Origin of the sequence: Mesorhizobium sp. Cs1321R2N1 (assembly GCF_037179725.1) — a bacterium.
Classification (GTDB): domain Bacteria; phylum Pseudomonadota; class Alphaproteobacteria; order Rhizobiales; family Rhizobiaceae; genus Mesorhizobium; species Mesorhizobium salmacidum.
Genome location: NZ_JAPYKP010000022.1, coordinates 1 through 56501, shown reverse-complemented (window position 1 = coordinate 56501; position 56501 = coordinate 1). Strand labels below are relative to the sequence as shown.

Annotated in this window: 56 protein-coding genes and 3 pseudogenes (1 of these 59 running past the window's edge); 24 read left to right on the top strand and 35 right to left on the bottom strand. The window is 62.1% G+C overall.

Translation table 11 applies throughout. The annotated features are described in order from the left end of the window. The 7 genes from O7A61_RS08935 to O7A61_RS08905 form a co-directional block, all read right to left on the bottom strand. A protein-coding gene (locus O7A61_RS08935) for a c-type cytochrome (RefSeq protein WP_337129410.1) crosses the window boundary here: on the bottom strand, positions 1-662 show its beginning. 778 nt of this gene lie to the left of the window's left edge; only the first 662 of its 1440 coding nucleotides appear in the window; its start codon is at positions 660-662; its stop codon lies beyond the left edge, outside the window. A 26-nt stretch (positions 663-688) separates the two neighbouring features. Further along, positions 689-1030 carry a hypothetical protein gene (locus tag O7A61_RS08930; protein WP_027144317.1) on the bottom strand — a complete coding sequence of 114 codons (342 nt, stop codon included), beginning with the start codon at positions 1028-1030 and terminating at the stop codon, positions 689-691. Between the two features lies 1 nt (position 1031). Next, positions 1032-1634 carry a cytochrome c oxidase subunit 3 gene (locus tag O7A61_RS08925; protein WP_337129404.1) on the bottom strand — a complete coding sequence of 201 codons (603 nt, stop codon included), beginning with the start codon at positions 1632-1634 and terminating at the stop codon, positions 1032-1034. Further along, positions 1631-3571, bottom strand: coding sequence for a cytochrome c oxidase subunit I (gene ctaD, locus O7A61_RS08920; RefSeq protein WP_337129403.1), 1941 nt, complete (start codon positions 3569-3571; stop codon positions 1631-1633). The genes O7A61_RS08925 and ctaD overlap by 4 nt, the downstream gene beginning before the upstream one ends. Then, positions 3568-4548 carry a cytochrome c oxidase subunit II gene (coxB, locus tag O7A61_RS08915; protein ID WP_337129409.1) on the bottom strand — a complete coding sequence of 327 codons (981 nt, stop codon included), beginning with the start codon at positions 4546-4548 and terminating at the stop codon, positions 3568-3570. The genes ctaD and coxB overlap by 4 nt, the downstream gene beginning before the upstream one ends. Before the next feature lie 258 nt (positions 4549-4806). Then, on the bottom strand, positions 4807-5682 hold the full coding sequence (locus O7A61_RS08910; protein WP_337129402.1) for a cytochrome c oxidase assembly protein: 876 nt from the start codon (positions 5680-5682) through the stop codon (positions 4807-4809). Positions 5683-5826: 144 nt separating this feature from the next. Continuing rightward, the gene (locus tag O7A61_RS08905) at positions 5827-7581 is read right to left on the bottom strand and encodes a thiamine pyrophosphate-dependent enzyme (RefSeq protein ID WP_337129401.1); all 1755 of its coding nucleotides are present in this window, start codon (positions 7579-7581) and stop codon (positions 5827-5829) included. Between the two features lie 73 nt (positions 7582-7654). Here O7A61_RS08905 and O7A61_RS08900 point away from each other — a divergent pair, with 73 nt between their 5' ends. Together O7A61_RS08900 and O7A61_RS08895 are read left to right on the top strand one after the other, a co-directional pair. Then, complete coding sequence (locus O7A61_RS08900) at positions 7655-9124, top strand: Nramp family divalent metal transporter (protein ID WP_337129400.1); 1470 nt, start codon at positions 7655-7657, stop codon at positions 9122-9124. An 86-nt stretch (positions 9125-9210) separates the two neighbouring features. Next, positions 9211-9708 carry a hypothetical protein gene (locus tag O7A61_RS08895; RefSeq protein ID WP_337129399.1) on the top strand — a complete coding sequence of 166 codons (498 nt, stop codon included), beginning with the start codon at positions 9211-9213 and terminating at the stop codon, positions 9706-9708. Between the two features lie 56 nt (positions 9709-9764). Here the strand turns inward: O7A61_RS08895 and O7A61_RS08890 are convergent, their stop codons facing one another. Beyond that, a complete protein-coding gene (locus O7A61_RS08890; protein WP_337129398.1) occupies positions 9765-11876 on the bottom strand; it encodes a catalase in 2112 nt (703 codons plus the stop codon). Between the two features lie 234 nt (positions 11877-12110). On the opposite strand from O7A61_RS08890, the gene O7A61_RS08885 reads away from it, so the two are divergent. Beyond that, entirely contained in the window at positions 12111-12695 is a 585-nt protein-coding gene (locus O7A61_RS08885; RefSeq protein WP_181165831.1) for a sigma-70 family RNA polymerase sigma factor, read from the top strand. On the opposite strand, the gene O7A61_RS08880 is transcribed toward O7A61_RS08885, so the two are convergent. The 11 genes and pseudogenes from O7A61_RS08880 to O7A61_RS08830 form a co-directional block, all read right to left on the bottom strand. Further along, positions 12696-12848 carry a hypothetical protein gene (locus O7A61_RS08880; RefSeq protein ID WP_337129397.1) on the bottom strand — a complete coding sequence of 51 codons (153 nt, stop codon included), beginning with the start codon at positions 12846-12848 and terminating at the stop codon, positions 12696-12698. 186 nt (positions 12849-13034) lie between these two features. Then, positions 13035-13252: pseudogene (locus O7A61_RS08875) on the bottom strand (hypothetical protein). A 222-nt stretch (positions 13253-13474) separates the two neighbouring features. Next, positions 13475-14122 (bottom strand): annotated as a pseudogene (locus tag O7A61_RS08870) (class I SAM-dependent methyltransferase); the annotation flags it as partial. Positions 14123-14249: 127 nt separating this feature from the next. Continuing rightward, positions 14250-15242 carry a GNAT family N-acetyltransferase gene (locus O7A61_RS08865; protein WP_337129396.1) on the bottom strand — a complete coding sequence of 331 codons (993 nt, stop codon included), beginning with the start codon at positions 15240-15242 and terminating at the stop codon, positions 14250-14252. Further along, complete coding sequence (locus O7A61_RS08860) at positions 15239-16303, bottom strand: glycosyltransferase family 4 protein (protein WP_337129395.1); 1065 nt, start codon at positions 16301-16303, stop codon at positions 15239-15241. Before O7A61_RS08860 ends, O7A61_RS08865 begins: the two co-directional genes overlap by 4 nt. Before the next feature lie 102 nt (positions 16304-16405). Next, positions 16406-17338 carry a beta-xylosidase gene (locus O7A61_RS08855; RefSeq protein ID WP_337105946.1) on the bottom strand — a complete coding sequence of 311 codons (933 nt, stop codon included), beginning with the start codon at positions 17336-17338 and terminating at the stop codon, positions 16406-16408. Next, complete coding sequence (locus tag O7A61_RS08850; protein ID WP_337129394.1) at positions 17331-18092, bottom strand: TIGR04290 family methyltransferase; 762 nt, start codon at positions 18090-18092, stop codon at positions 17331-17333. Before O7A61_RS08850 ends, O7A61_RS08855 begins: the two co-directional genes overlap by 8 nt. A 2-nt stretch (positions 18093-18094) precedes the next feature. Then, positions 18095-18898 carry a sugar phosphate nucleotidyltransferase gene (locus O7A61_RS08845; protein ID WP_337129393.1) on the bottom strand — a complete coding sequence of 268 codons (804 nt, stop codon included), beginning with the start codon at positions 18896-18898 and terminating at the stop codon, positions 18095-18097. Then, entirely contained in the window at positions 18898-19998 is a 1101-nt protein-coding gene (locus O7A61_RS08840; protein WP_337129392.1) for a CgeB family protein, read from the bottom strand. Before O7A61_RS08840 ends, O7A61_RS08845 begins: the two co-directional genes overlap by 1 nt. A gap of 14 nt (positions 19999-20012) precedes the next feature. Beyond that, positions 20013-20609, bottom strand: a complete 597-nt coding sequence (locus O7A61_RS08835) for a histidine phosphatase family protein (protein ID WP_337105943.1) — start codon at positions 20607-20609, stop codon at positions 20013-20015. Beyond that, complete coding sequence (locus tag O7A61_RS08830; protein ID WP_337105942.1) at positions 20606-21709, bottom strand: inositol-3-phosphate synthase; 1104 nt, start codon at positions 21707-21709, stop codon at positions 20606-20608. Before O7A61_RS08830 ends, O7A61_RS08835 begins: the two co-directional genes overlap by 4 nt. A 156-nt stretch (positions 21710-21865) precedes the next feature. Between O7A61_RS08830 and O7A61_RS08825 the strand changes: the two genes are divergently transcribed. Then, positions 21866-23608, top strand: a complete 1743-nt coding sequence (locus O7A61_RS08825) for a hypothetical protein (protein ID WP_337129391.1) — start codon at positions 21866-21868, stop codon at positions 23606-23608. A gap of 9 nt (positions 23609-23617) precedes the next feature. Here the strand turns inward: O7A61_RS08825 and O7A61_RS08820 are convergent, their stop codons facing one another. The 9 genes from O7A61_RS08820 to O7A61_RS08780 all read right to left on the bottom strand — a co-directional run bounded on the left by O7A61_RS08820 (position 23618) and on the right by O7A61_RS08780 (position 32849). Beyond that, entirely contained in the window at positions 23618-23803 is a 186-nt protein-coding gene (locus O7A61_RS08820; RefSeq protein ID WP_084636728.1) for a hypothetical protein, read from the bottom strand. 95 nt (positions 23804-23898) lie between these two features. Then, a complete protein-coding gene (locus O7A61_RS08815; protein WP_337129390.1) occupies positions 23899-24945 on the bottom strand; it encodes a UDP-glucuronic acid decarboxylase family protein in 1047 nt (348 codons plus the stop codon). A 23-nt stretch (positions 24946-24968) separates the two neighbouring features. Then, positions 24969-26072, bottom strand: a complete 1104-nt coding sequence (locus O7A61_RS08810; protein ID WP_337129389.1) for a CgeB family protein — start codon at positions 26070-26072, stop codon at positions 24969-24971. Further along, positions 26069-27163: a CgeB family protein gene (locus O7A61_RS08805; RefSeq protein WP_337129388.1), complete on the bottom strand. Its 1095-nt coding sequence runs from the start codon at positions 27161-27163 to the stop codon at positions 26069-26071. Before O7A61_RS08805 ends, O7A61_RS08810 begins: the two co-directional genes overlap by 4 nt. Beyond that, positions 27160-28290: a CgeB family protein gene (locus O7A61_RS08800; RefSeq protein WP_337129387.1), complete on the bottom strand. Its 1131-nt coding sequence runs from the start codon at positions 28288-28290 to the stop codon at positions 27160-27162. The genes O7A61_RS08805 and O7A61_RS08800 overlap by 4 nt, the downstream gene beginning before the upstream one ends. 2 nt (positions 28291-28292) lie before the next feature. Then, a complete protein-coding gene (locus tag O7A61_RS08795) occupies positions 28293-29393 on the bottom strand; it encodes a glycosyltransferase family 4 protein (RefSeq protein WP_337129386.1) in 1101 nt (366 codons plus the stop codon). Then, positions 29378-30670, bottom strand: coding sequence for a TIGR04295 family B12-binding domain-containing radical SAM protein (locus tag O7A61_RS08790; RefSeq protein ID WP_337129385.1), 1293 nt, complete (start codon positions 30668-30670; stop codon positions 29378-29380). The genes O7A61_RS08795 and O7A61_RS08790 overlap by 16 nt, the downstream gene beginning before the upstream one ends. Further along, a complete protein-coding gene (locus tag O7A61_RS08785; protein ID WP_337129384.1) occupies positions 30667-31746 on the bottom strand; it encodes a GDP-mannose 4,6-dehydratase in 1080 nt (359 codons plus the stop codon). Before O7A61_RS08785 ends, O7A61_RS08790 begins: the two co-directional genes overlap by 4 nt. Continuing rightward, positions 31743-32849, bottom strand: coding sequence for an NAD-dependent epimerase/dehydratase family protein (locus tag O7A61_RS08780; RefSeq protein WP_337129383.1), 1107 nt, complete (start codon positions 32847-32849; stop codon positions 31743-31745). The genes O7A61_RS08785 and O7A61_RS08780 overlap by 4 nt, the downstream gene beginning before the upstream one ends. 213 nt (positions 32850-33062) lie before the next feature. On the opposite strand from O7A61_RS08780, the gene O7A61_RS08775 reads away from it, so the two are divergent. Continuing rightward, positions 33063-33335, top strand: coding sequence for a hypothetical protein (locus O7A61_RS08775; protein WP_337129382.1), 273 nt, complete (start codon positions 33063-33065; stop codon positions 33333-33335). A 196-nt stretch (positions 33336-33531) separates the two neighbouring features. Here the strand turns inward: O7A61_RS08775 and O7A61_RS08770 are convergent, their stop codons facing one another. Further along, complete coding sequence (locus O7A61_RS08770) at positions 33532-34128, bottom strand: response regulator (RefSeq protein ID WP_337129381.1); 597 nt, start codon at positions 34126-34128, stop codon at positions 33532-33534. Between the two features lie 4 nt (positions 34129-34132). Next, complete coding sequence (locus tag O7A61_RS08765) at positions 34133-34378, bottom strand: hypothetical protein (RefSeq protein WP_337129380.1); 246 nt, start codon at positions 34376-34378, stop codon at positions 34133-34135. A gap of 82 nt (positions 34379-34460) precedes the next feature. Between O7A61_RS08765 and O7A61_RS08760 the strand changes: the two genes are divergently transcribed. Next, on the top strand, positions 34461-37571 hold the full coding sequence (locus tag O7A61_RS08760; RefSeq protein ID WP_337129379.1) for a CheR family methyltransferase: 3111 nt from the start codon (positions 34461-34463) through the stop codon (positions 37569-37571). Beyond that, the gene (locus O7A61_RS08755) at positions 37568-37945 is read left to right on the top strand and encodes a response regulator (protein WP_337129378.1); all 378 of its coding nucleotides are present in this window, start codon (positions 37568-37570) and stop codon (positions 37943-37945) included. The genes O7A61_RS08760 and O7A61_RS08755 overlap by 4 nt, the downstream gene beginning before the upstream one ends. A 21-nt stretch (positions 37946-37966) precedes the next feature. On the opposite strand, the gene O7A61_RS08750 is transcribed toward O7A61_RS08755, so the two are convergent. Then, on the bottom strand, positions 37967-38452 hold the full coding sequence (locus O7A61_RS08750; protein ID WP_337129377.1) for a hypothetical protein: 486 nt from the start codon (positions 38450-38452) through the stop codon (positions 37967-37969). A 254-nt stretch (positions 38453-38706) separates the two neighbouring features. Here O7A61_RS08750 and O7A61_RS08745 point away from each other — a divergent pair, with 254 nt between their 5' ends. Then, positions 38707-38973, top strand: a complete 267-nt coding sequence (locus O7A61_RS08745) for a hypothetical protein (RefSeq protein WP_337129376.1) — start codon at positions 38707-38709, stop codon at positions 38971-38973. A 302-nt stretch (positions 38974-39275) separates the two neighbouring features. Here the strand turns inward: O7A61_RS08745 and O7A61_RS08740 are convergent, their stop codons facing one another. After that, on the bottom strand, positions 39276-41576 hold the full coding sequence (locus tag O7A61_RS08740; RefSeq protein ID WP_337129375.1) for an FdhF/YdeP family oxidoreductase: 2301 nt from the start codon (positions 41574-41576) through the stop codon (positions 39276-39278). Between the two features lie 201 nt (positions 41577-41777). On the opposite strand from O7A61_RS08740, the gene O7A61_RS08735 reads away from it, so the two are divergent. The 7 genes from O7A61_RS08735 (at position 41778) to O7A61_RS08705 (ending at position 45773) form a co-directional block, all read left to right on the top strand. Beyond that, positions 41778-41996, top strand: coding sequence for a hypothetical protein (locus O7A61_RS08735; RefSeq protein WP_027144351.1), 219 nt, complete (start codon positions 41778-41780; stop codon positions 41994-41996). Positions 41997-42072: 76 nt separating this feature from the next. Next, on the top strand, positions 42073-42675 hold the full coding sequence (locus O7A61_RS08730; protein WP_140503992.1) for a diguanylate cyclase: 603 nt from the start codon (positions 42073-42075) through the stop codon (positions 42673-42675). Positions 42676-42783: 108 nt separating this feature from the next. Next, on the top strand, positions 42784-43011 hold the full coding sequence (locus O7A61_RS08725; protein WP_337129374.1) for a hypothetical protein: 228 nt from the start codon (positions 42784-42786) through the stop codon (positions 43009-43011). Positions 43012-43559: 548 nt separating this feature from the next. Then, positions 43560-43862 carry a hypothetical protein gene (locus O7A61_RS08720; protein ID WP_337129373.1) on the top strand — a complete coding sequence of 101 codons (303 nt, stop codon included), beginning with the start codon at positions 43560-43562 and terminating at the stop codon, positions 43860-43862. Beyond that, positions 43859-45079: an NRAMP family divalent metal transporter gene (locus tag O7A61_RS08715; RefSeq protein WP_140712588.1), complete on the top strand. Its 1221-nt coding sequence runs from the start codon at positions 43859-43861 to the stop codon at positions 45077-45079. Before O7A61_RS08720 ends, O7A61_RS08715 begins: the two co-directional genes overlap by 4 nt. Then, on the top strand, positions 45079-45438 hold the full coding sequence (locus O7A61_RS08710; protein WP_337129372.1) for a hypothetical protein: 360 nt from the start codon (positions 45079-45081) through the stop codon (positions 45436-45438). The genes O7A61_RS08715 and O7A61_RS08710 overlap by 1 nt, the downstream gene beginning before the upstream one ends. Positions 45439-45440: 2 nt before the next feature. Further along, positions 45441-45773, top strand: a complete 333-nt coding sequence (locus O7A61_RS08705) for a hypothetical protein (RefSeq protein WP_027144357.1) — start codon at positions 45441-45443, stop codon at positions 45771-45773. A gap of 29 nt (positions 45774-45802) precedes the next feature. Here the strand turns inward: O7A61_RS08705 and O7A61_RS08700 are convergent, their stop codons facing one another. Together O7A61_RS08700 and O7A61_RS08695 are read right to left on the bottom strand one after the other, a co-directional pair. After that, a complete protein-coding gene (locus tag O7A61_RS08700) occupies positions 45803-46120 on the bottom strand; it encodes a hypothetical protein (RefSeq protein WP_415926810.1) in 318 nt (105 codons plus the stop codon). 65 nt (positions 46121-46185) lie between these two features. Then, positions 46186-46437, bottom strand: coding sequence for a DUF982 domain-containing protein (locus O7A61_RS08695; RefSeq protein ID WP_027144359.1), 252 nt, complete (start codon positions 46435-46437; stop codon positions 46186-46188). 290 nt (positions 46438-46727) lie between these two features. Between O7A61_RS08695 and O7A61_RS08690 the strand changes: the two genes are divergently transcribed. Next, the gene (locus O7A61_RS08690; RefSeq protein ID WP_337129371.1) at positions 46728-47471 is read left to right on the top strand and encodes a DUF4142 domain-containing protein; all 744 of its coding nucleotides are present in this window, start codon (positions 46728-46730) and stop codon (positions 47469-47471) included. Between the two features lie 21 nt (positions 47472-47492). After that, positions 47493-48095: a general stress protein gene (locus O7A61_RS08685; protein ID WP_337105918.1), complete on the top strand. Its 603-nt coding sequence runs from the start codon at positions 47493-47495 to the stop codon at positions 48093-48095. Positions 48096-48174: 79 nt separating this feature from the next. Here the strand turns inward: O7A61_RS08685 and O7A61_RS08680 are convergent, their stop codons facing one another. Continuing rightward, the gene (locus O7A61_RS08680; protein WP_337129370.1) at positions 48175-48849 is read right to left on the bottom strand and encodes a GntR family transcriptional regulator; all 675 of its coding nucleotides are present in this window, start codon (positions 48847-48849) and stop codon (positions 48175-48177) included. A 310-nt stretch (positions 48850-49159) separates the two neighbouring features. Here O7A61_RS08680 and O7A61_RS08675 point away from each other — a divergent pair, with 310 nt between their 5' ends. From O7A61_RS08675 to atzF, 7 genes and pseudogenes are all read left to right on the top strand, one after another. Next, entirely contained in the window at positions 49160-50995 is a 1836-nt protein-coding gene (locus O7A61_RS08675; RefSeq protein ID WP_337129369.1) for a BMP family ABC transporter substrate-binding protein, read from the top strand. Next, positions 50995-51921, top strand: coding sequence for an ABC transporter permease (locus O7A61_RS08670; RefSeq protein WP_337129368.1), 927 nt, complete (start codon positions 50995-50997; stop codon positions 51919-51921). The genes O7A61_RS08675 and O7A61_RS08670 overlap by 1 nt, the downstream gene beginning before the upstream one ends. A gap of 14 nt (positions 51922-51935) precedes the next feature. Next, positions 51936-52637 (top strand): biuret amidohydrolase, encoded by a 702-nt coding sequence (gene biuH, locus O7A61_RS08665; protein WP_337129367.1) that lies wholly within the window; start codon positions 51936-51938, stop codon positions 52635-52637. A gap of 10 nt (positions 52638-52647) precedes the next feature. Further along, a complete protein-coding gene (locus O7A61_RS08660) occupies positions 52648-54177 on the top strand; it encodes an ABC transporter ATP-binding protein (protein ID WP_337129366.1) in 1530 nt (509 codons plus the stop codon). Further along, positions 54177-54844, top strand: a pseudogene (locus O7A61_RS08655) (cysteine hydrolase family protein). Before O7A61_RS08660 ends, O7A61_RS08655 begins: the two are co-directional and overlap by 1 nt. Continuing rightward, entirely contained in the window at positions 54837-55187 is a 351-nt protein-coding gene (locus O7A61_RS08650; RefSeq protein WP_337129365.1) for a cupin domain-containing protein, read from the top strand. Before O7A61_RS08655 ends, O7A61_RS08650 begins: the two are co-directional and overlap by 8 nt. Then, a partial coding sequence (gene atzF, locus O7A61_RS08645) for an allophanate hydrolase (protein ID WP_337129364.1) occupies positions 55184-56501 on the top strand: 1318 nt, incomplete at its 3' end. The genes O7A61_RS08650 and atzF, both read left to right, overlap by 4 nt.

The following is a 56501-nucleotide window of genomic DNA, read 5'->3' as shown; positions in this document are numbered from 1 at the left end:
CTGCCGCCGGCAAGCTTGCGATTGTCATCTATGCCGAATGTCGTATTTCGCGGCGTGTGACAGGCACCGCAGTGACCGAGCACTTCGACAAGATAGGCCCCTCTGTTCCATGCGGCGGTTCGGCTCCGATCCGGCATGAAACCGCCGCTGTGCAAGTTCGCGAGCTTCCACAGCGCCAGAGTCCATCGCTGGTTGAACGGAAAAGGCAGGATGTTTGCTGGGCGCGGCTGGGAGATCGGCGGCTGCGCCAGCAGATACGACCGGATCGCGAGCACGTCCTCGCGGCTCATCGCTGCGAAGCTGTCATAGGGCATGGCGGGATAAAGGTCGGTGCCGTCACGCCTGACGCCTTGCTGGACGGCTCGTATGAACTCGTCCGCGGAATAGCGCCCGATGCCCGTATCGAGGTCCGGTGTGATGTTGGTGGAAAAGACGTCGCCAAACGGCGTTGGCACGCGATAGCCTCCGGCGAATGGGCGGCTGGGATTGGACGTGTGGCAGCCGATGCAGTCGGCCGCCCGGGTAAGATATTCACCCTTCTGGATTTCGCTCGCCTGCAGGTGCGTGCAAAACGCCAACGATGCCAAAACGGACGCGATCGCATAAGAGATGGCGGCCGGGACTGGAGCGCTCACCGCATGCCGAAGCGCACGGCGGCGCACGGCCAATAGCCCGCTTCGTGGCGCCATCACAGTTCGCACCCGCTGAAGGTCAGCCCTGCCAACATTTGTGTCAGCATCACGAGCGTGAACAGCGCTCCAATGCCGACCGAAGTCCTGGCCAGAAACATGCGAGTGCGCGCTTTAAGGGGCGGGCTCGTGCCATGGCCTCGGTCATGAATCGCGCGCCACGACAGCAGCGCGCCTGCCGTGGCGGCGGCGGCACCTATCAACGAGAACAAGGCAGTGGGCCAAAAGCTGGCGTGGCATTGCCAGAACGCGGTTGAATAATCGAGCTGCAGCGTTATGGCCCATGCGGCTGGTCCACTGACCAGGCCTGCCCAGGAAACGCCGGTGCGGATCGCCTGCATCTCACATCCTCGGGACCCAGTAGATGACAAGATAGAGCACGACCCATGAGACGACCACGAAGTCCCAATAGAAGGCGTTGTCCGAGACGTCGCTGAAGCGTCGGCCGGCCTTGCCTTTTGGCGTGAACATGAGAGCCGCAAGGACGATCGTGTCCCCGACATCGGTAAGGAGATGCGTTGTGTGCAGCCCGAGCAGGAACCAGATGATCGAGCCGTAGGCGTTCTGATCCCAGGAAATCCGCAGCGCCGGAAATTCCCAAACACGAACGATCAGCGGAAGAATTCCGGCGATCGACATGATGATCATGCCAAGGCGAACTTTCGCGAGGTCCTGACGGCGCGCCCAAAGTTCGAGCAGATGGTTGGGCACGATGCTCGCCAGCAGAATAACCAATACTGTCGTGCCTGGCAGCAGATCTGGTGCTGGCGCCCCGATCGGCCAATGCGGGGCCAGCACAGCCAGATAGAAATAGGTGCCGATCGCCAAGGCGAAACCCGTCGCCTCAAGGGCGATGAAGGCAAGGGTTCCCCACCACATCGGGCTCGCCGCCCCGAAATCATATGTGGGCAGGTGGCTGACGTCGGCGACAGGGCGCTGCCTCATTCCTCGTCCTCCGGTTCGCCTTTCGGCCAGAACCAACAGATGAAGCCAATCGAGACCGGTATAGCGCCCCAGACCACCGCCCATGGCGTGAATATCGAGCCGAGAAATGCGCCGCCAACCGCGATGGCCGAGAGCAGCGGCCAAATCGAATTGTCGGCCGATGGCACCCTCAGTTGCGGCACCGCGTCGGCGACCGTGCCGGCGAGCACCTCACGGGCATCGACGCGCAGGCCTTCGACGACGAGGAGCATGTCGGGCTCGGCCCAGAGCGGTTCGCGGTGGTTTACCATCGGCAGCCGCGAAAAATCGTAGGAGGGCGGCGGCGAAGCCGTCGCCCATTCGAGCGTGCTCGCCTGCCAGGGATTGTCTCCGGCAATGCGGCCGTTGCGAAGGCTGAGCAGGATGTTCAGGAAGAAAAGCGCAAAACCGGCGAACACCACCAGCGACGAGAGGCTGATGAAGAGGTTCATCTCGCCCCAGCCGCTCGCCGGCGGATAGGTGTAGACACGACGCGGCATGCCTTGCAGACCCAGAATGTGCATGGGGAAGAAGGTGAGATTGAAGCCGAGAAAGACCAGCCAGAAGTTCCAGCGGCCAAGCCTCTCAGACAGCATACGGCCGGTGATCTTGGGAAACCAGTAATAGACGGCGCCGAGCAGGGGAAAGACGGCGCCGCCGACCAGCACGTAATGGAAATGGGCAACCACGAAATAGGTGTCGTGCACCTGCAGGTCGAGCGGTACCGAGGCGACCATGACCCCGGTCAGTCCGCCGATCACGAAGGTGAAGATGAAGCCGAGCACGAAAAGCATGGGCGTGGCGAAGCTCGGCCGGCCGCCCCAGATCGTCGCGATCCAGCAGAAGATCTGAATGCCGCTCGGAATGGCGATCATCATCGAGGAAGCGGTGAAGAAGCTCTCGCCGAGCTGGGGCAGACCGGTGGCGAACATGTGGTGCACCCACAGGCCAAAGGAGAGGAAGCCGATCGCGACCAGCGACAGCACGATCCCGAGATAGCCGAAGACCGGGCGCCGGGCGAAGGTCGGCAGGATTGCGGAGACAAAGCCGGTCGCCGGAATGAAGATAATGTAGACCTCGGGATGACCGAAGAACCAGAACAGATGCTGCCACAGCAGTGCATCTCCCCCCGCGGCAGGATCGAAAAATTTCGTGCCGACCAACCGGTCGAGGATCAGCATCGTGCTCGATACCATCACCGCGGGCATGGCGAACAGTATGACGAAAGCGGTGACGAGGACCGACCAGACATAGAGCGGGATGCGGTCGAGCGACATGCCCGGCGCGCGTTGTTTGAACACTGTCGCAATGATCTCGACAGCGACCGCGAGTGCGGACACTTCCGTATAAGTCACCATCTGCGCCCAGAAATCGGGGCGCTTACCGATGCCGTATTCAGGTCCGGCGAGCGGAACATAGGAGAACCAGCCGGCGTCGGCGCCAGTTTCGAAGGCAAAGGCTATCCAGATCATCAGCCCGCCAAAAAGATAGACCCAGTAGCTGAAGGCATTGAGGCGCGGGAAGGCGACATTGCGGGTCCCGATCATCAGCGGCACCAGGTAGATGGCGAACGCCTCCATCACCGGTACGGCGAACAGAAACATCATCGTCGTGCCATGCATGGTGAACAGCTGGTTGTAGAGATCGGGACCGATGTAGCCGGCTTCGGGCTGGGCAAGCTGGAACCGCATCGCCAGCGCGGACAGACCTGCAAGGATGAGGAACAGGAAAGCCGTCACGATATAGCGCCGGCCGATCAGCTTGTGATCAACAGTGACCAGCCAGCCGTAGAGGCCTTTCGGCGTTCGCCAGGCATGCGCCAGAAAGGCGCGCAGCCTCGCCTCATCGAGGCCGGTGTCCCGCACGCCTTTCAGCACCTCCTGTTCATGCTCGGCTGACGTTCCCGCAACGCCGCTCATTCGAGGCTTCCAACATAGGTGACGACGGCGTTGAGATCGTCGGCGCTGAGGGCAATGCGCGGCATCTTGGCGCCGGGCTTCATGGACTGCGGATCGGCTATCCAGGCAGCAAGCGCCCCTGGGGTCATGGCCAGTGTATCCGCAGCCAGTGCGCGGCGGCTTGCGAGATGGGTAAGATCAGGTCCAAGCGTTCCGCCGGCCGGTGTGCCTCTTATCGTGTGGCAGAGTGCGCAGCCGGTGGAAAGAAAAGCCCGCTGACCGCGGCGTTCTTCGTCGCCGGCCGGTGCGGGTGCTGCGGCCTCTTGCCTGGATCGCCACGCATCGAAAGCTTCGCGGCTTTCCGCAACGACGGTGATGGCCATATGGGCGTGCTGATAGCCGCAGAACTCGGCGCATTGGCCGCGATAGGTTCCGGGTTTGTCCGCAATAAGCGTGAGCTCGCTTGGCCGGCCCGGGATGAGATCCCTTTTGCCGGCGAGGCTTGGCACCCAGAAGCTATGAATGACATCGAGCGAATCGAGCTCGACCTTGACCGGGTCGCCAACGGGAATATGGATCTCGTTTGCCGTGACGATCGCTTGCGACGGTTCATTCCCGAAGTAACGGACCTCCCACCACCATTGATGCCCGATGACCCGGACGGTGAGCGTTTCCGTTCCGCTCAGCGAAGCAATGGATTTGCCCGCGAAAAAGCTCATCGTCGTCAGTATGACGAGCACGAGAACGGTCAAAGCGATGGCGCTTGCGACAAGGCGCGTAAACCGACGTTCCTGCCGGACATCAATCTCAAGTGGCAAATGCGTTGTCTCGGTCAGACGGGGACGCAGAAGCGCTGCCGCCAAGACCAGCATGACAAGCAGCCATGTGCCCGTCGCAACCGCGCTGAAGGACCAGATCAGGTCAAGGATCCTTCGGGCATTCGCACCGTGTGGATGAAGCGCGGACTGCCAGTCGCTGCATCCAGCCAGGACCAGCATTGGCGCTGTGCTGGCCCACTGTTTTGGCCATGTGCAGGTGAGCGGCATCAGCGGTCGTTTCCGCGTACGAGGGCGGGCCACCGGACTCACGCACCTTGCCATGAAGGATCCACCATCGTTGCCAAGGCCATAACGCGGTTGGTTGCAAAAGGATGCTTGGCAACGCTACCGTCCCTGGCAAGAGCGCGAACTCAGGGAATACTTTGTCGAACCAAGGCGAGGGGCGGCCGTTCTTCAGCATACGGCGGAAGCGCGGCTCTAGATGATGGGCAGGTGGGAAGCGTGCCGCCGCCCGCTTGCTCCAATCCAGAAAGCGGCCAGGAGCAGTGCGGCTCCGCCATAGATCAGGCCGGCCGGAATCCACATCAACAGGCCCGCCAATTGCTGATCCTCGAGTGGGCTGAGGCCCCACAATTTTGAGCCGATGGCATTTTCCGGGTACCACAGCCTGCGCGAAACGACAAACAATGCCCCGAGCAAGCCGGTGTGCAGCGAAGTGAAGAAAAGATGCATGACCGCACCGCCACAGTCTTGTTCGCGGCCAGGGCGGGGCAGCAGCACCCACCAGAACAGGAGCCCGGTGCCGAGAAAACTCGCATGCTGGGCATAGTGCAGAAAGCCCTGCTGGAGGGCAGCCTCAAACAGCGCTGGAACATGCCATGTCCATATCGCGATTCCGTGCAGGAAAGTCGCGACCACAGGGCGGCTCATGACAGCCCAGATCACCTGAAATATGTTTGTGTGCCCAGCCGCGCCGAGCGTCTGGCGCAGCCGCGCGGGCAGCGCCCACATCATTGCCGCCATCGGTCGGGAAGCGACCAGCAGCGGTGCCGCGATGGCCATCAGCAGTTCGTGCTCGACCATGTGAGCGGCAAACACATGTTCGCCCAATGCGTGGATCGGGCTTACAAGCGCGACCGCCAGTGCGGCCCAGCCGGCGAAAAACAGCAAGGCCTGCCGCGACCGCAAAGGACGTCCGCGTCCGCTCCGACGCCAGAGCCGGCTGGCGCCAGCGATGTACAGCGACACAGCCGCCGCGAGCGGAAATGTAATCGGAAACGCCAGCGTCCAACCGGCTTGCGGGGCGCCGCTGCCATAGCAGATAGAGGTCGAGAAGAGTGCGTCGAAGCTCATCCTCCGCCTCTGGGGCATTGCTCTCCTGGCTGCATTTCGCGGCTCCAGAGTATTTCCGGCGAAAACAGGTTCGCCTCCAATGCTCTATATGTTTGTTACGCAACTCCGAACGCAAAACCGCTTCGCATTTTCGCGGGAATTGCTCTAGGCATCCATCATCGACTTCGCCGGCTCCCGGGTGATATTTTCTTCGATGCGCTCGTGCCCCGGGGTCTGCGGCAAGGCCTGGCGAAAATTCTTGGCATAGTCGGGCGGCATCCTGGGCGGCATCAACGGCTCATAGGCATCGACCAGCGCTTCGATCACAACCGGACCTTCGGTTGCGAAGGCCTCGTCGAGAATAGTCTCGATCTGATCGGCCCGCTCGATGCGAAAACCGCTTGCACCCATCGCTTCCGCCGCCTTGGCAAAATCGATCGGCTGCAGTTCGCAACCGAATTGCGGATTACCCAGAAACATCATCTGCTCCCAGGCGATCTGATTGAGCATGTTGTTCTTGACGACCAGAATCTTCAGCGGAATCTTGTAGCGCACCGCCGTCGAGAATTCGCCCAGCTGCATGGCAAAACCTCCGTCTCCCACGATAGCGGCGACCGGTCGACCGGGAAATGCAATGCCGGCGGCGATGGCATAGGTAAGGCCGCAAGCCATGGATGCCAGCGATCCGGATACGCCAAACGCCTGGCCGCTTCGAAGATCGACATGGCGGGCGGCAAGCTCCGTGTTCTGACCGGAGTCGGTGGCCAGCACCGTGTCGTCGGCTAGTCTTTGGCCGAACGCCCGGGCAATCGTTTGCGGCTTCAGCGGATGCGCCCGCGCGTCTTCGGATTGCCTCATCATCTGGCGCCATCTCCTCATGGTTTCCTGGCAGTGTTGCAGGAATTCACCGGAAGGCTTTTGGGTCAGACGTTGATTGAGCGCGCGCAATGTCTCGGCGGCGTCCCCGACAAGACCGGCTTCGACCGGAAAGCGCAGGCCAATGCGCTGCGCATCGCAGTCGATCTGGACGCCACGGGCCTGCCCGGGCTTGGGGTAGTATTCGATGTAGGGGAAGGTGGAACCGACGATCAGCACCGCGTCGCAGGTCTCCATCGCTTCTTGTGAAGCCAGGGTTCCGAGGATGCCTATCCCGCCGGTCGTGTGAGGATGGTCGTCCGGCAGCACTGCCTTGCCCAGCAAGGCCTTTGCGACAGGTGCCTGCAGCAGATGCGCGGCATGTTCGAGTTCCGCGGCCGCGCTGATGGCGCCGCGTCCGGCCAGGATCGTCACTCGCGAGGCGCGGTTCAGAATGGCGGCTGCTTCGTCAAGCTCGGCGTCCAGCGGCATGGTGTGGCCGGCGAACATTTGCTGCGGCGTGTGCGCCGGGCGGTTGCGTTTGCTGCGCTTTGAGGGATCGCCCTCTTGCTCCTGCACGTCACTGGCAATCGAAAGATGGGCGACGCCCTTACGCGCCAGCGCGGTTCGGCAGGCGAGGCTGGCAACGTTTTCCATATGCGCGGCATCGGAGACATGGGCATTATAGACGGAGACATCGTTGAACACGCGCGTCAGATCGACATCCTGCTGCGTGAACGTCTCGATCAGATCGTGGAACTGCATGCCCGTGATCGCAAGGACCGGAGCCTGGTCGAGCTTGGCGTCATAAAGGCCGGTCAGAAGATGCGTTCCGCCGGGACCGGACGTTGCCAGGCAGACGCCTAGCTTTCCTGTCCATTTGGCATAGGCGCACGCCATAAAGGCAGCCGACTCTTCGTGCCGGACCTGCACGAAGGCTATCTTGTCCCGCCGGGTGCGCAGCGCCTCCATGACGCCGTTTATGCCGTCTCCCGGCAAGCCGAACACCACGTCCACGTCCCAGGCGATGAGTGTGTCGACGAGAATTTCAGATGCATTTGGCATGTCAGGATCGCTCCGGTGATAGGGCCGAACCGGTGAAGCACGGGTTGGTTCCTTCATCACAAGAAATCGTGACATGTCGGAAAGCGGCGGCCGGGCGGCTGTCGGGACCCCAACGCTCTCCAGGAACAAAAAGCCTGACCAGTGGTTCGAGCCGCGTCTTGGCGCAGCTTCAAATCCCGCTTTGTCGGCACCTGGTTGGAATGTTTGTCATGACGTTTTGCATGCCCTCGGTAAAGATGCGCTTCCAATGAGCGAGCCACTGGATAGTGCCGGCCAGAGGAAAAGCGAGCGAAAGGAAGGCGGCGTTGTCCGGGCCCTCGGGCTTGGACTGATTACCGGCGCGGCTGACGACGATTGTTCGGCGATCGGTACCTACGCCAGTGCCGGAGCCCGATTTGGGCCCGACCTGCTGTGGACGGCACCGGTTACTCTGCCGATGATGTATCTCGTCGTCTATCTTTCATCCAAACTTGGTCAGGTTTCGGGTCGTGGGCTATTCAAGGTCATATCCGATTTCTATCCGCGTTGGCTGCTATGGTCTGTTCTGACGGGCGTGCTGATTGGCAATACGATCGAGGCAGCCGCCGACCTTGGCGCCATGTCGGCGGCCGTTATGTTGTTCGTTCCGCTGCCTGGTCCACTGATCGTCATTGTCGTCGCGATCGTCATTTTTGCCCTGCAGGTATTTGGATCCTACACCTTGATCCGCGATGTGTTCCGATGGCTGGCGCTGGCGCTGCTTGCCTATGTGGTTTCCGCGCTGCTTGCCAAACCGGATGCGGCTTCGGTTCTGTGCGGCACGCTGCTGCCAACGATCGAGTTCAGCCGCGAATACCTGTCCATCCTGGTCGCCATCGTCGGAACGACCCTCTCCGCATACCTTTACACCTGGCAGTCGAACCAGGAGGTGGAGGAGGAGATTGCCAAGGGCAGAACGACCCTTGAAGAGCGCAAGGGCGCCACCGAGGGCGAACTCCGCCGATCCCGCCGCGATATCCTGATCGGCATGACGTTCTCCAATCTGATCATGTATTTCATCATTCTTTCGACAGGGTCGACGCTCTACAAGGCCGGCCAGACTCAGATCGACACCGCGGCGCAGGCCGCCGAAGCGCTGCGGCCGCTTGCCGGCGATGCGGCGGGAATTCTTTTTGCCGCAGGCGTAATTGGCGTCGGCTTTCTGGCTGTGCCGGTCATGACGGCTGGCGCTGCCTTTGATTTCGCCCAAGCGATGGGATGGAAGAATGGCTTGAACGCCAAACCCCGGCAGGCTCCTAAATTCTACATGGCGATCGGGATAATCACGCTGGTGGCGGTGGGTCTCAATTTCCTCGGCTTCAATCCGATGAAAGCCATGGTCTGGTCGGGCATCGTGCAAGGGTTTTCCACGCCTCCGCTCCTGCTTCTCATTCTCATCATGACCAACAATCGCAAGATCATGGGTGACAAGGTCAACAGCAAAAGCACGAACATCCTGGGTGGCGCGACGACCCTGGCGATTTTTTCAGCGTCGGCGGGTCTGGCGGCAAGCTGGTTCCTGTAATTCGCGGGACGTGAAGTATCTTCAGGCGTGGCGGAACATCGGCGATCAATTGTCGTTGACACGCTTGTGAGAGAGAGGACACCGCCATGTCAAACTTCCAGGCCGCCACTCCGGATCGTCTGCGGCAACTCAGGCTTGAGGCTTCAGCTCATTTCACTCCGATGATGCTGCACGAAGCATTGCTGCGGCTTTCCCACGCCTGTGGAGGTGAAAGCCTTGAGCGGTTCGAGAAGACCATGGTCGCCCAGATCGAAGCGACGAAGGACGACCGGGCCGATTTCGAAACAATCAAGGAATTCGCGATCGAGCAGCTTTATGCCGTGATCCGGGAAGCGAACGATTCGCCAAAAAAGAAACAGTCGCTGGAAAAGACAGAAACCCGCAGGACGCCCGGCCGCTCCGAAGAACCGCAGACGCTCGAGGATCAACTGCAGGCCGGGTTGGAGGATTCTTTTCCCGCGAGCGACCCGCCAGCGGTCGTGTCCACAGCCATTCCAGGCGGAGCAAAGAAGCTGGTCGGGACCGACGAGGTGCTGAAAAAGCAGCGAGAAGAGGCGGCCAGGAAGGCCAGCCAACAACCATAGCGCCAAGGTCTGGCTGCAAACCAGGCCCGCAGTCAAGAGCTGGCATCGCTGTCCTATCAAAGCTTGACGGCTGTCTCCCGCGCCCACAGGCGCAGTTTGCGACAGGTCTGCACGAATGTCTTCACGGAAGCTGCGGTATCAAGCCTTATCAGCCCCTCATCGGCATCGGGAGCGACGCCCGCCCTGGCCAGGAGAGGCCCGGCTCCCGGTGTGAAGCCGATGAACTTGCAATGAGCGAAGGCATCGGACACGAAGTCCTTCGCGGCCGCCTCATTGAGCAGCATCTCGGCGCCTTCCTCGGAGAGGAGCAGCACCACCGCGTCGAACAAGACCGATGGACCGCCGTCGATCATGTGCCTGGCCTCGATGTTGGTGCCGTCAGCCGCCTCGACGCCGCCGACTTTGGGCGCAACCACCTCCATTACCGCGCCTTCCGCTTCGATGGCGGAACGCAGTTCTTCGAACAGTGCGGTGTCGGCTCCATTGCTAAGCAAGGCGCCGACTTTGCGGCCTTTGAAACTGTCGGGCCCGTTTTCGATGATGCTGAGCGCCGGCGACGGCGGCAAGTCGTTGCGCGTCGGAACCGCTGTCTCGGCGGGTTCGGGCATATCGCGAATGCCGAGCTTACCGGCGACGGTAGTCGCCAGGGTTTCGTCGATGTTCAGCAAATGCGAGACCATGCGTTCGCGGATCGCCGGTGCCTGGACCTTGCTTAATTCAAACGTCAGCGCCATGGCGATGTGACGCTGCTCCGGCGGGGTCTGGCTGTTGAAAAATTGCCGGGCCTGGCTGTAGTGATCGGCGAAGCTTTCCGCGCGCAGGCGTATTTTCAGGCCTTCCTCGGCATTGGCGAAGGAACGGAAGCCGCGTTGCGGATCCTCGCGCGGTCCCAATCCCCATGAATTCGGCTCGTAGTTGGCGCGTCCCACGGGATTCCGCATGGCCATGTGGCCGTCCTGTTGAAAATGGGCGAATGGGCACTTCGGGGCATTGATCGGGAGATGGGTAAAGTTCGGGCTGCCCAGCCGTTTCAATTGGGTGTCGAGATAGGAGAAGTTGCGGCCCTGCAGAAGCGGATCGTTGGAGAAGTCGATCCCGGGCGGCACATTCTGCGTCATGAATGCGACCTGCTCGGTCTCGGCGAAGAAATTGTCCGGCATCCTGTCCAGCACAAGCCGCCCGACCGGGATTGGCTCGAGTATCTCTTCAGGAATGATCTTTGTCGCGTCCAGGATGTCGAAGTCGAAGTTGTCGGCAAACGCCTGATCGAACAATTGCACCGTCAACTCCCATTCCGGGAAATTGCCGGACTGGATGGCTTCCCATAGATCGCGACGGTGAAAGTCGGGGTCGGCGCCATTGATCTTGACCGCCTCGTTCCAAACCACTGATTGCATGCCGAGCTTAGGCTTCCAGATGAATTTGACGAAGGTGGATTCGTCTTTCGCGTTGACGAGGCGGAACGTGTGCACGCCAAATCCCTGCATGAAGCGGAAGGAGCGCGGGATCGCGCGATCCGACATGATCCACATCACCATGTGCATCGATTCCGGCATCAGGCTGATGAAGTCCCAGAAATTATCGTGCGCGGTCTGGGCTTGAGGGAAGGCCCGGTCCGGCTCCTGCTTGGCGGCATGGATCAGATCGGGAAACTTGATCGCGTCCTGGATGAAGAAGACCGGAATATTGTTGCCGACCAGATCCCAATTGCCTTCCCTGGTGTAGAGCTTGACCGCAAAGCCGCGCACGTCCCGGGCGAGATCGAACGAGCCCTTGTTGCCGGCAACCGTCGAGAACCGCACGAAAGCCGGCGTCTTTTCGCCGGCTCTCTGGAAAATGTCGGCACGTGTGTATTGGGCCAGTGACCCGTAGGTCTCGAAGTAGCCATGCGCGCCGTAGCCGCGGGCATGGACGACCCTTTCCGGGATGCGTTCGTGGTCGAAATGAAAAATCTTCTCGCGAAAATGAGAGTCCTCGATCAGCGATGGTCCGCGTTCGCCGATCCGCAATGTGTTTTGATCATCGGAGACGGGTGTTCCGAGCGCTGTGGTCAGAGTGGGCGTCTCACCTCCGGCGATCTGGTGCAATTCCCCGCCGTTTCCACGCGCGCTATCCGGTTCCAGTCCACTTGCCGATTGGCGAGCGGAGCGACGGGCGGATTTGGCCATGAAAGATCCTCGATTTGATGCCGGAAGATTAAAGTATTCAGGGCGTCAAACTGCCGGTGTGCGGCTTTGTTCCCAAAAAGAACGGGTGCGCTGCGGATCCATCATCGAAGGAGGCGTCATCGTTGCGGCCTGCCGAATTTCTGAAGAGTTGTCCTCGGTGCGAGGAACGAACCAAACTTCCATGCATTTAGCAGGGGCTGCATTCGTACACTCTTTCTTCTGGGAGCTGGACCATTGTCATCCGGAGGCTACATTTCGGCCGACCAGGAAACCAATGAAGTTTCCATCGTTGACCTCATACCCGCCCTCCGGGCTTTCGCGCGTACCTTCTGTCGCGTCCCCGACGATGCCGACGATCTGGTGCAGGAGACGCTGACCAAGGGGCTCGCCAACATCGACAAGTTCGAACCCGGCACACGCATGAAATCGTGGCTCTTCACCATCATGCGCAACACTTACTATACCCGGATCAAGATTGCTGCCCGGGAAGCGCCAGGCCTGCTCGACTGTGCATCTTCAAGGCCGATTTCGGAAGCGACCCAGGAATGGAGCGTTCAGAGCAAGGAAGTTCACGGCGCCATTCAAAGGCTACCTGAACACCAACGCGAGGTTCTGATGCTGATCGGCGTTCTGGGAGTAAGCTATGAGGAAACGGCCGAGATATGCGGCTGCGCGGTAGGGACGGTCAAAAGTCGGCTGAATCGTGCCCGCGCCAATATTCTCGAGTTGCTTGGGGAGAGTTCACTGCAGACATTGATGGAGAGACGAAATCATCTATCGGATGGTCAGCTTGGTATCGAGGGTGACAGCCGCAGATAGTTAGTTCTTCACGTCAAGTCGACGTTTCTCGATCAGCGCGTTTTGCAACTCCATCGCCAGCCTGGTCAGCCGGTCTGGAATTTTTTCCTGCTCTATGGCGTCGAGGAGAGAAGTGATCTCCTGGTCCATAGCCAGACCGAATTGCGGGTCCACCGTATCATCCCTCGAACGAGACATCCAAATTCTCTTGATAATAGCAGTCCCTTGACCTTAGTGTGGTGACAAATGCTCGAGATTACAAGGCGATATCCACCGCCGGCATGATTGCCGGCGGCCCTTGCACAGGTTTATTTCCTTAGCCTTACATCGCCGCGGGCCAAGAATGCGGTGTGACGCCGTTCAATCCTTCGGCAACTGGTTCGCGGCATGGTCCTGATATTGATCGGACTTTATGCGATTGCCATCCAGTCCGCGCTCCTCGCTGTGCTGTTTCTTGTCGCGATTGGACAGAACCGCGTTTTCTCCGACCTTGTCCTTGGCAGGTCGGTCATCGCGCCGGCGCCGGTACCCTTGCCCTGGGTGCCGCGGCCGAAATGTTTTTTGTCGCCGGATGCCATGATTTCCTCCTTCGGATCGGTGACGCTCTTCAGCGCTTGTTCGACGTCCGAACTGGCGGCGCGCGGTAATGTTCCGCCGTCACGAGCAAGCAGGAAGGCGTCGCCATCCCACGACCGAAACGGCTTCTCGCCATTGATGACGACCCGCAATTGGTGAGCTTCCGCCAGACGGCCGATATCCGTGCGGTCCAAAAAAAGCGATCCGCGATAGGAATAGTTCAGCAGGGCCAGCCAGCCCGGCCGTTTCAGAATGCGTGCGATCTCACCGAAATGCCGCTCGGCCATGCCGGCCAGAACCAGATAAGGAAAGCTGTCGACCGCCAGCACGCAATCGAAACTGCTGTCGTCGAATTCGGTCAGATCAAGACCGCAGGTTTGACGCAACTCGACATTGCCCAACGCGGCGCATCGGTCGGAGGCAATGGAGATCATCCGCGAGGATATATCGATGCCCACCATCCGGTTGAATGATTTGGCAAGCGCACGCTCGAAACGGCCGATGCCACAACCAATGTCCAGAATGTCCCGGCCGGTTCCGGTGAAGTCCTGCTCCTTGAGCCATGCAGCGACTTCCTCGGTCGTGGCCGACAGCCTTTCCTCATCGCCGAGCGATGTGAGCTGGACACTCGCTGTTTGCGAAATCGCTGCCGCCGCATCGAAGCTCAACGCCAGCCGCCTGACGACAGCGGCATCGGTCTCGTCGTCGTCGCGTACGTGCCGAACGGCCGCTCCCGTCGCTCGCAAGGTGGCAAAGGCGCCGGGGTTGTGGCGAAGCAGCGCGGCTACCTCTTGTAGCTTTTCCGCGTCTCGCGAATCCGACGGAACGACATCCAGCACGATCTCCGCCAATTCCGCCGCCCTGATCTCCATCCCCAAGTGAAGCGCCAGCCTGGCGACGACGGCTTCGGCGCAAACACCATCGGCCATGCAGCCTTCTACGACCGATCTAATCGCCATCCGGCGCTGGGCGGATTTTGACCCGGCTGCACTCATGCTATCAGCTCCGCGTCCAGATCCTGCGCATCGTCCACCTGTCGATGGCGCCCCAGCCGTATTTGTAGGCCTCCTGACCACGCAGGAAATCGAACTCGCGGGCACCCTCGCGGATCGACTCCGCGATCGCGTGGCCGATCAGGATCGCACCTGGACTCTCCTCGGCATAGGCAGGGTCGAAGCCGCCGAGATAGGCATAGGCACGACAGCGATGGTGGAAACCGTAATAGGCGCCGACGGTCTTGCCATCGATTGCCAACAGCCAGCATCGGACCAGGCCGCGAGCGTCGAGCAAGGGTACTGCGCGCCTGTGGAATTGCTCCACGGCGACATCGGCCAACACGCCACCTCCGTGTCCGGCCCAGCGCGCGTGGTGCAGGCGGATCAACTGGTCGAGGAAACTTTGGGCATCGCCTCGTGCCGACGACAATGCGGTCCGGCCGCGTCTGGACGCCGCCTGGTGCGCCCGTCGCAACTGCCGCCTACGTCGGGAGGGCACGCAGCCCGCAAGGGTTTCGTCGCCGGCGATGGCGAGCACGGGGCAAGCGCCATGTGCGGCTGGCCGCCCCGCCTTCAGATCGGGGTGTGCAACCGCAAGACCGGCACCGCCTTCCGGCAAATCCGACAGAATCCATTGCGACCAGCCGACCGAGAGGATCTTTTCGGCAATGATCGCGACGACCTGAGCCTCGGTGCCGGGGACACACAGGATGTCCAGATAGTCGCTGAGCGAGATGCCGACCGGAAGAAGTTTCGACCCAGCGGTTCCGTGCTCGAGATAGAGCGGCGCCAGCCCAATCAGATCGCCTCCGCGCCAGACCGCGACCGTCGCCAGGTCGCCGGGCGCGAATGTGCGCCACCATGGCACCAGCCAGGCGGGAGATTGAAACGGCGTCGCCGAGGAACTCTGCTCCCACAATCTCCACCAATGCGGCGCAAGGGTATCGAATCGCGCCGGATCATCGATGATCTCGCTGCGCAACACAGGCTTGCTCACGGTGTGACGGCGAGGCGCCCGGCATCGGTGCCGAGTCGTGCCAGCGCTTGATAGGCGTCCATGTAAGACGAGATCATTCGTTCCAGCGAAAACCGCCGCCGCGCCTCGGCCCGGCATGTCTCGGGATCCAGGCTGGACGCCGCAACGATGGCTTGCGCCATCTCATCGATCGTATTGACGAGAAAGCCTGTCCTGCCGTGCTCGATGACATCGGGAAGCGCACCATTCGGAAAGGCGACCACCGGTGTGCCGCAGGCCAGCGCCTCCATGGCGACAAGTGAGCTGGTCTCGGCAGCAAGGCTCGGGATGACCAGACAGCGCGCTGCGTTGAGAAAGCGCCGCTTGGCGGTGAAACCGAGCGGACCAAGGAAGCGGCGGCGGCCATCGAGGCGAGGTTGGACCTCGTCGCGAAAGTAGCGCGCGTGCGTTTCATAGGGATAGACCTTGCCACCGACAACCAGCGGCACACCTGCTTGCTTGGCTGCGTCCAACGCCAGGTGGATGCCCTTTTCCGGGCAGATCCGGCTGAGAACCAGTGCGAAGTCGCACTTCGCTTGCGGCAGGCTGAGCGCCTCTATGTCGACGCCGTTCGGAATCGGCGCCGCCAGTCTAGCGCCTGATGGCGCGGTTTTCTGCTGGGCGGCCGAGACCGCATGAAGCCACAGGTCGTCGCGCGTCGGGCGCAGTGCCTCGGCCGGATACCAATCCAGCGGCAGGTGAAGCGTCACCAAGGTCGGGCCACCGTCTGGTAGATAGGCATCGAAATCGATGCCGTGCAGATGAACCACATCGATCGGCCAACTGGCGCGGGCAGCGGCGATCGCGTCGCGATGAGCCTGCTGCGCGCGGCTCTTGGCCGCCTCGTCGAGCACGCCACTTTCCGCCGGTGTCTCCACAAGCGTGCCGCTCGCGCTGGAGCCCCGGCAGCCGACGACGATCGACCGGTGACCCGTGCGAACCAGTGCCCGATCGAGCATCGACAGGACCTGCTCGGCACCCCCGACCGCATCAGGTCCGACAGGCGCGAGGGGATAGGCGACATTGAGGACGGTAAGCGTCATGGCCGGCCGAGCCACGGTGCCAGAGGCAGTGAATTGGTGGACCCGTGAGCTTCCACTTCGGTCAATGCATCCAATGATCGCGGACCGGGTCGCATGAGAGCCTCACGCAGCCGAGGCCCGCTGCGTCGGGCGCGAGGCGGATGTCATGACGGGCGCGTAGCGGCGGACCATCGTTGCACAGAACTCGGCGAATTCCTCGGGCACTAGCGGGGGACTGGTGTGGTGAGGCATCATTCCGCGATGCTCAGGCGTGAAGCAGAAGGTGACCGTGACGTCGAAATCGGCAAGTGCCTCCATCTGTCGATCGAACCAGTCCAACGCATTCGGCCTGAAGCTGTCGGCCCAGGAAAGCCCCGTGCGCATGTTGGTGACGCCGAGCCGCTTCATCCAGGCGACGGCGTCGTCCAGTCGCGGGTCCTCGAAATGAAACCACTGCACCAGCCCCATTGCGGGTGTGTAGCGCAGGAATTCCTCCAGCGCCGGCTTCGGCGTGCCGTCCTGGCGCAGCAGCCCCATGTGGAAATGACGATAGTAGGAGGATCCCTCCGCTTCGCGATGCCGCGTCGTCGCTTCCCATTCACGCGGAAGGTCGTAGAGGCTGTACCACTGGATACGTGGTGCGTTGCCGAGCAGCAATTCGGCGGTGCGCTTCAGTCCCCAGACCTGTATTTCCTCGGCCCCGAAGGTCGATACGCCGACCTCGCTGACCCAGATGGGGAGATTGGTGACGGTCGCGATCTCGCCGATCTTCTGCGGCCATTCCTGAATTTGCCACAGGTTCCAGTCGAGAGGAAAGCCGTGCACCGCGACGGCATCGACATGGTCCAGCACGCCGTATTCCTTCATGCGCGTGATAAATCCGGGGTCTATCGGCGAGATGCCGCCAAGCACTTTTGTCAGAGCCGGGTTCTCGGACGCGATCGCGTCCGCCGACAGGACCGCCATCCTGGCAAAGCGGCTCCAATCGGGGTCGAGCTCGGGGTCCCAATGCGATTTGTTGTTGGGCTCGTTCCAGATCATCGCGGCTTCAATCACGGAGCTTTCCTTTCGACGGGTAAATCGCACCGCCGCCGGTCGGCGCGCCGGCAGCGCGGCAGAAATAGACCTCCTGCTCGGGATGTAGAACGATCTCGAAACCGGCGCTGCGCAGCATCGCTTCGGTGCAGGCCCGGTTCGGTATCCACCAGTTGGTCGGATCGTCGGCATAGCGGTGTTCGATGAAATGCAGCTTGGGAAATTCCGGCCGGTCGAACAAATCATGCGTCCAGAAATGATAGTTCTCTTCCAGCTCGGGCAGCTCCTTGCTGCCTCGTTGCATCGACTGGAAGATCATCAGATCGCCGGCGACGTGCTCACGGATCAGGTCGAGGGCGAGCAAGGGGTGGCGCAGATGGTAAAGCACTCCCATGAACAGCACGACGTCGAATGTCTCGCGCAGGGCACCGACGTCGTAGACCGACAGTTTCTGGAATTCGATCTCGCAGTCCGCGATCTCGGCGGCAAAGCGGGCCTGCGCCAGATAGGCCTCGTCGAAATCGATGCCGAGGACACGGGCGGCGCCTCGCCGTTTCATCTCGATTGAATAGAAGCCGGCGTTGCAGCCAATATCCAGCACGGTCTTGCCGGCCAGATCGGCGGGTATGGCGTCGGCGAATTTGCGCCATTTGATCAGCGGGTAATTGCCGAGAAAATGGTCGGGCGCGGTTTCGACGCCGGCCAGTTCCATGTTGTGGAACCACGGGCCGAGCGCGTCGATACGCCGGCGGATTTCGGCATGGGAATGCAACATGGTCAGGCTCCTTCGCCCGGAACGACGGGTACATGCGAATGCGTGCCGGGCATGATCGCAGCGGGCTGGCGATGAGTTGACGGGACGCCGTTTTCAAGCAACCGCAGGGCTGTGCGATAGCCGTTGAAAGTGCCGACATCGACATAAGCGGAGCCGGCTTTGATCCCATAGGCTACACCCCCGGCCGCAAGGTAGGCGTTGATCAATGTACCGATATATTCGTCACGACCATCCCGCTCGCGCCAGAGTGCCGCAAGCCGATGCAGGATCTGGCCGGGCATCTTGAACGCGCCCCAAACCCAGTTCGTGGAGGCATCCTGTCGCTTGACCTGGATTTCGACCACGCGCTCGTCGTCCTCGGTACAGACGGCGTCGAAGAATTCCGGGCTGTCCACCGGGAAGAGCAGAAATGAAAGCTGATCGTCGGGCAAATGACAGAATCCGTCCTCGGGAAACCAGATCGTATCTGGAAGGCCGACCAGGACGACCTCGTCGGGCGCCACGAGGGGCGCTGCCCGGAAAATCGCATCGCAGAGACCGATGGGGTTGGGCTGCACCACAAAGAGCGCCGCCGCGTCGCCGTAGCCGGCTGCGTAGTATTCGAGAATGTCGGATTTGCCCGATCCGATGATGAAGCAGATCTTGTCGACGCCGGCCTGGACCATGCGCCGCACCAGATACTCGCTTACAGCGCAGGGACGTTCGGTCTGGCCGTCGATCCGGCTGCCAACCGGCAGCAGCTCCTTCGAGAAACCGAGCGGTTGAATGCGGCTGCCGCGTCCGGCAGCGGGCACAATGCCCAACATCAGACTGCTTCCTCGATCGGTTCGCCGACCGGATTTTGCAAGGCGTCGGCCAGCATTCTATCCAGTTCCGCTGCACGCCTGGCGGACGTGTGCTCGCTCAAGACCCGCTCGCGGGCACGCCTTCGGATGCCGTCGAGTTCGTGCTCGGGCAATTGCAGCGCGGCGACCACGTCATCCGTGTCATGCGCCAACAGGACTTCGCGGCCGGGTTCGAAGAAGTCCGCGAGGCCTGGCCATGCGTCGGTGATGATGGCAGCCCCACACGCGGCCGCTTCGAAGAGCCGCCCCGACGGGCACCAGCCCTTTTGTGCCATGGCTTCCCGGGTGACGTTCAGCGTCAGCCGCGACGATGAGAAGAACGCCGGATGGTCGGCGGGCGGCAGATGCCTGACGAAGAAGATGTTGTCGCTCCACGGGAATTCCTGCGGATACTGTGCGCCGCCAATGATGAAGCGTTGATCGGGCAGGCGCATGGCCGGGCGGACCAGCAGCTCTTCGACGCCAGCCTGGCGATCTGCCGCGTAGGTCCCGAGATAGGACAGATCGCCGGCGAATTCGGCCCGCTTCTCGGCCGGCCGATGCCGGTCGGGATCGACATGCCCGTAGAGGGGCATCACCTGGCGCGCACCCAGAACGGTCTTGAGCGCCTCGAGCGCCGAGCCGCCGGTGTAGCTCAGGACGAGGTGGTAATCGGCAAGGCCCTCTGGTCCGAAATAGGGCGGACGCTCACCGTGCTCGACGCGGGCAAGCGTGACTGGAGTATCGAGATCGTAGAAGACCCGCAGCCCGCGACTTGCCTGCTGGGCCAGGCGCGAAGCCTCTACGGCGTCGGGGCAGTAGGAGGTGACGACGACGACATCCGCTTGCTTCATCGCCCGCTCCGCAACGCGGCGGATGTCCTCCCAGTCCGGATAGATCACGACATTGCCGCCGTCGAGCTGATCCAGATCGCGGGCCCCGGCATAATAGGGAGTGTCGCGTTCGAAAAAGGTGATGGACCAGCCCAACCGGGCGAGAGCGCGGATCAGCCCGCGCCACAGCGTGGCGTGGCCGTTTCCCCATGAAGACGTGACGGTGAGACCGAAAATGACCATCCGCATCCGGAATTTCCTCGTCAGGCCGCTTCATTCATTCGCAGGAGCTTGGAGCCCCAATCGCCCGACACGATGGTCGTGATCGAGGCGGGATCGATGTCGAAGCGGAAGCAGTCGCCGACCGGCAAGCCAAGCACATTGCAGACGGCGGCCTTGATCACGTCGGCGTGGCTGACCAGGGCGACGCACTGGTTCTGATGCAGTTCGCGGACGCCGTTCATCAGCGAGACCATGCGCTGCTGGACATCCAGCATGGTCTCGCCGCTCGGGGTCCTGGCCTCCTGGCGCTGGTCGTTCCAGGCGCGCCAACCGGCGTCGCCGTTCAATTCGTCGAAAGTCTTTCCCGACCAGTCGCCGAAGTCGATCTCGTCGAGTTCGGCGCAGATCGCGATTTCGCCGACGCCGCAGGCGAAAGCGATTGGCAGTGCCGTCTCCTGCGTGCGCTCGCGCGGGCTGCACAGGATGGCTGCAATCGTCTCTTGGGCCATGCGGCGGCCAAGCTGCTCGGCCTGAGCCTTGCCGGCCTCGCCGAGGCTAACGCCGGCCATGCGCCCGGCAAGATAGGAGCCGACATTGTCGTGCGCCGCGTGGCGGATCAGGAAGAACGTGGTGGTCATTCCGCGGCATCCAGCAAAGGCTCATCCTTGCCGGCGATGAAAGCGAGCGTGCGCTGCCGGGCTTCGGCGTCGGTGAACTGTTCGGGAGGCGACTTCATGAAATAGCTGCAAGGACCGGTCAGCGCCCCGGCGATGCCGCGGTCGAGCGCCAGCTTGGCGCAGCGCACCGCATCGATCACCACGCCGGCTGAATTGGGCGAATCCCACACCTCCAGCTTCAGCTCGGCATTCAGCGGCACGCCGCCGAAGGTGGTGCCTTCGACACGAATGTAGGCCCATTTGCGATCGGTGAGCCAAGGCACATGGTCGCTCGGTCCGACATGGATGTTGCCCGGCTCCAGCGGAACATCGAGCTGGCTGGTCACCGATTGCGTCTTGGAGATCTTCTTCGATTCCAGCCGCTCACGTTCCAGCATGTTGAGAAAATCGGTGTTGCCGCCGAAATTCAGCTGATAGGTGCGATCGATGCGCACGCCGCGCTCGCGAAAGAGGTTGGCCAGCAGCCGGTGCACGATGGTCGCGCCGACCTGGCTCTTGATGTCGTCGCCGACCAGCGGCAGCCCGCGTTGCTCGAAGCGCCGGCGCCATTCCGGACGCGACGCGATGAAAACCGGAATGCAATTGACGAAGGCGCAGCCGGCCTCGAGCGCGCATTCAGCATAGAAGCGTGTCGCCTCTTCCGAACCCACCGGCAGGTAGGAGACCAGCACGTCGGCTCCGCTGTCGCGCAGGATATCGCTGACATTGGCAACCGGTTCGGGCGCCTCTTCGATCTCGTCGCGCAGATATTTGCCGATGCCGTCGAGCGTCGGTCCGCGTTCGACGCGAACACCGGTCGTCGGCGCGTCGGCAAAGCGGAACGTGTTGTTCGGGGCGGCGTAGATCGCATCCGCGACGTCGCGGCCAACCTTGCTTTTGGCGACATCGAATGCGCAGACAATTTCGATGTCGTCGACGTGATAGCCACCGAGATCGGCATGCATCAGCCCCGGGATCGGTTCGTTGCTTTTTGCATGACGATAATAGGAGAGGCCCTGCACCAGGGAGGATGCGCAATTGCCGACTCCAACGATGCCAACACGAACCTTTTTCGATCCCACGAAACTGCCGCCCTATGCTGTTCAAAGGTAAGTTCCTTGCGCCGAACCACCACCGTGCCGGAATGTTCCTTGGTCGCTCGAAAAATTGCGCGAGACGGCATGGATCGAAGCTGCACCCGCCGCGTTGCCCGCACGGCAAGCATTGGAAATCGATCGATGATCGTCTACGGCGACCACAAGCGGACCGAGAACGCACGACAACTTCAAGAGGCAGCGATCGACCTGGCCCAAAGCCTCGATCGGATGTCTCGCGGCATCCGGCGCCATGCTGCATTGGTCGGGCTATTCATCAGCGCGTCACAGCTGGTTCAGGGGCTCGCCGATGTCGACTTCAAGGTCCTGGGCGTCGACACCAATTCGCCTTCGCGACGGCAAGGCGCCGCGTTGCTGGTCGGGCTTGCGGCAGAGGTGGCGAAGTCGTGGCGAAGCGGTTTCGCCTTGGGCGGTGGCATCGATCCGCGACTTCTCAAATCGCTGGCGGCGCTCGATTGCAAGGCAGAGGTTTTGACCGGTTCGGCCGAGGGTTACGCGCATTATGCGCTTTATCCCGAAAGCTATCTGGGCGCGGCGCAAGAATCAGGTCTCGACGCGAACACATGTGTGATCGGCATCCGCAGTATCGGCTTGGGGCTTGCGGCCATGGTGGCCGCCGCCATCGGTGCGCCGCCGCCGATCAGTCTGCGTCCGATCGGCCATCCTTTCGATCGGCGGGTCAATGCCGATCCGCGGTTGGTCGCTGCCTGGAGGAACGAGCCGTCGGCTCGGTTCGCTGTCGTCGACGAAGGTCCGGGCCTATCGGGAAGTTCTATCCACGCCGTCGTCACGTGGCTGCGGGACCTAGGTATCGATAGGAGCCGCATTCACCTGTTCCCCAGCCATTCGGGCGATCCGGGCGCAGAAGCGTCGCAGGACGTCCGGGAGACATGGATGCGCTGCCGCAAACATGTGGCGATGACGTTTGAACGCACCTTTCCCGAAAGCTCGCAAATTCCAACGCTGCGCGATTGGGTAGCCGAGGCGGTCGGCAGTCCGGAATTGCGTTTGACCGAAATATCCGGCGGCGCGTGGCGAACCCTTCACTATGCCGACGAAAAGCGCTGGCCACCGAGCACTCGCGGCACCGAACGGCGAAAGTTCCTGGCGTCCGCAGGTCCAGATCGCTGGCTTGTCAAGTTTGTTGGCCTCGGCGAAACCGGGCTGCGCAAGATGCGGGCCGCGACGATGTTGCATCAGGCCGGGTTCGGGTCGCAAGTCGCCGGACTCTGCCACGGTTTCCTGGTTGAACGGTGGGCCGACGGCACCACGATGGATCAGCTCCCGCTGCCCAGACAAAGACTTGTCGCGGAGTTCACACGCTATCTGGCCTGGCGAGCGATCAATCTGCGAACCCGCGAGCCGGGTGCTTCATTGCCCGCCCTCGCGGAGATGGCCGTTCACAACGCTTCCGAGGCTTTGGGCAAAAACCAGGCGGCGAAACTGTGGAACTGGTTCTCGAAACAGGCTGTCCCCCAGGTACTGGAACGCGTCGAGATCGACGGCAGGCTTCACCCCTGGGAGTTTCTGATCGGTGCAGACGGCACGCTGGTCAAGACGGATGCCGTCGACCATTGCCGGGGACACGATCTGATCGGCTGCCAGCCGATAGAATGGGACATTGCCGGCGCTTGCGTCGAATATGGTTTGTCCGAAGGCGAGGCGGCGACGTTGATCGGCGGCATGGGTGACTGCATTGACGTCGGGCTCGTCGAGTATTTCCAACCTTGCTACCTGGCGTTTCAGCTGGGGCTGTGGAGCATGGCCGCTCAATCCGAGGACGGACGGGAACGAGCAAGGCTGGCAGGGACAGCCAACCGATATGAGGCAGGACTGACACGGTTCCTGGACAAGGCCAGGGCGTGACAGTTCCCCTCAATCCAGGCTTCGCAGCATGTCGGCTTCCTGCTCGAGAATACTAGCCACTTCTTCCCGCTGCAGGTGGGTCATCATCAGGCTGACGCAGCACTCCAGATAGGTGATCGAGGCTCGCCGCAAATAGGCGGCCGTCTCCTGTTCCGCCATCTTGTCGATATCCGGTGCGGATCGCTTGGGTCGCATGAGGATGTCCTCCATATCTGGTCCTCTCGTCAAACCACAAGCTTGAGCGGATGTTCCGCCGGAATCGACCGCGAAGGGGTGGCTGCGGTCCAGCATCAGACCGGGAGGTTCTGCAGCCCGCCTGATGTGGACCTCGCCCTCGTGGCGCGACCTGCTATTTGGTTGCCGATCGGAACGCCTTCGAGGCTCGCGAAATAGCCGATCGTCCGGGCGAGCCCCTCGTTGAGAGGCACTCTTGGCATCCAGCCGAGCAGCGCTTTCGCGCGCGAGATGTCGGGCTGCCTGCGTCGAGGATCGTCCTGCGGCAGCGGCAGAAACGTCATCTCCGATTTGGTGCCGGTCATCGCCTTCACCAATGCCGCCAGCCGCATGATGGTGAACTCTCCGGGATTGCCCAGATTGATCGGCTTGCCCGGATTGGGATCGAAATCCATCAGACGCATCAACCCGTCGATCAGATCGGAGACGTAGCAGAAAGATCGTGTCTGCAAGCCGTCGCCGAAGATCGTCAGCGGGCGCTTCTCGAGCGCCTGCATGATCAGGTTCGAGACGATGCGGCCGTCCGCCGGATCCATCCTCGGACCGTAGGTGTTGAAGATACGTGCGACACGAACGTCGGCCTTGGCGGCTCTCAGATAGTCGAAGCAAAGTGTTTCGGCGGTGCGCTTGCCCTCGTCGTAGCAGGCGCGCGGGCCGGTGCAGTTCACATGGCCGACGTAATCTTCCCTCTGCGGATGTTGCTCCGGATCGCCATACACTTCACTCGTGGAGGCCTGCAGCAATCGGGCATCGTTGCGGGCGGCGAGTTCGAGCAGATTCAATGTTCCGATGACGCAGGTTCGCGTGGTGTGGATCGGATCGGCCTGGTAACGCGGCGGCGAGGCGGCGCATGCCAGGTTGAAGATGCGATCCACCGGCTCACCAAGCTCCAACGGACGGCAGATATCCTGCTCGATCAACCGGAACCCCGGCTTATCCATGATCGCGTTGATGTTCTCCATGCGACCGGTGAGAAAGTTGTCGGTGCAGATCACGCGCCAGCCATCGCGTAACAATGCTTCGCAAAGATGCGAACCGAGGAAGCCCGCGCCACCGGCGACAAGCACCGTCTTTGCCCTTTGCGCCTTTTTTGTTCGTCGCATCGCGATTTTCTCCTGTCTGCCAGTCATGCTGCACTTCCGATGTCGAGGTCGAGGACCTCCGCCTCCTTTTGCGTAAGCGCCGTGATGAATTCGCGAGCCCTGGCCACACCGGTGTGGGACGCAAGGACGAGTTCGCGTGCCCGGTCGGCCATGGCGAGACGTGTACGAGCCGATTCCCGGGAAAGAATCACGACGACATCGTCCGGCTTCTTGGCCGTGTGGATCGTCGATGCGGGAAAGAAACTGTCGAGGCCTGGCCAGCGGTCGCTGATGATCGGCGTGCCGCAAGCGGCTGCTTCGAAAAGGCGCACGCTGGGCGACCATCCCGCTGCAATCATTGAACGGCGGGTGACGTTCAGCGTGTAGCGTTGGCGGCTGTAGAACGCGGCGTGCCCGGCCGGCGGCAGATGTTCGATGCGCTCGACATTGTCGGGCCAATCGATGTCGGAGGGATATTGCGAGCCGGCGACGACGAAACGGCGGTCCGGCATGCGCCGTGCAGGTTCGAGCAGGAGCGCGTCGAGCGTGGCTTGCCGATCCCCGCTATAGGTGCCGAGATAGCCGAGATCCCAGCGGACCGGGTCGGCGGTGCGGTGATGCCGTTCCGGATCGACCGAACAGTAGAGCGGCTCGGCGCGGCGTGCGCCGAAGGTCTGCGCCAAATCGTTAAGCACCGGGCCGCCGGCGAAAGAGAAATAGATGTCGAAGTAGGGGATCTGGCGCCAGCTCAGATAGTCGCAATCGTCCGCCGACAGCTTTGCCAGGGTCACCGGCGTGTCGATGTCGTAAAAGCAGAGTTGTCCTTTGCAAAGTGAAGCGACGATGTCGATAACCGCCCGCCCTTCCGGCACGAAGGAGCCGATGACCACGATATCGGCCTGTTCCAGGCACCGTGCATGGTCGCGCTGAAGCTCCGGTACGGTTTCGTAGTAGCGCAAGGCGCAGAAGTCCGGATCGCGCAAATCGCGGTGATTGGCGTACCACGGCACATCGCGCTCCAGGAAAGTCACGCGATGGCCGAGTTCGTGAAGACCTTTCAGCAGACCTCGAAAAGTAGTGGCGTGGCCGTTTCCCCACGACGAGGACAGCGACAGGCCGAGAAAGACGATGTCGAGCTGCTTGGTCATTCGGCCGCCTCCACGGTCCCCTGCGTCAAATGGCGTTTGAAGACTGCATCGGTCACGGCCGCGCGCAGTGCGTAGGTATGGTCGGCGAGAACACGGCGAAGCGCGGCTTGGCCGATTGCCTTTGCCCGACGGGGGGTAAGCGCCTGCATGATTTCGGCGACATCGTCGCCGTCGCGCGCCACAAGGATCTCCTCGCCGGGTTTCAGGAACAGCTCGACGCCCAACCAGGCATCGGTGATCAGGCAGGCGCCGGCGCCGGCCGCCTCGAAGACACGCGTGGCCGGTGAAAAACCGTTCGCGGCCATGCTGTCGCGGCTGATGTTCAAGACGGCCTTTGGCGTGACATTGAAGGCGTTGTGATCGCGGGTGCCGACATGGCCGATCCAGCCGACATTGGCGGGGAGCGGCTTGTCTCCCCAGCCCGATCCGCCAAGCAGAAAACGTTGCTCCGGCAGTTGGCTCGCAGGATCGAGGAAGAACGATCCAACACGGGCTTCACGATCCGGCAGCCTGTTTCCGAGGAACGCCAGATCGCAGGCAAAACGCGCATTGCCGGCGACCGGGTGGTGCGTTTCGGGATCGAGCGCATTGTAGATGGGCACGCACTCGTTCGCGCCCATGGCACGATAGGCCCAGACGACGGGATCGCCGCCGCCATAGGTCAACACAAGGTCTATTTCCTGCAGCGCACTATGGAGCGGATGGTCCGGCTCGTCGCGCAACTGGGCGAGCGTGGCCGGCGCGTCGACGTCCCAGAACACGGTGAGCGCGTCGCTGCGGGCGTGGTCGAGCACGGCGCGCAGCAGCGCCTCATCCTCGAAGCCGACGCCACTCGCCTTGACGACGATATCGGCCTCGGCGGCCCGTGCCGCTACCTGCATCAGCGCATGCCGGGTCGCCTCATAGACGACGGCGGAGCACCAGTCCGGCGCCTCGATGTCGCGGTTTTTCTGCCGGTCATAGACGTCAGGCTCATAGAAGGTGATTTCATAGCCCAGTTGCGAAAGCGCCTTCAGCAGTCCACGGTAATAGGTCGCGGCACCGTTCCAGTAGGACGACAAAAGGCTCGATCCATAGAATGCGATCTTCATTCGGCGGCTTCCTTTGCGGCGGTCGGGTCGACGGAGTGCAGGTTCGTGCATTGCCCGAGAACGTCGAACAACTCGTCGACGCGGTGACGACAGGTGTGGCGCGAGCGGATGGTCTCAAGGCCCGAGGCCACCAGCGACGCCGCGAAATCGGCATCGGCCAGCACCGCCTGTAGGTGTTGCCGCATTTGCGAGCCATTCTCGGCAAACAGGAAGTCGACGCCGGGCCTGAAAAGCCGCTCGACATCGGACCACGGTGCTGAAATCAGCGGGATGCCGCAGGCGAGTGCCTCGAACATGCGGATCGTCGGAATTCCAGGCAATCTTTCACGATAGGGGCGCCGTGGGATGTGCACCGTGACATGATGCATGGCGAAGGCCTTCGGCACGTCGGCATTGGCGATCCACCCTTCGTAGCGCAGACCGGCGGCGGCCAGATCGGCAAGTGCCGGCTTGGGATAGCGGACACCGTGAACAGTGGCCTCAAGGCCGAGATCGCGCACCGGTTCGATCAGGAACTCCCTGAGTTCGGCGGTCCGCTCGTCGTCGCCCCAGTTTCCGATCCAGACCAGATTGGACGTAGCGTGGATTTCCGGGTGCGGCTTGAACAGGCGATCATCCGCCGCTTCATGCCAGGTGAAGACACGCTTGCCCCAGCCGGCGCGCAGATAGCTCTCGCGCAATGCTTCGCCAAACGCGAGAACGCCGTCATAATGCTCCAGATGGAGCGCCGAGATTGCCTCGGTGGCCGACACGGCCCGGTGATGGGTGTCGTGAAACAGAAGGATGAAGTTGCCGCCATCGGCCCGGACACGGCCGATGCGAGCGACAAGGTCCGGGTCGGTCCATTCGTGGACGATCACCACGTCGGCCTCGGCGATCCAGGCTTCGTGGTCGAACCCGGCATCATAGGTCACGGGCATCAATTCGGGGAAATCCTTGCGGAAGCGTTCGATCGCGAAGGATCCCTTCTCGGCCAGCAGGTTTGACCGGCTCCAGCCGTCCGCGGGCTCCAGAGCGATGGCCTGATGCCGGCGCGCCACCAGTTCGCGCATGACGCCGCGAAGGAAATGGGCATTGCCGTGGTTCCAGTCGGAGACGAGCGAGTGGGTGTAGAACAAGAAGCGCATGATCAGCGCTCCGCCACGGCTAGTGCCGCCTTTTCGTAGACATCGCGCGTGGCCGCGGCCTGCCTCGCCAGCGTGTACCTGCGGCTTCGGCGAAGGGCGGCCTGGCCGAGCTCTCGCCTATGCCCGGCATCGCTGGAAAGACGATTGACGCAGGCAGCGAGATCACGCGGGTCCCGCGCGTCGAAGAACATCGCGGCACCGTCCCATATCTCGCGATAGGTCGAGATGTCCGAGAGCACCAGGGGCGTTGCCGACATAGCCGCTTCCAGCGCCGCCAGACCGAACGGTTCGTAGAGCGACGGCGATACAAAAATGCCGGCGCGGGCCATCAAGGAGCGCACCTCGTCATACGGCAGCGCCCCGAGAGAAACGGCGTGATTGACGGTGGCACGCTCGCCGTTCGGGCCGTGAATCGAACCGGCTGCAAAGATGGGCCATTGCGTCAACGAGGCGGCCTGGTCGACCGCCATCACGTTCTTTCCCTCGTCCCACCAACGGGCGGCGGCGAAGACCACCGGCTGGCGGTTTTCGACGTTCGGGACCGGACGGGCGCCATTTCCGACGATGTGCAGGCGTGCGACCGGGCCATAGCAGGTCTCGAGCAGCTCGGCATGGCTGCGGCTCGGCGCGATGACGGCGTCGGTCCTGTCGAAGCCGCGCTTGTTGCGCTCTTTCTGCCAGGTCCATGCGCTGTCCAACGCCTGTCCCCTGACGGAGTGGAACCATGTCGTCACGCATGAATGCGAGACCGCTATGATAGGGCAGGGCGCATCCAATCCCACTGCCTGCGTCGGCGCGTTGAGATGGACGACGTCGATGGCGTGGTCACGCATCGGCGCACGCAATTCCCCCGGCAGAGCGTCGAGATCGCCGGCGTCGTGGGTCATCCAATCCAGCGGCGTGTTCAACCAGATCAGCGTCGCGAAGGACCGCGCCTCTTCGGCCTGTTGCCTCGATGGTTGCGGTCCGAGCCCGGCGAACACGATGCTGTCGCCGCCGTTGACCAGCTCCCGGCCGAGATCAAGCGCATAGCGCCACACCCCGCCCATGGCGTCGACGGTCATCAGGATGCGGCGCTTGCGCGGCCTTAGTGTCCGCAACATGCCGCCTCCAGCTCCGCCAGCGGACGCGGGCGCTTTTCCTGAATGTCGCTGAACTTCTGGAAGGAGGCGAGGTAATGATCATGGGCGCGCTCCCAGGCGAGATCGTCGGGTTCGCCCCAAAGCTCGCGATAGCTGGGCGAACTCGGATAAGGATAAAGCGGTACGGGTTCATTGGCCCACACGCCATTGTCGATCAGATGGGCTCGCCAGTAATCGACAAGGGCAGGATCGTCCTCGACAACGCCGATCAGATTGGCCTGGACGAAGGGAACGTGGCGTCTGGCCTTGACCAGCAGCGCGGCGAGTTCCTCGGTGCCCAGCCGGCAGCGCTTCGCCAGCATCGCCCGCCCTTCCACCGTCAGGCTTTCGAGGCCGGCTTCGATGGAGACGCAGCCTGCCGCGCCCAGCAATTCCAGCAGCTCGGGTTTCCACAGATCGATGCGGGTCTGTACGCCGAATTTCACATCGCGCTCGACCAACGCCTCCAGCAACGCTTTTTGCGGCAGGAAAATTTCGTCGATGAAGTAGATATAGCCGACGCCTTGGGCAATCAGCCGATCGATTTCGGTCACCACCGCTTCGTGGTTCCGGCGGCGATAGGCATCGCGGAAATCGATCTTGGCGCAGAAGCTGCAATTGTAGGGACAGCCGCGTGACGCCTCGACCTCGGCGCCGAACCCATGCTGTTGGTCATCGAACCTATGATGGTGATGCGAATGGGCGGCGATCCAGTCGGATGACCATTCAAGCGGCGGATGATCGACAAAGGAACTGACATGAACGCCGCCGTTCGAAACCAGACTGGCGTCCCGCAGATAAGCGGTCGAGTGCACCGCGCTCCAATCGTCGCGCCGGGCAAGTTCCGCGACGATTTCCTCGCATTCGCCGCGCACGACAATGTCGGCGCCAAGCTTGCGCAGCGTCGGCGCCGGCGTCGCCGAGCCATGCGGCCCGACCGCGACGGTGCGTCCGCCACGCCCAGCGAGACGATTGAGGAAATCGGCCGGCACGCGCAACTCCGGCGGTGCGCAGCGCCAGAACAGATAGGTCGGCGCGGTGCTGACAACCGTCATCGCCGGCGCGAACTCAGCCACGCGTTCGCAGAGCCCGGAATTGTCGAGCTTCTGTAACTGCCCGTCCAGCAGCAGCACCTCATGGCCGGCCGCTTCGAGCATGGCTTTCGAATAGCCGAGTTCCAGCGGCAGATGCGGTTGGCGGCAGCCGAAATAGATGCTGTCGTCATACGTCCAGAAGGGATTGACCAGGGCTATTCTCATGCGACGTACCTCACGGCTTCGGGGCGAGGCTCAAGCCGGTGGCGCCGCAGCCAGTCGGCAAAATCGCGAATGCCCTCGCGCCACGCGACCTGCGCCTTCCAGCCAAGCGCGGCCTCGATCTTGCGGGTATCGGCGACGAAGAAGGGCTGGTCGCCGGTCCGTTCCCCATCGTGGCGGATCGAAAGCTCACGGCCGGTCAGGCCGCCGATCTCGCTCAACAGCATACGCAGGCTGAGCGCATTTTCTGGTCCGCCGCCAAGATTGAATGCCTGGCCCCCGGCGGTCTCGATCTGGTCCAGCACGGCCCTGTAGGCGGCGACCGCATCCGAGACGTGCAGGATGTCGCGCACCTGCCTGCCGTCGCCGTAGATGGTGATTTGCCGTCCCGTCAGGGCGCTGAGCAGGAAGTGCGCCACCCAGCCCTGGTCCTCGGTTCCGAACTGGCGCGGTCCGTAGATGCAGCTCATCCGCAGCACCGCCGTCGGCATGCCGTAGGATTTGGCATAGTCGAGTACATACTGGTCCGCCGCACCCTTGGAGCAGCCATAAGGTGTGCAGAAATCCAGGCCGCGGGCCTCATCGATGCCGCCGGCCTGGATGGCGTTGTCGCAAGCTATGTAGCGGTCGCCGTCCTCGCGAACCGCGACATCGGGAAGGCTGCCATAGACCTTGTTGGTGCTGGCGAAAACCACCGGGATGCGCTCGCCGCTCAGTCGCGCCGCTTCCAGCACGTTGAACGTTCCCCGAAGGTTGATGTCGAAATCCTCGTCCGGCCGGACCAGGCTCGTAGTGACGGCCGTTTGCGCGGCCAGATGGAAGATCGCCTTGGATCTCATCAGAACCGGCGCCAGGGCATTGGCGTCCCGCACATCGATGGTCTCGACCGTAAGGCGGTCGCCGTGTTTCTGGGCCAGCCATTCCAGGTTCTGTTCGACGCCGGGACGGCTGAGATTGTCGACCACCAGCACCGGTTCGCCATCCGACAACAGGCTGTCGGCCAGGTTCGATCCTATGAAGCCGCTGCCGCCGACGATGGCGACCGGCGCTTCGCGACGGTTGCGTGCGCCCGGGCTCATGACACCAACCCACGCTCTTCGAGCTCGCGCTTCATTTCGGCGCCGCGGTCGACGGCGGCCGTATTGCGCACCCAGGAAACGAAATCGCCGAGAGAGCTCTCCAATCGGCGGCCCGGTTCGAAGCCGAGCAGCTCACGTGCCTTGGAAATATCGGCGAAGCAGTTGCGTATATCGCCGGAGCGCGCCTTGCCGAGCAGCTCGGGCGAGCGGTTCGGGGTTCCCATGGCCTCTGCCAGCAATCGCGCGACTTCGCTGATCGCATAGGCCCGGCCGCTGCCGATGTTGATGACGTGGCCCTTTGCCTGACGTTGCTGCAGCGCAAGGCGAAAGGCGCGGGCGACGTCCTGCACATGAACGAAATCGCGCTTCTGTTCGCCATCCTCGAAGATCATAGGCCGTTGGCCATTGGCGAGACGTGAAGCGAAGTTGGCCAGCACGCCGGTGTAGGGATTTGATAGTGCCTGGCCGGCGCCGAAGACATTGAACAGGCGCAGCGCGACCGCATCGATGCCGTACGCTTCGCCGAAGATCAGCACGGCGCGCTCCTGGGCGTATTTCGTCAGCGCGTAAATCGAGGCGAGATCGACCGGTTTTTCTTCGTCTGTCGGCACCGGCGAAAGGGGTTCGCCCTCCGGCGACAGTGGATTCCACTGTCCGCTTTTGATGTCGCTCGGCTTGCGCCGGGCATTGTCGATGCGCCGACCGTCGGGCGTGGCATAAAGGCCCTCGCCATAGACGCTCATCGAGGAGGCGACGACGATCCGCTCGACCGGGTGTTTGATCAACGCCTCGAGCAGCGTCGCCGTGCCGAGATCGTTGGTGCCGACATAGCGCGCTATCTCGTACATCGATTGCCCGACGCCGACTTCCGACGCCAGGTGAATGACCGCGTCGACGCCTTCCAGCGCCTCGGTAACGGCCTCGCGGTCGCGGATGTCGCCCTTGAGCAGTTCGGCTCCTGCGGGAAGCGCGATCGCTTCGCCCGCATGCACCTGCTCCAGCAGGGCGTCGAGAATGCGAACCGAATAGTCCTGGGCGATGAGTTCTTGTGTGACGTGGCGACCAATGAAGCCGCAGCCTCCTGTAACCAATATGCGTTTCACGACGACTCCTCAGACGAGTGACCTCGGCGCCCCGAACTTTTCGGCAAAAGGTTTGTTCCCTGTGGTTCAACAAAGTTCCCTTCCAGACCTTCGTGCGAAGCAAGACACCGCCGTCAGCCCTTGACGCTGGAACATTGCCGCCGGTGTGCTGTTAGGACGCTCGACAGCCGCCGTGACGCCGATAGGGCGAGGCCGATGATCAAGGAGATTTCAATGTCGCAGTCCCAGACGACCACCAATCACGACGAAATTCGCAAATGGGCCGAGGAGCGGCAGGGTCGCCCGGCGGTGGTCCGCACCAAGGGCGAGGGGGGCATCCTGCGGATCGACTTCGGCGAGCCCGAGGAAGCATTCGAGCCCATCGATTGGGACGAGTTCTTCCGGATATTCGACGACAATGATCTGGCGTTCCTGTATCAGGCCAAGACCAGCGACGGAAAAGCCAGCCGCTTCAACAAATTCGTCGAGCGCGATCGCAAGGGTTGAGAAGGCTGGCCTGGCAGCTGATCCTGGCCGATCCAGAAAATCTCGAAATTCGATGGAACAATCGACGGCCCCATTGCTTCGGGCGCTGAGCCAGAAAGGCGATCCGGCAAGATCAAGCCCCTGAACGCAGTTGCGGATGATGGACGATCGCAACCCCCAAGGGAAGCGACTTAGCCTCGGACTCGGAGGACAAAATTCAATGCATCAGTTTTGCGCCGTGGTCCTTCACCACCTCTCGCATGATGTCGTTGAGCCAGTTTTCGGTCGACTGGCCAAGCCGCCTGTGGTCGATGTTCCGGATCGCTTGCTCGAGTGTCCTCTCGACCAGCCGGTCGGATGCGTTGACGTCTCCCAGCAAAAGACGCGCCGCGAGCCGCAGTTTGGGCAAAAGCGTGAAGACGTCGTCTGGCGGAGGGGGCACGGCGATGCCCGCTTGTTCCGACGCCTGCGCCGGAAAAAGGGCATTGAACACGGCCCTGCTGCCCGAGGATTTTCGCAAATTGCTGGCGTAGCGAAGATGTTCGGGAATGGCGATGTCGTTGTCGCCGCTGAAGAACACGAAAGGGATGCCCCGGCGCATCAACTTGTCCGCGATCGGAAACACGCGTCGGCCGTTGAGGTTGACGTCCAGGATTGCAGCTTCGGCCTGATCGGTGTGTTCGGAAGCCTGCTCGACGGTGGCCGCGGGTCCGAGGATGATGGCGCCCATATTGCTGAAAAACCGTGCGAGATCTCCCGCCACCGCCCATTCGTCTTCGACAATCAAAATGTGCAATCCCCGCAGATCGCGCACGTCGTCATCCTTTCTTCGAACGGAGTTTAGGATGCAGAGAAGCCGTTTCCCATTTTCTGTCATCCAGCGCTGCCCGCAATCGTTTCGCAAGCACCAGCATGCGATCCGGGACGGGCCCTGCACCGAGATATTTGATTGATTGAGGCGCCCCCGGCGCCATTGGTGCCAGGAGCTTCAGGCCAGCAGAGCGTTTCGTCATTGAACCACCATGGATGTCGGGTTCAACGTCATCGGTGCTGTCTTGTTCCATTCTGCCTGCGCGCTATATGGTTATGTCCTGTCCGAGCCGACCTTGAGGGAGTTCATGTCGGGTCGGGGAAGAGGGATATGCCGTGACAGCGCAATCAATCAAGTTCCTCATCGTCGGCGTCGGCGCGTCCGCGGGTGGCATTCCCGCGATGGAAGGGCTGTTCAAGGGCATCACCAGTCAGCCAGGCATGGCGTTCGTGGTCATCACGCATCTCAGTCCCAAGCGCAACAGCCTGCTGCATGAAGTTATCGACCGCTACACCGAGATGCCTGTCGTGGTGGTGGAGGACGGCGTGGCTGTTGAACCGGACCACGTCTATGTGATGCCGGAAAACGTCACTCTCGTCATCGAGAATGGCATGCTGCGCCTTAGGCGGCCCAATGGGCTTACCCAAGAGCGCAAACCCGTCGATATCTTCTTCAGCGCACTGGCCGACGACCAGGGCGAATACGCGGTCGGCGTCATTCTGTCGGGCGGTGATTCCGATGGAACCCTGGGCGTCAAGGCCATCAAGGAGCGGGGCGGGCTCACCGTGGCGCAAGCGGCTGACGGCTACGGTCCGCGCAATCCCGACATGCCGCAGAGCGCCATTGCCAGCGGGCTCATCGACGTCGCCGTGCCCGCCGAGCAGATTGGGGCGAAGCTGGAGGCTTACGCCCGCGGCTTCGACGCGCTGGACGGGCTGACGAACGAAGAGGACGTTCACACGGCCGACATAGATCAGGTCCGCGAACAGATATACGGGATCTTGCGCAGCCACTCCGGTCATGACTTCTCAGGTTATAAAACCAAGACCTTCCTGCGCCGGATCAAGCGGCGCATGCAGATCGCCCAGATTCAGTCCATCGGCGCCTATATCGATTGGCTGAAGAAGGACCCTCGCGAGGTGATGAACCTGTTTCGCGATCTGCTGATCAATGTCACCAACTTCTTCCGCGATCCCGAAGCCTTCGAATTGCTCGAACAAAAGATCATCCCGCGGCTGTTCGACGGCAAGACGGCGAGCGATACCGTCAGGGTCTGGGTTCCAGGCTGCGCCACAGGCGAAGAGGTGTTCTCCATCGGCATCCTGCTGCGTGAACACATGGAAACGCTCTCGGCCGTGCCTCGCGTCCAGATTTTCGCCACCGACATAGACGAGCCGGCGCTGGCGGTGGCGCGCGCGGCACGCTATCCCGAAGCGTTGATGCAAGGACTTTCCCCGGAACGCAAACAGCGGTTTTTCAACGGCGATGGCGAAAGCTACGTCCTCAGCAACGAGATCCGGGAGCTATGCATCTTCTCGCCACATAGCGTCATCCGCGATCCGCCCTTCTCGCGCATGGATCTGGTTTCGTGCCGTAACCTGCTGATCTATTTCGGCCCAGCCATTCAAAGCCGCGTTCTTCCTGTCTTCCACTATTCGCTGAAGCCCGGTGGTTATCTTTTCCTCGGCACGTCTGAAAGCGTCGGGCAGCACGAAAATCTGTTTGCCACAGTCGACAAGAAACATCGCCTCTTCCAGGCACGGGAGCATGTCTCGCCGCACATCAGGCTGCCGGCCCTGATCGGCGATGTTCCTTCCGGCGTTTTTCCGGCCGAAACCGCTGGCTTGAAGAAGGGAACGGTCGGCTATCCGCTGCGCCAGGCTGTCGAGGCGCAGGTGCTGGAGCGGTTCGCGCCGCCGCATGTCCTCGTCAACGCGGAAGGCGACGTCGTCTACTATTCGGCGAGGACCGGCAGATACCTCGAAGCGCCGCAAGGCATCCCCAGTCGGCAGTTGCTGACGATGGCGCGCCGCGGGCTTCGGCTGGACCTGCGCGCCGCATTGAGGGAGGCGACGACGACACGCCGCACTGTCGTGCGGGACAACCTCGCCGTCGAGGAAGATGACGAACGCGTACAACCGATCAGGCTGACGATCGAGCCGCTCGCCGAGCGGGGCAATGGAGAGCCGCTTTACCTTGTGCTCTTCGAGCCGTCGGGACCGACGCAGGCCCGACCCGATGAGGACGGCGGCAGTCGTGACAGCGACAGCACCGCCGATCTCGAGCGGGAGCTGCGCGACACAAGAGAACGTCTTCAATCCACCATAGAGGAATATGAGACGGCCCTCGAAGAGGTGAAATCTTCGAACGAGGAACTCGTCTCCGTCAATGAAGAGGCGCAATCCACCAATGAGGAACTCGAAGCGTCCAAGGAAGAGATGCAGTCGCTCAACGAAGAGCTCAACACCATCAACGCGGAGTTGACCAGCAAGATAGAAGAGCTCGATCACGCCAACAGTGATCTGCGGAACCTGTTCGAAAGCACCGATATCGCGACCATTTTTCTCGACCGCAGTCTTGTGGTGCGGACCTTCACGCCGGCGGCCTCGTCCTTCTTCAGCCTGCGCCCCTCCGACGTCGGCCGGCCGTTGACGGATCTTTCGAGCCAACTCGATTACCCCGAGTTGAAGCAGCACATCGACAAGGTGTTCGAGACAGGCGAGATCCTGAACCACCATCTTGCGCGCGATTCCAGGGGCCTGTTTCACATGGTCCGCATCAACCCCTATCGGGACAAGGGCAACAGGATACAGGGCGTCGTGGTGACACTGGTCGATGTTACCACCCTGGCGCGGGCGGAAGAGCATCAGCAGGTGCTCATCTCGGAGCTGAACCATCGCGTCAAGAATATGCTCGCGGTGATCGCCAGCATCGCCAACCGCATGCGGGACAGTTCCGATACGAAGGAAGAGTTCGCGGAGGCGTTGATCGGTCGGCTGCACGCCATGTCCCGGGCCTACGGACTGCTGACCCGCGAGAGGTGGAAAGAGGCTTCGGTCAAGGAATTGCTCCACCAGGAACTCGAACCGTTCGGCATCGAACGGATCGAACTCGATGGCGACGACGTTAAACTCGGCCCGCAACAAGGGCTTTCCCTCAGCATGGCCATTCATGAACTGGCCACCAATGCGGCCAAGTATGGCGCCCTGTCCAAGCCCCGAGGCAGGATCGGCGTCAAATGGGCGATGGATGGCGACAATTTCACGCTTGGCTGGCGCGAAAAGGACGGCCCTCCCGTCAGGGAGCCGTTGAACAATGGCTTTGGGCTGAACCTGTTGAAGGGGGAAATCGGCTACAGGCTCGGCGGCGATGTCGAGACCTCCTTCCGCAAGGACGGTCTCGAGGTTCAGATCGCTTTTTCGGCAAACCATAGAGACGCGCCATGAGCGACAGACCGCACGTTCTGGTGGTCGAGGACGAGTGGCTGATCGCAGAGGACGTCGCGTCTGACTTGCTTGCAGCGGGCTATCCCGTGGTCGGTCCTGTTTCGTCGGTTGCCGCCGCGCTTCAACTTGTCGAGGCGGACAAGGTCGAGGTGGCGTTGCTGGATATTCAGCTCAACGGCGAAACGAGCTTGCCGGTCGCGGAAGTCTTGCTGGCTCGCGGCACGCCGTTCGCGTTCGTAACGGGATTTGGGGAGCGTGATGTTCCGGTCCCGTTTCGAAACTGCAAATTCGTGGCAAAACCCGCAAGCGAGGCGGCCATCCTCACTACCGTGGCTGACCTTGCGTCGCTTCGCGCAGCCAAGAAACGGTCGTGATTTCAAGCCAGCCGGTCGCGATCAATCCAGCGGCTTGTCGGTAGGCCGGGGCGTGGTGCTCGCCTGGCGTGGCCGGCCGGCATTTCGATTGGCAACCGGATTATTCAGCGGAACGCTCGACGGCCGGGATGCGCCGGCGGTCTTTGGCGTCACCGGCTTTGCGCCGGCATCCGTTGCGTTGGCATCCCGCCTTGGGTGCGGCAGGCCACCGGCATTCGGCGATCGGACGGCGGGTTTCGAGGTTGAACCTTCCTTGGTCATGGTGGCTCCTCTCCTTGCAAGGGAAAACATCTCATGTAGGCAGGTCAATCGTCGGCGCGATCGAAAGTTCCGAGACCGCAACGACACCACGCTGCCGAGGGCGGCACGAGTAAGGACGGAGCGGTTCTTGTGCCCGTGTGGATGTCCCAGCCATGCGGCTGCAAACGTCTTGCAGAGATCGGATACGGCTTCGAGGTTGGCCCCATGCGTGATCACGTCGATCGCGCCGTTCTGGACCTTGGCCAAAAGCGGATCTTCCGTTCAGGCGCGAACAACTCGAATAAGGCGAAGTGGAACAACTGACGTCGATGCAGGTTCGGTGTCGTGCGGCGTCGTCGCTCCCCTTGTTTGACGCTGCACGATCGGGTTCCCCTCAGCCTGATCAGCCCGCGCGCTCCCTTGCCGGGAGGCGCGGGCTTTTCCGTCAGCCGAGCGATCGTGTTTTGAATTCGGGCGGAACAACCCACTCGTTCGGCAGTTCGGCGCGCAGGAGAACCGAAATGCACTATGCCGATGAAATCGCGCTCAGGCGCGTGAAGATGCTGGTCGACCAATATGTTCTCGCCAGAAGCAGGAGGTATGATTTTGTCTCGACCGAGCTGGCGTGCCAGGCCATCCGTCAGGTGGTTCGCAGCCCGATCGAAGATACCGAACTCGATCATTTGCTGGCCCGAAGTGCGGTCAAACAGGGACTTTCCGTGCGGTTCGACCGAATAGGTCACTTGTCGGCTGCTTTACCCGAACTCATTGGGGAAAAGTCAGCATGAGAGCCTTGTGGTCACTGTGTGCGGCATCGGCGTTGCTCGCCTTGGCGGCGTGCAACGACAATGCCGACCCCGTCAAATCCAAGACGGATACGACGAACAGCCAGCCTGTCGACAAGAATCCGGCGACGGATACCAATCCGACACCACAGACCAGTACTGGCGGGGACCAGCAAGGCACGCAGCCAACACAGCCGGCATCGCCCAAGCCGCCTGGCGGTTAAGAGCCATCCGGTCCAGGTGGGCCCGCTGCTTGTCCGGGTATGTGACGCCGCCGGGAAATGCGAAGCGACGCCTGTCTGGCTTCAGCCAATAATTCTGACTGGAACGGACTTAACGGCGGGAACGTGGGCTTTCTTGGCGCGATGCCAGAGGGGCACCAGAGGATTGAGTTCTGGATAATAGCCGGCGCAGTTGCCTTCAGGCACCGAATAGGATGTCACGCGCAAGCCCCGGACGCGCCGCTCGACACCGTCATCCGCATGGGTTTCGAGATCGATCTGCTGCCCCGCGGTCAGTCCGAACCGCTGGATGTCGGCCTCGTTCATCAGCAAGACCATGCGTGTGCCATGGATGCCGCGCAGTCTGTCATCATAACCGTAGACAGTTGTGTTGAACTGGTCATTGGAACGCACCGTTATCAGCGTCAGGACCTTGTACCCCGATATATCGATGTCGGGATTCGTCTCGAGCGTCGTCGGCAGCTTGAAATTGGCTTTCTTGTTCGGCGTCTCCCAAATTCGCTTCGACGCCTTGATGTCGCGATGAAAGCCTCCCGGCGTGAGAAACCGTTTGTTGAACTGGCGAAAATGCTGAGGGATGCAGCGTTCGATCTCATCGCGAATGCGGGAATAGTCGGCAACCCATTCGTCCCAAGGGATCGAGCTCGTGCCTGGTACGGTAGCCTTGGCCAGCTCGGCGACGATCTTCGGTTCTGAAAGCAGATTTGGCGAAGCGGGCGGGCGCGATCCGAAGGAGCCATGGATGCAGGCGGTGGAATCCTCCACGGAAACCGTCTGATCGCCGCTTTCCTGCCGGTCTCTCTCCAGCCGCGACAGGCAAGGCAACAGATAAGTTACCGCCCCGGGGATGAGATGACTGCGGTTGAGCTTGGTCGCGATCTCGACATGCAGGCCAAGTCCCCGCCAGGCTTTCTCGACCAGGCCGGTTTCAGGCACGGCGCGCACGAAATTACCCCCCAGGCCGATAAAGCCCTTCACCGAGCCGGCAATGACGCCTTCGCAGGTCTCGACCGTATCGAGGCCCTTTTCGCGCGGGGGCTCGAAAGCATAGAATTCCGCGAATTTGTCGAGCGGAACGAGTTCAGGCTTTTCAGATATGCCGACGGTGCGCTGGCCCTGGACGTTGGAGTGGCCACGCAGCGGCGAAATGCCGGCGCCGGGTTTTCCGACGTTGCCACGCATCAGCAGCAGATTGCACAGCATCTGCACGTTCTCGGTGCCGTGCCTGTGCTGCGTCAGACCCATCCCGTAATTGCCGATCACCGCATTGGAGCGGCCGTAGACTTCAGCCACATGCTCCAGATCCGCTCGCGCGATGCCCGACCGTGTGACGATGTCTTTCCACTCGGCAGCGCGTAAATAGGCTTCGAACTCAGCAAAACCATGCGTGTGTTCGGCGAGGAACTCGACATCGAGGACACGCGAATTTCCATTCTCCCGAGCCGTGTCGTCGAGTGCCAGCACCGCCTTGGCAATCCCGGTCATCGCGGCAATGTCGCCGCCGCTGCGGACCTGGAAGAAGTCGCTGGACATCTTGGTGCCGGGGCCTGGCGACAACATCTCGATGGGATCCTGCGGATTCTTGAAGCGCTTGAGCCCTCGCTCCGGCAAGGGATTGAAGGTGAAGACCGGCACGTCACGTTGGCGAGCCTCCTGCAGCGGGTGCAACAGCCGCGGCGCCGTCACGCCGGTGTTGTGACCGAAGAAGAACATCATGTCGCATTTGGAAAAGTCTTCGAGCTGCACGGTCCCAACCGGCGAACCGATCGATTCGGGAAGCCCGACCGAGGTCGATTCGTGACACATGTTGGAAGAATCGGGCAGGTTCGACGAACCGTAGATGCGGGCGAAGAGCTGATACATGAATGAAGCTTCCAGCGAGGCGCGGCCGGATGTGTAGAAGACGACCGACTTCGGATCGAGCCGCCGAAGTTCCATGCCGATCTCGGCAAAGGCTTCATCCCAGGAAATCGGCTCATAGCGATCGGTGACAGCGTTGTAGCGCAGCGGATCCGTGAGCCTGCCTTGCTTTTCCAGGTCGCGATCCGGCCAATCGAGCAGTTCGGTGACCGAATGCCGTGCGAAGAAGTCCGGACCGCAACGCAGCTTCGTCTGGTCCCACATGGTGGCCTTGGCGCCATTTTCGCAAAACTCGAAGGGCCGCGGCACCGCTGGCTTGGCCCATGAGCAGGAAACGCACATGTAGCCGTCTGCCTTGTTCTGCTTGAGCAGCGTGCTCCATATTCCCGACATCAGCAGGCCTTCGCCATATGCCTTGCGGATCAAGGAGGACAGGGATCCCCATCCACCCGTCGGGTGGTCGTATTTCTTGATTTCGACATGATCGGTAACGGCGGGTTCCATGACGGTCGTCCTTGCGAATGCCAATACCAAACCTCGCCCTTGCTTGATTGTTCCCGAGTCCGTGAAGCGATCGTCGCTGGTGCAATTCGGCCGCGCTTGCCAGGTTGGTACGGACGATAACCGGTGCCTCGGCATCGGTTCGCGCCTGCGTGTGGAACTATTTTGGTCATTGGCTGTTCGGCAAGGGAAGGGAGCAGCACAATGGAGCGACGCAACGCGGTAATCTCGCTGGCGATAGCCGCGGTCATTATCATCGGTTTCCTGATCGGCTTTCACTACGTTGACATGGGCTGGCGCACTTCGCCCTTGAAACGGGCGCCTGAGCAGAACCAGGGCGGCAACGCTCCCGCGGATACTTCACCGGCCGCGGGCGTCCAGAAAAATCCCAAGGAAAATACCGAAATGCCGGGGCAGCAGTGATCGACCACTACCAGACAACCCCAGCTTGGCTCACCAGTGTCGCTATCCTTCATATGAACTCGGACGAGAGGACGTTGTGCTGTCAGATCCCACCGTTCTGATCCTGATGTATTTTCTTCTCCCGGTCTGGTTGGTAGCTGGTTTTGCAGACTGGCTCTGCCATCGCGCTTCGCATATCGAATCGACGACCGGCGCCAAGGAATCGTTGATCCATCTCCTGATGTTCATCGAGGTCGGCATACCGCTGCTTGCCGCCATGTTCCTCGACGTGAACGCCCTGGTCATAGCCATCATGATCGTCACCTTCTTCATTCATGAGGCCACCGCGATGTGGGACGTTCGCTACGCCACATCGGCGCGCACGGTAACGCCGATCGAACAGCATGTGCACAGCTTTCTGGAGATGATCCCGCTGATGGGGCTGGTCAGCGTCGTGTCCCTTCATTGGGGACAGTTTCTCGCATTGTTCGGGGCAGGACGGGAAACCGCGCGCTTTGATTTTGCCTGGAAATCGCAGCCGCTGCCGGTGACTTATATCGTCTGCGTGATGGCCGTGATCCTGCTTTTCGAATTGCTCCCTTATCTGGAAGAATTCGTCAGGGGGTTACGTGCCAATGCCGGCAGGCTCATTCCACCGAAAGCCAGACGACGCGACCCCGGCCAGACGACCTTGCGGTGAAGCGCTCAGCGGAAACGATGTCCCAGCCGTCTGGGCGCTGGCGCCCTGTGTGGAACATCTCTGCCGGACTGCCCATTATCAGAGGGTGACACGGACATGGAGTTGGTGATGGGCATACTTTCCGATCTGGACAAGAAGCTGACGGACAACATGTATGAACATGGCAGCGCGCTTACCGATGCCGTTGCGGATCTGCCGCGTGCGGTCGTCGAAACCGTCGAGCGGCTGATGCCTTTCATTCAGCCCGAAGCGCGCGAGACAGTGAGAAGTCAGGTTCTCGGCCTGGTCCACGAATACAGGGTCGAGACCCCTCCAGGCGCGGCCGAGCAGGATTGAACTAGCCGTTCTGGTCTATCGCGTGGGGCGCGGGTTGGCTTCCGTTTTGCGCTTTGTGGCCGCTGAACCACAACCAGGCCGCGATGATCACGACCGCCACGATCACTATCCAGGCTATGAGACGAGGCATTGCGGAATCCTCCGTGCCAGCAGTCCATCCACGTCGATGCGGTGATCAGGACGGGTTGAGGTCGGTTCGCCTCGTATTCCAAATACCGCAAGCGATCGTTTGTTCCGCTTGAGTTGGTTTCCATCGTGGCCGGCGGTTCCCTCTCACGGTCCATGTCTTGCGATGGCACCCGTGCGATCATTGATTGACGGCCACACGGGGCACTCTAGATCAATTCATGCCGATCACGATTCGCTTCGGTTGCGGGGAGACTGTTCTTGTGGCGCACCAAACGCCGGCTTTGACCTTCAGTGGCCGTCATCTCAGGCTGGATTATCTGTGCGCCCTGTTGCTTCTGGGCGTTTCGGCGGGATGCTCGTCTTCCGATCGGATCGAGCAGCAATCACAAACTGCGGCATCCGCCGCACAGACCGTATCGATGGTGCTCGATGCCTGGACAAGCGATGCGGCGCCGTTCGCATACACCGCCGGCACACTGCAATCGGTCGGCAAGACACTGGCCGATGCCGAGGCGCAAATCCGATCGGCCGAAACGGCCGAACCCGCCGAGCAGGCTGCATTGGCGACAGCGGTCAAGGATCTGTCGGTCGCGGTGGCTCACGCCGGGGCGGGATTGCAGGCAGGCAATCGAGCGGGGGTCCAAAAAGCAAAACAGGATCTTCAACTGGCCTCGCGCTCGCTTGCCGCCGCCTATGCAAAATATTTCGCGCCGAAGCCATGAAGAAGCTCGTGGAAATATCGCTCGGCGTCGTTACCAGCGTTGGCGGCTTCCTCGAAGTCGGATCGATGGCGACGGCGGCGCAGGCAGGCGCGACTTTCGGGTTCCAACTGATCTGGGCCGTGGTGCTCGGCACCATCTGCATCATCTTTCTGGTGGAAATGGCCGGCAGGTTCGCGGCGGTGAGCCATCACACGATCTGCGATGGCATTCGCGAGAGATTTGGCTTCAACGTCTTTGTGTGGCCGTTGCTTGCCACCTTCTTGCTCAGTCTCATGGTGCTCTCCGCCGAGATCGGCGGCGTTGCCATCGCACTCGAACTTGCCACCGGCATCGGCTTCCAGTGGTGGGCGCTGCCGGTGGCTTTTCTGGCGTGGCTGCTGCTCTGGAAAGGCACGTTCGGCCTCATCGAGAAAGGCGTGTCGATGCTCGGTCTGGTGACCTTGTGTTTCGTCGTCGCGGCCGTGATGCTGAAACCCGATTGGACAGCGGTCGCTGCCGGCGCCGTGCCTTCGCTGCCAGCCCACGATACCGCCAGTTACTGGTTCATGGCGGTCAGCATTCTCGGCGCTTCGATATCGCCGTACCTGTTCATGTTCTATTCCTCCGGGGCCATCGAGGACCAGTGGGACAAGAGCTATCTCGGTGCCAATCGGGCCATAGCGGGACTGGGGATGTCTTTCGGCGGCACCATTTCGGTCGGCGTGCTGATCGTGGCCGCCCTCGTGCTGGCGACGCACGGCATCGACCAGGTGGACGATTATCACCAATTGCCGTTGATGCTGATCCCGGTATTCGGCTTCTGGGGTTTCGTCCTGTTCGTAGCCTCTCTCGCCATTGCCTGCTTCGGCGCTACGCTCGAAGTCGGGCTGCAGCAGGCTTACCTCGTGGCTCAAGGCTTCGGCTGGACGTGGGGGGAGGACCGCAAGCCGCGCGACAACCCAGGGTTCAGCGCGGTGTACACGGTATCGTTGTTTCTTGCCGCCATCCCCATCATGCTTGGTCTCGATCCGCTGAGGCTCACCATCTTTTCCATGGCGCTGACGGCGGCCAGCCTGCCGCTGACCGTGGTTCCATTCCTGTTTCTGCTGAACGACAAACGCTACGTCGGCGAGCATCGCAACGGCATTCTCTCCAACGCCGCGGTCATCTTCATCATCGCGCTCGGCTTTGTGCTGGCAGTGGTGACGATCCCGCTGCAGATATTCGGAGGCACATGATGAAATTGCTGCGTGATCTCCTGGACAAGCAGGTGGTTGACCGCGAACAGGTCAAGATCGGCAAGATCGATGGGCTGGTGGCGGAGTTGCGGCGGGGCAAGCCGCCAAGGATCATTGCGATAGAACTCGGCTCCATCACTTTGGCGCGCCGCCTCGGCGCGAGACCTGGGCGATGGATGGCGCGACTCGCGGCAAAGCTGGGTGGCAAGCGCCATGGCGAGCCGCATCGGATCGCCTGGCACAAGGTGAGGGATATCGGCACCGACATCGAGTTCGATGTGGATGTGCGTCAGACGTCGATCTTCGCCTGGCAGGACTGGTTGCGCGATCATATCATCGGGCGCATTCCGGGAGCTTGATGATGACCATCGTCAATCTCGAACGTCTGGCTGGGCGACGCGTGCTGTCGCAGCGAGGCAAGAGCATCGGCTATATCGAGGAAATCCGCGCTGAACGGGATGGCGACGATTTCGTCGTTACCGAATTCCACGTCGGCATCCACGCTGCTTTCGAGCGTCTTTCAGCGTCGGCCATAGGCGTGGCGGTGCTCGATCTGTTTCGGCTGCGCCGCCGCGATGGTCTGTACCGCATCCCTTGGGACAAGCTCGACATCTCCGACCCGGCGCGCCCGCGGCTGCTGTGCCCGATGACCGAACTCTCCGGCATGAAGAGCGCACCCGATCGTCGCGAATAGGTCGCCGCCGCGCATCGTCGTGAACATTTTCAGCGCAGCATGCTCGCGCCCAGAAAGACCGCGGCGGCTATCAAAACGACAGCTGCAATGACAAACAGCGGCCAGTTGCCGCGAGGCCGCAGTTCCGGTTCGCTTTCGATCGGCCGCATCGCATTGGCGAAGCTGGCGTCGTTCTCGAATTTTGGCCGGGAACGTGGCGGCTCTGCTCCAGCGACCGGATTTTGTGTGTCGGCCGCCTCGGCGTCGGTCTCCAGCGGGACAATGGCGGGATCGAAGCCTGGCGTTTTGTCCTGCGTCGCTCCCGCCTCAATCTCGCCTCTGGCAGAGGCAGGGGTAGGATTTGACATCTTGGCCATGACCTCTCTCTTTCGAACCAAACTCTGCCAAATCGGCAGCGGTGGTTTTGAGACGGCTATATTTGCTCGAGCAGAATCCTGGCGTCCTTGGCCGCAACGATGAACGCCTGTCTTGCGACCTTTGGAGGCTTTTCGCCACGCATCACGGCAAGGCACGCCCTGAGCGCGGCAAGACGCATTTCGGATTTCGGCTTTGGCCAGTCCCGCAGCAGCACTTCAGCGGCATCGGACACAGAGACCACGACCCTGTCTCGGTCAATGCGGCCAGGTTGAATGATGATCGGCTTTCTGAAATGGCCCGCACGCACTTGCCCCTCCCAGACCTGCCCGTTGCTTTACAAAGCCTGCCCAAGGACGAGCCGCGCAGACCGCACGCTAACTCCGCGACCGCCGATTTGTTCCAGCGTACCTGGCGTTGGAATAGCAATGCCTGGAATCACTCGTTTTTCACGGCGTTTTTTTGCAGCCACGCCCGACGGCTCCTTCACGGATTTTGCCGCTGAATGGTCCGCTGGCATGCCGTCTCGATGGGGGAACAAAGCGCATCCCGGCTTGTTAGGTCGCAACGCAAATTCGCTCACCGACAAGGACAAAGCCGATGAAAACACGACATCTTCTCGCCTCCGTCGCAGTTGCTTGCGCTGTTCTCGCAATGCCCGCCTTTGCTGCCGACAGCGCCCAGGATTTCGTCGACAAGGCTGCCGTCGGCGGCAAGTTCGAGGTCGACTCGAGCCAGATTGCCCTGGACAAGGTTCAGGACCAACGCATCAAGGATTTTGCCCAGATGATGATCCGGGACCACGGCGCCGCCAACGCCAAGCTGGAAGCGATCGCGGGCGAACAGAAACTGAAAGTACCGCCGGCGCTCGATGCCCAGCACCAGGGCGATCTGGACAAGCTCAAGAATGCGCAGGGGCCGATCGATCCGGCTTACGTCGACCTGCAGCGCAACGCGCATGACGACGCCGTCAAGCTGTTCGAAAATTATGCAAGCGGCGGTGACAACGCCGCACTCAAGACTTTTGCCCAGCAAACGGTCGGTACGTTGAAGATGCACCAGCAGACGATCGAGAAGATCGCCGCCAGGCAAGACGCCATCACGGGAGCGACAACGCCGGCGGTGAAGACCGACAATATTCCCAACGCCGCCGCTCTCGTCCCCGGCGCAAACAGCTTCACCGAAGCCCAGGCCAAGAGCCGGATCGAGAATGCGGGATATTCGAACGTATCGAAGCTTACCAAGGACGACCAGGGCATCTGGCGCGGCCAGGCGGCCAAAGGAGGCGAAAACCTTAACGTAGGGGTCGACTACCAGGGCAACGTCGTTGCCTCGAGCAAGTGAGCATGGATCAGGAGAAATCACATGAAGACGGTAACCGGACTGTTCGACAATTATGACGACGCGGCCGATGCGGTCGGCGAGCTCGAGGCGACGGGCGTCCCACATTCCAATATCAGCATCGTCGCCAACAACTCGGATGACTGGTATGAGGCAAACCGTTCCGAGGCCGCCGAAGACGCTGGCAGCGGCGCGGGAATCGGAGCTGTGATCGGCGGTGCCGGGGGCCTGCTCACGGGGCTGGGTGTCATGGCCATCCCGGGTGTCGGCCCGGTGGTCGCGGCCGGATGGCTCGCCGCCACCGCCGCGGGGGCGGTTGCCGGCGCCGTGGCTGGTGGAGCGGCCGGCGGCATTATCGGCGGTCTGACAGAGTCGGGTGTGCCCGAGCGCGATGCACACGTCTATGCGGAAGGTGTACGCCGCGGCGGCACCTTGGTGACGGCCAAGGTGGACGACGAACTCGTGCCGAATGCCGAGGAGATTTTGGGTCAGTCCCGATCGGTCGACCTGGCTGAACGCCGCAGGATGTACGAGGCAGACGGCTGGACCGGCTTCGACGTCAATGCAGGCGAATACGCACCCAAGGACGTCGATCGCGACGGCGGCCGCGCAATCAATCGACCCTGAAAGCGGATCCCGGCCCTGGCTGCGACCAGGCCAATGGGCGCAGTGCGGCCGGGTGGAACCATTTCTTCTCGATATGCCTCTAAGGGTGTAGCGGCGCGGCTCGCGCCTTGTCGTCAACTACAAACACGGCGCTCGCTTCACTGACGATAGACACGTGTTCCATGGCGGCCTTGCCCGCAGCAGGGCCATCGCCACGCAGGATCGCGGTGACGATGGCGTCGTGCTCCTGCCAGGATTTCGCCAGGCGTCCGGCCAGCCTGAACTGGGCGCGGCGAAAGGGGGCCAGCCGGCTGCGCGTCATCGCGGTCAACTCGTAGATGTGCGTGCTGTGGGCACCGCGATAGAGCCGGCTGTGGAACTCGGTGTTGAAGTACTCATAATCTTCCTCGGCACCCAGCCGTACCAGCCGCGCCGAGGCCTGATGCTCGGTCTCGAGCTCGCGGCGCTCGCTGCCGGTCATTCGCTCGGCGCAGAAGCGCGCACATATACCTTCCAGTTCGGCCATGCTCTCGAACATCGAGGCGAGGTGCTCCTGCGTGACGACGGCGACGATGGCGCCCCGGTTGGGCCGCCGCTCGACGAGGCCCATGGCGCTGAGTTGGCTAAGCGCCTCGCGCACCGGCGTGCGTGAAACCTCGAAGCGGGCGGCAAGCGAGACCTCGTCGAGTTTTTCGCCGGGACGCAGCACGCCGGTGACGATGCGGTCGCCGATCGCCCTCACCATCTGATCGACCGTCGTGCCCGTCCGGATCAAGCTGCGCTTTCCCGACAAAACTGCTTCGCCTCCCGTGCTTCGGTGTTCCAGGTCGCTGAAATCCTGCGGCCGAACGGCACGATCCCGACTCGGCCGCACCCTCTATGCCTATGTTTTTATCTGCCTGTCAAATTGTCTGTTTTCAAGGCAAAAAGTGCATGCAATTGCCTTTCGCTTGTGCATGCTGCCTCACGAGGCTCATTGATTTTATTTATCAAATTTTGCCGATCGAATTGGCACAGCGATTGCATGCACTTTCTTGAGAAGGCGTTAACCGACCCGGAAAGGGTCCTACAGGGGAGCATAAGAGATGACCGACAGATTCATGCTTAGCCGTCGCCAGTTGCTCAAGACCTCCGCCGCTGGAGCAGCATTAGGGCTTGCTTCCGCGGCCTTTCCCATCAGCAAGGCATTCGCCGCCGCCGCCACCGTCGGCTTCATCTATGTCGGGCCGAAGGACGACTACGGCTACAACCAGGCGCATGCCGAGGGTGCCGCAGCGCTGAAGGGCGTCGAGGGTATCACCGTCGTCGAGGAGGAGAACGTGCCGGAGACGGTCGATGTCCAGAAGACGATGGAATCGATGATCAACCTGGACGGCGCCTCGCTGATCTTCCCGACCTCGTTCGGCTACTTCGACCCCCACATGCTGGCCATGTGCAAGAAGTTTCCCGACATGCAGTTCCGCCATTGCGGCGGTATGTGGGACAAGGCCAAGCACCCGATGAATGCCGGCTCCTATTTCGGTTATATCGGCATGGGCCAGTATCTCAACGGCGTGGTCGCAGGCCACACCTCGAAGACCAAGAAGCTCGGCTTCGTCGCGGCTAAGCCGATCCCGCAGGTGTTGCTCAACATCAACTCCTTCCTGCTCGGCGCACGCTCGGTCGATCCGTCCATCACTTGCCAGGTCATCTTCACCGGCGAATGGTCGCTGGCGGTCAAGGAAGCGGAAGCCACCAACGCGCTGGTCGACCAGGGCGCCGACGTCATCACCTGCCATGTCGACAGCCCGAAAGTGGTGGTCGAGACGGCCGCCGGGCGCGGCGCCTTTGTCTGCGGTTATCACGCCAACCAGAGCCCGCTGGCGCCCGAGAAATACCTGACCGGGGCCGAGTGGAACTGGGCCAAGGTCTATAAGATGTTCGTCGCCGACCTCGTCGCCGGCACGCCGCTGCCCAACTTCACGCGCGGCGGGTTGGCTGACGGCTTCGTCAAGATGAGCCCGCTCGGCCCCGCCGTCGGCGAACCCGCGCGCAAGCAGTTCGACGCTACGCTGGCCGAAATGATGAAGGGCGGCTTCGCCGTCATCAAGGGACCGCTGAAGAGCAACAAAGGGGCTGTCGTCGCCGCCGCTGCCATCGGCGTGGCGTTCAGCGGCGCGCCTTCCTCAATCGTCATTCTTGCCATGGGCGTGGCGGGCGTGGCCGCCGGCGGCATCTGGATCGGTGCTGTCGGCGCGCTGCGCCACTACCGGGCCGTCAACGAAACGATCTCCAGCCTGCTGATGGCCTACATCGCCATCGCGCTGATGAACCAGTTGGTGGAAGGGCCGCTGCGCGACCCGGCCTCGCTCAACAAGCCGTCGACCCAGCCGCTGGCGGATATCTACCGCATCGGCAACATTCCGGGCATGGACGTGCATTGGGGACTGGTTGTCGGCATCGTCGCCTGCATCCTCTCCTGGGTGCTCATCGAAAAGACCCGCTGGGGCTTTGCCGCGCGCATCGCCGGCGGCAATGTGCGGGCAGCGCAAGTGCAGGGGCTGGCCGTTGGGCCGCTCATCGTAGGTTTCACGGCACTTGCCGGCGGCTTTGCCGGGCTCGCCGGCATGCTGGAGGTCGCCGCCGTGCAGGGCAGCGCCAACGCTTCGCTCGCCGCCGGCTATGGCTACACCGGCATCCTCGTGGCCTTCCTCGCTCGCCACAATCCGCTGGCCATCATCCCCGTCGCTATCCTGCTTGGCGGCATCGATGCCTCGGGCGGGCTGATCCAGCGCCGCATGGACCTGCCCGACGCCACCGTGCTGGTGCTGCAAGGCATGATCTTCATCGTCATTCTGTTCAGCGAAACCTTTTACGGCCGCTTCAAGGCCTTCAATCCCGATCTTTGGAAGAGGCCCGATCTCTGGACGAGGGCCACCTGATGGACGCGACCGAGATCGGCCTCTGGGGCGTGCCGCTCGCCATCCTCGGCGGCGCCATCCGCGTGTCGACGCCCTTCATTTTCGTCTCGCTGGGCGAGACGATCACCGAGCGTTCCGGCCGCATCAATCTCGGGCTCGAAGGCACGCTCGTCTTCGGCGCCATGACGGCCTATGCGGTCGCGGTGATGACCGGCTCGCCCTGGCTCGGCCTCGTCGTCGCCGCCGGCGCCGGCCTCTGCTTCGGTCTGTTCCATGGCTGGATCTGCAGATTCCCGAAGGTCAACGACATCGCCATCGGCATTGCACTGATGCTGTTCGGCTCGGGTCTCGCCTTCTTCTTCGGCAAACCGTTCATCAAGCCGAAGGCGCCCAACCTGCCTGCCATTCCCTTCGGCGGCTGGTCCGACGTCCCGCAGGTGCAGGCAGCGCTCGACGTCAACGTGCTGTTCCTCATCGGGGCCGTGCTGTCGGTCGTCCTGTGGTGGGCGTTCCGCAACACCCGCGCCGGCCTCATCGTGCGCGTCGTCGGCGACAGTTCGGATGCTGCCCGCGCCATGGGCCTCAACCCCAATACCGTGCGGCTGCTGGCCACCGGGGTCGGCGGTGCACTGGCCGGCATCGGCGGGGCCTATCTGTCGCTCTACTATCCCGGCAGTTGGACAGAACGCATCTCGTCGGGCCAGGGCTTGATGGCGGTGGCGCTGGTCATCTTCGCGCGCTGGAACCCGCTCGGCTGTTTTGCCGCCGCCCTTCTGTTCGGCGGGGCAGGCGCGCTCGGCCCGGCGCTGCAATCGGTCGGTGTGACGCAGGGCTACTATCTGTTCTATGCCGCCCCCTACATCCTCACCCTCATCATCATGATCGCCACCTCGTCGCCGACACGCTCGCTCGCCGGCGCGCCAGGCGAATTGTCGATCACCAAATGACTGGAGTTTTGCCTGTGAACGCCAGAGCCGAAATCACCCAGCATACGATCGACGCAGAGCCTTATCCGTGGCCCTACAATGGCGATCTGCGGCCCGACAACACGGCGCTGATCATCATCGACATGCAGACCGATTTCTGCGGGCCGGGCGGCTATGTCGACCACATGGGCTACGACCTGTCGCTGGTGCGGGCTCCGATCGAACCAATCAAGGCCGTGCTCTCGGTGATGCGGGCCAAGGGCTACACCATCATCCACACGCGCGAGGGCCATCGGCCCGATCTCGCCGACCTGCCGGCCAACAAGCGCTGGCGCTCGCGCCGCATCAATGCCGGCATCGGCGACCCAGGTCCGTGCGGGCGCATCCTGGTGCGCGGCGAGCCGGGCTGGGACATCATCCCCGACCTCTACCCGATCGAGGGCGAGCCGATCATCGACAAGCCGGGCAAGGGCTCGTTCTGCGCCACCGATCTTGAGCTGATCCTCAACCAGCGCGGCATCGAGAACATCGTGCTCACCGGCATCACCACGGATGTCTGCGTCCACACCACCATGCGCGAGGCCAACGACCGCGGCTATGAATGCATGATGCTGGAGGATTGCTGCGGGGCCACCGACCACGGTAACCATCTGGCGGCGATCAAGATGATCACGATGCAGGGCGGCGTCTTCGGCACGGTGTCGAATTCGAAGGCGCTCATCGCGCAGCTGCCGTGAGGAGGGCGCTATGAGTGACAGCGTCAGAAAAGCCCTCGGCGTCGAAACCATCGGCATGACCATGCGCTTCGGTGCCTTCACGGCGCTGGACGCCGTATCGGTGAAGGTGCCGGCGGGCTCGTTTCACGCGCTGCTCGGCGAGAACGGCGCCGGCAAGTCGACGCTGGTCAAATGCATGATGGGTTTTTATCACCCGACTTCCGGCGGCATGCTGGTCGATGGCCGGGAGGTCAAGATCACCAGCCCCAGGGATGCCTCGGCGCTCGGGCTCGGCATGGTCTACCAGCATTTCACGCTGGTGCCGTCGCTGACCGGAGCTGAGAACCTTGTCATCTCGCGGGAAAAGGTGCCCGGCATCATCGACTGGCGCAAGGAGCGGGGCGATCTTGCCGTGTTCATGGAGCGCATGCCGTTCAAGCTGCCGCTCGACGTCAAGGTGGCGGAGCTTGCCGCCGGCGAGAAGCAGAAGCTCGAAATCATCAAACAGCTCTATCTCGGCCGCTCCTTCCTGGTGCTGGACGAGCCGACATCGGTGCTGACGCCGGGCGAAGCGCAGGAGGTGCTGGGGCTGGTGCGCGACATGACCAAGGCCGGCGACCTCACAGTTCTGATGATCTCGCACAAATTCCATGAGGTCACGGCATTCGCCGACGATGTCAGCGTGTTGCGCAAGGGCAAGCTGACGGGAACTGGCCGCGTCGCCGACCTCGACCACAAGGCGATGGCGGCGATGATGATCGGCGACCAGCCGATCGTCACGCTTGACAGCCGCGCGACGCCGAAACCCGATGCCGAGATCGTGCTCAAGGTCAAATCGCTGAAGGCGCCGGATCGAACCGGGCTGAAGTCGATCAGCATCGAGGACCTCGGCGTGCGCTCCGGCGAGATTGTCGGCATCGCCGGCATTTCCGGAAACGGCCAGAAGGAGTTTCTGGAAGTGCTTGCCGGCCAGCGTCCGCGTGACGCCGGCGAGGTGTTGGTGCGCGGTGCCGCCTATGCCGCGACGCGTGCCGAGGCGCGGGCGCTCAATGTGCGGCTCATTCCCGAAGAGCCGCTGAAGAATGCCTGTGCGCCGAAAATGACGGTGGCCGAGAACATCTGCTTCCGCACCTTCGACATGGACGGCAATGGCAGGCGGGTGAACTGGATCAGCACCGGCGCCATTCGCGCCTTCAGCGCCCGCCTGGTCGAGCAGTTCAAGGTCAAGACCGCCTCGCTGTCCTCGCCCATCGCCTCGCTGTCGGGCGGCAATGTGCAGCGCGCGGTGCTGGCCCGCGAACTGACCGGCGAGGTCGACCTGCTGATCGTCTCCAACCCCTGCTTCGGCCTCGATTTCTCGGCGGTGGCCGAAATCCGCGCCCGCATCATGAAGGCGCGCAACGCGGGTGCGGCCGTGCTGTTGATGTCGGAAGATCTCGACGAGCTCTTGGAATTGTCCGACCGCATTTTCGTCATGTCGGATGGCGCGCTGGTCTATGAGACGCCGATCGGCCGGGCGAGCGTGCAGACCATCGGCGAGCATATGGCGGGACATCATTGATGGCGGAAATCGACGCGCAGCCGTTCGCCTTTTCGTTCAAGCCCGACACGATGGCGCTGGTCGTCATCGACATGCAGCGCGATTTTGCCGAGCCCGGCGGCTTTGGCGCCAGCCTCGGCAACGATGTCAGCCGCATCGCCGCGATCGTGCCGACAGTGAAAAAGCTGATCGAGGGGTTCCGTGCCGCCGGCCTGCCTGTGATCCACACGATGGAGTGCCACCGCGCCGACCTCTCCGACCTGCCGCCGGCCAAGCGCAACCGCGGCAATCCGTCGATCCGTATCGGCGATGTCGGACCGATGGGCCGCGTGCTGATATCAGGCGAACCGGGAACGGCGATCCTCGACGAGTTGGCGCCACTGCCCGGCGAGATCGTCATCGAGAAGCCGGGCAAGGGCGCCTTCTATGCGACGAGCTTCGGTGACGAGCTGAAGCGGCTTGGCGCGCAGCAACTGGTTTTCGCCGGCGTCACCACCGAGGTCTGCGTGCAGACGACGATGCGCGAGGCCAATGATCGCGGCTATGAGTGCCTGCTCGCCGAAGATGCGACGGAAAGCTATTTTCCGGAGTTCAAGGCAGCGGCGCTTGCCATGATCCGCGCCAAGGCGCCATCGTCGGCTGGACGGCGACGACCGACCAGGTGCTGCAGGGAGTTGCGAATGGCTAATCTGAGTTTTGCCGGTCTCGTCAGTGGCGGCTGGCGCGAGCTGGCGTTCGAGCCTTTTCGCGACGGCATCACGGTGCATTGGCTGCTCAAGGGCGGACCGGTCGAGCCGTCGGTGGCTATCCTCGACTATCGGGCCGGCGCCGGCGTGCCACGCCACCGCCATGTCGGGCTGGAAACCATCGTCGTGCTCGAGGGCACGCAGAGCGATGAGAACGGCGATTATCCCCGGGGCAGCGTCATCCTGAACCCGGTAGGGACCGAGCACTCGGTGTGGACTAAGGACGGCTGCGTCGTGCTGATCCAGTGGGACCTGCCGGTAATTATTCTGGGGGAGGCCACATGAGTGAGATCCGCTTCGATATCGTCAGTCTGCACGCGGCCTATGCCAGCGGCCTGACTGTCGCGGATATGATCGATGCCGTGCACGCCCGCATCGTGGCGGCTGACGATCCCGGCATCTTCATCCATCTGCCCGGGAAGACGGACATGCTGGCGCAGGCACAAGAGCTCGGACCGTTCGATCCAGCGACCAAACCGCTGTGGGGCGTCCCGTTCGCGGTCAAGGACAATATCGATGTCGCCGGCATGCCGACCACAGCAGCCTGCGCCGAATACGCCTATGTGCCGGAGACGGACGCTACTGTCGTGGCGCGGCTAAAGGCGGCCGGCGCGCTGGTCGTCGGCAAGACCAATCTCGACCAGTTCGCCACCGGACTGGTCGGCGTTCGCACGCCTTACCCGATCCCGAGGAACGCTGTCGATGCCAGCCTTGTGCCTGGCGGCTCGTCCTCAGGGTCGGCGGTGGCGACGGCGCGTGGCATCGTCTCCTTCGCGCTCGGCACCGACACGGCTGGGTCCGGCCGCATCCCCGCCGGCCTCAACAATATCGTCGGGCTGAAGCCGACTGTCGGTGCGCTCTCGGCCGCCGGCGTGGTGCCAGCCTGCCGCACACTTGACTGCGTCTCCGTGTTCGCACTCACCGTCGAAGATGCCTATACGGTGTTCGGCGTCGCGGCGGCCGAGGATCCGGCCGACGCCTATTCGCGCGCGATCAAGGTGCCGGCGCTTGCCGCCCGGCCGCCCGTGCTGAATGTCGGGGTGCCGGCGAAAAGCGACCTGAAGTTCTTCGGCGACGCTTCGATGCAGGTCGGCTTCGAGGCAGCACTTGGCCTTCTGGAAACGCTTGGCTGCCGGCTGGTCGAAATTCCGTTCAGCGATTTCTACGCCACCGCCAATCTTCTCTACCAAGGCGCCTGGGTCGCCGAGCGCTACGCGGCGATCAGCGACTTCATGGACGTCAACGAGGCCGCCATGCATCCGGTGACGCGCAAGATCATCGGCGGCGCCAGAAGTCTTTCGGCGGCCGACGCCTTTCGCGGCCTCTATGCCTTGCAAGCCTACAAGGCGAAGCTCGCCCCGGTCGTCGCCTCGGTCGACCTCTTCTGCGTGCCGACCGCGCCTACGCATTACACCACAGCCGCGGTGCTTGCCGATCCGGTCGTGACCAACAGCCGGCTTGGCACCTACACCAACTTCGTCAACTTGCTCGATATGTGCGGCGTCGCCGTGCCGACAGGCAAACGCGGCGACGGCCTGCCGATGAGCGTCACGTTCTTGGCGCCGGCCGGCCGCGATGCGCTGACGGCGATGCTCGCCC

Bases quoted from the DNA above. Each gene is read 5' to 3' on its own strand.
- O7A61_RS08930 (WP_027144317.1), bottom strand. From the start codon at position 1,030: ATGCAGGCGATCCGCACCGGCGTTTCCTGGGCAGGCCTGGTCAGTGGA.
- O7A61_RS08925 (WP_337129404.1), bottom strand. From the start codon at position 1,634: ATGAGGCAGCGCCCTGTCGCCGACGTCAGCCACCTGCCCACATATGAT.
- ctaD (WP_337129403.1), bottom strand. From the start codon at position 3,571: ATGAGCGGCGTTGCGGGAACGTCAGCCGAGCATGAACAGGAGGTGCTG.
- coxB (WP_337129409.1), bottom strand. From the start codon at position 4,548: ATGCTGGTCCTGGCTGGATGCAGCGACTGGCAGTCCGCGCTTCATCCA.
- O7A61_RS08910 (WP_337129402.1), bottom strand. From the start codon at position 5,682: ATGAGCTTCGACGCACTCTTCTCGACCTCTATCTGCTATGGCAGCGGC.
- O7A61_RS08905 (WP_337129401.1), bottom strand. From the start codon at position 7,581: ATGCCAAATGCATCTGAAATTCTCGTCGACACACTCATCGCCTGGGAC.
- O7A61_RS08900 (WP_337129400.1), top strand. From the start codon at position 7,655: ATGTCGGAAAGCGGCGGCCGGGCGGCTGTCGGGACCCCAACGCTCTCC.
- O7A61_RS08895 (WP_337129399.1), top strand. From the start codon at position 9,211: ATGTCAAACTTCCAGGCCGCCACTCCGGATCGTCTGCGGCAACTCAGG.
- O7A61_RS08890 (WP_337129398.1), bottom strand. From the start codon at position 11,876: ATGGCCAAATCCGCCCGTCGCTCCGCTCGCCAATCGGCAAGTGGACTG.
- O7A61_RS08860 (WP_337129395.1), bottom strand. From the start codon at position 16,303: ATGACGCTTACCGTCCTCAATGTCGCCTATCCCCTCGCGCCTGTCGGA.
- O7A61_RS08850 (WP_337129394.1), bottom strand. From the start codon at position 18,092: ATGTTGCATTCCCATGCCGAAATCCGCCGGCGTATCGACGCGCTCGGC.
- O7A61_RS08845 (WP_337129393.1), bottom strand. From the start codon at position 18,898: ATGTTGGGCATTGTGCCCGCTGCCGGACGCGGCAGCCGCATTCAACCG.
- O7A61_RS08840 (WP_337129392.1), bottom strand. From the start codon at position 19,998: ATGCGGATGGTCATTTTCGGTCTCACCGTCACGTCTTCATGGGGAAAC.
- O7A61_RS08835 (WP_337105943.1), bottom strand. From the start codon at position 20,609: ATGACCACCACGTTCTTCCTGATCCGCCACGCGGCGCACGACAATGTC.
- O7A61_RS08825 (WP_337129391.1), top strand. From the start codon at position 21,866: ATGATCGTCTACGGCGACCACAAGCGGACCGAGAACGCACGACAACTT.
- O7A61_RS08820 (WP_084636728.1), bottom strand. From the start codon at position 23,803: ATGCGACCCAAGCGATCCGCACCGGATATCGACAAGATGGCGGAACAG.
- O7A61_RS08815 (WP_337129390.1), bottom strand. From the start codon at position 24,945: ATGCGACGAACAAAAAAGGCGCAAAGGGCAAAGACGGTGCTTGTCGCC.
- O7A61_RS08810 (WP_337129389.1), bottom strand. From the start codon at position 26,072: ATGACCAAGCAGCTCGACATCGTCTTTCTCGGCCTGTCGCTGTCCTCG.
- O7A61_RS08805 (WP_337129388.1), bottom strand. From the start codon at position 27,163: ATGAAGATCGCATTCTATGGATCGAGCCTTTTGTCGTCCTACTGGAAC.
- O7A61_RS08800 (WP_337129387.1), bottom strand. From the start codon at position 28,290: ATGCGCTTCTTGTTCTACACCCACTCGCTCGTCTCCGACTGGAACCAC.
- O7A61_RS08795 (WP_337129386.1), bottom strand. From the start codon at position 29,393: ATGTTGCGGACACTAAGGCCGCGCAAGCGCCGCATCCTGATGACCGTC.
- O7A61_RS08790 (WP_337129385.1), bottom strand. From the start codon at position 30,670: ATGAGAATAGCCCTGGTCAATCCCTTCTGGACGTATGACGACAGCATC.
- O7A61_RS08785 (WP_337129384.1), bottom strand. From the start codon at position 31,746: ATGAGCCCGGGCGCACGCAACCGTCGCGAAGCGCCGGTCGCCATCGTC.
- O7A61_RS08775 (WP_337129382.1), top strand. From the start codon at position 33,063: ATGTCGCAGTCCCAGACGACCACCAATCACGACGAAATTCGCAAATGG.
- O7A61_RS08765 (WP_337129380.1), bottom strand. From the start codon at position 34,378: ATGGAACAAGACAGCACCGATGACGTTGAACCCGACATCCATGGTGGT.
- O7A61_RS08755 (WP_337129378.1), top strand. From the start codon at position 37,568: ATGAGCGACAGACCGCACGTTCTGGTGGTCGAGGACGAGTGGCTGATC.
- O7A61_RS08745 (WP_337129376.1), top strand. From the start codon at position 38,707: ATGCACTATGCCGATGAAATCGCGCTCAGGCGCGTGAAGATGCTGGTC.
- O7A61_RS08740 (WP_337129375.1), bottom strand. From the start codon at position 41,576: ATGGAACCCGCCGTTACCGATCATGTCGAAATCAAGAAATACGACCAC.
- O7A61_RS08735 (WP_027144351.1), top strand. From the start codon at position 41,778: ATGGAGCGACGCAACGCGGTAATCTCGCTGGCGATAGCCGCGGTCATT.
- O7A61_RS08725 (WP_337129374.1), top strand. From the start codon at position 42,784: ATGGGCATACTTTCCGATCTGGACAAGAAGCTGACGGACAACATGTAT.
- O7A61_RS08720 (WP_337129373.1), top strand. From the start codon at position 43,560: ATGGTGCTCGATGCCTGGACAAGCGATGCGGCGCCGTTCGCATACACC.
- O7A61_RS08715 (WP_140712588.1), top strand. From the start codon at position 43,859: ATGAAGAAGCTCGTGGAAATATCGCTCGGCGTCGTTACCAGCGTTGGC.
- O7A61_RS08710 (WP_337129372.1), top strand. From the start codon at position 45,079: ATGAAATTGCTGCGTGATCTCCTGGACAAGCAGGTGGTTGACCGCGAA.
- O7A61_RS08705 (WP_027144357.1), top strand. From the start codon at position 45,441: ATGACCATCGTCAATCTCGAACGTCTGGCTGGGCGACGCGTGCTGTCG.
- O7A61_RS08700 (WP_415926810.1), bottom strand. From the start codon at position 46,120: ATGTCAAATCCTACCCCTGCCTCTGCCAGAGGCGAGATTGAGGCGGGA.
- O7A61_RS08690 (WP_337129371.1), top strand. From the start codon at position 46,728: ATGAAAACACGACATCTTCTCGCCTCCGTCGCAGTTGCTTGCGCTGTT.
- O7A61_RS08685 (WP_337105918.1), top strand. From the start codon at position 47,493: ATGAAGACGGTAACCGGACTGTTCGACAATTATGACGACGCGGCCGAT.
- O7A61_RS08675 (WP_337129369.1), top strand. From the start codon at position 49,160: ATGACCGACAGATTCATGCTTAGCCGTCGCCAGTTGCTCAAGACCTCC.
- O7A61_RS08670 (WP_337129368.1), top strand. From the start codon at position 50,995: ATGGACGCGACCGAGATCGGCCTCTGGGGCGTGCCGCTCGCCATCCTC.
- O7A61_RS08660 (WP_337129366.1), top strand. From the start codon at position 52,648: ATGAGTGACAGCGTCAGAAAAGCCCTCGGCGTCGAAACCATCGGCATG.
- O7A61_RS08650 (WP_337129365.1), top strand. From the start codon at position 54,837: ATGGCTAATCTGAGTTTTGCCGGTCTCGTCAGTGGCGGCTGGCGCGAG.